Source organism: Occultella glacieicola (genome assembly GCF_004353825.1).
In the GTDB taxonomy this organism is placed as follows: Bacteria; Actinomycetota; Actinomycetes; order Actinomycetales; family Beutenbergiaceae; genus Occultella; species Occultella glacieicola.
Genome location: NZ_SMNA01000002.1, coordinates 511,041 through 568,056 on the forward strand (window position 1 = coordinate 511,041; position 57,016 = coordinate 568,056).

Genomic DNA, 57,016 nt, shown 5'->3' on the forward strand with positions numbered 1-57,016 from the left:
GTAGTCCTCGATCACCCCGGGGAACTCCCAGAGCACGGCCCCGCTGGCGTCGTAGGCGGCGACGTCGCGGGTGGTGGTGACCTCACCGCCGATGTCCGGACCGTCGTCGACCGGCTGCGCCTCACCGACCGCGAGTACCGCGATGCCGACGGTGGAGGCGAGCACGACCGACCCGGACGGCACCTCGATCCAGTCGCCGATGGTCGGGGCCGTCGGATCCGCGCTCCCCGAGGTCTCCGTCTCCTCGCCCGGCGTGGTCGAGCCGACGTCGGTGACGGGATCCGGCTCCTGCGGGTCGGAGTCCGCGCAACCGGCCGCCAGGAGCACCAGGGCCGTCCCGACGGTCGCGAGCAGACGACCTCCGGCCCGGCCCGCGCCACGGGCGGCGGCGTGCGTGGTCGACATGGTCCTCCCCCGTCGTCAAGGTCTTCGTCGCCCCATCACCCTCGCAGACGCGGCAGGCCACCGCAGCAATGCCGACCACATCCGGTCCCTACGGACGAGCGCTCTCCCCCGCCCGGCGGAGGCCGGAACTCCCGCACGTCCTCCGCTCGGTGGAACCTTGCCCCGAAGTGGCCGTCAGCCGTTGCCCCGCCCCGGTGGCCCTGTTAGCAAGGACGTATGACTCAGATCACAAGGGATCTCAGACCACCACGACCACGCGCCGCCGCGATCGCCGTCCTGGCCACCGCGGGGCTCCTGATCGGCAGCGCCACCGCCGCCGGAGCGGCACCGCCCATGGGCACGGCCGGTGCCACCGAGGCCGCGCCCCCGGTCGGCGCCGCACAGGTCGACGCCCCGGTCCCGGAACTCGACTGGGTCGGCTGCGGCGAAGGCCTCGAGGGCTTCGAGTGCGCCAGTGCCGAGGTGCCCAGCGACTACGACGACCCGCAGGGCGCGACCACCACGATCGCCCTGACCCGGCTCCCCGCCACCGACCCCGACGAGCGGATCGGGTCACTGTTCCTGAACTTCGGCGGACCGGGCGGTTCCGGCGTCGCGAGCCTGCACGCCCTCGGGCCCGACGGCTACGGCCCCGACCTGCGGGCCCGGTTCGACATCATCGGCTTCGACCCGCGTGGCGTCGGGCTGTCCGACCCGGTGACCTGCTTCCGCAACGCCGACGCGGAAGCGCGATGGGCCGCGAACGTGGAGTCGTTCCCGGTCGGTCCGCACGAGGAGGCCCGGTACATCGGTGCCTGGGCCGTGGCGGGGGCTTCGTGCACGGCGATCTCCGGGGACCGGATCGCCACGTCCTCCTCGGCCAACGTGGCCCGGGACATGGATCTGCTGCGCCAGGCGGTGGGCGATCAGGAACTGAACTACCTCGGCTACTCCTACGGCACCCACATCGGTGCCACCTACGGCGCGCTGTTCCCGGACCGGATCCGGGCCATGGTGCTGGACGGCACCTGGGACCCCGAGGCCTACGTGGGTCTGGATGATGACCGGACCCTCGGGCGCCGGATCGGCCAGGCCCCCGCCGCGAGCGAGGCGTACGCCGAGTTCCTGAGGCTGTGCGCCGAGGCGGGCCAGCAGGGCTGCGCCCTGGCCGCCCTCGGCGACCCGGAGCAGGTGATGGAGGACCTGTTCGCGCAGTTGCGGGCCGAGCCGGCCGAGGTGCCACTGGAGGACGGAACCACGATCACCATCGGCTACGACGACGCCGTCGCGACGATCTTCTCGTCGTTGTACGCCCCGGCCGGCTGGGCGGATCTCGCCGCCGCGATGGCCTCCCTCGTCCCGGTACCCGACCAGGCGGCCACCCTGTCAGCACCGCCGGACGCACTCGGGAACGACTCGATCCAGGACCTGCTCCGCCGGGTCGGGATCCTCGAGGACTACCCCTCCATGGGCGGCGCGCTCGCGAGCATGTGCGTCGACGCGGAGCACCCCGGCACCGCGGCCGACTACCCGGCGCAGGCGGCCGCGGAGGAGGCGCAGGCACCGCACTTCGGCACCGCCCGGGCCTGGGCCGGCGTGCAGTGCGAGTCCATCCCGGTGGCCGACGAGGACCGGTACGCGGGCCCGTGGGAGCAGGACACCGACGCCCCGGTGCTGGTCATCGGCACCCGGTACGACCCGGCCACCCCGTACGCGTTCACGGAGCCGTACGCGGACCTGTGGAACGACGCCCGGATGCTCACCGTCGAGGGCTACGGTCACACCACCCTGGCCACCCCGAGCGCCTGTGCGAACGCAGCGATCACCGACTATCTGATCGATCTCGAGGCCACCGACGGCGCGACCTGCACCCAGGACGTCGCCCCGTTCACGGCCGCCGCGCAGGAGCAGGTGCCGGCGAGCATCCCGGTCGGCTGACCGCCACGAGGAAGGCGAACCGGCCCGACGGCGCGGCGGTGCACCCAGGGTGCGCCGCCGCGCCGTCGGCCGTGGTTCAGCCCGGCAGGACCATCCGCACCAGGGTCGCGTCCTCGCCGGACAGACCGACGGCCGTGTCGGTCGCGAGGAGCATCAACGGGCCGACGGTCAGCCGGTCGAGCTCCGCCCCGGTGGACGCATCGAGCGCGAGCACGAGGTTGTCGGCGGGACCCGGCCCCTGCTGGACTCTCGCCACCACGACGTCCACGGCGGCGAGATACCCGTATCCGATCGCTCCGGATCCCTCGCCCGCTCCGGCGACCCACAGTGGTTCGTCCGAGGTCCGGGCCATGAGGGTGAGCAGGTCGTCCCCGGCGGAGACGAGCCAGCCCGAGCTCTCCATGGGCCGGTCGAACACGTCCATCGCGGCGAAGCCGTCCACGACGAACCCGGCCTGCGCGTCCGGGATCTCCCAGTACCGCTCGCCGTCGTAGGACACCGAGGCGACGCCACCGTCGAGGCCGTCGTCGGCCACGACGCCGGCCAGGCAGGTGCGGCCGGCCGGGTCGTTCAGCGCGACCCATTCGTGGAAGCAGTCCGGTGCACCGGTGAACTCGGACGCGACCCCGGTGTCCCAGTCCAGCAGGATCCGGCCATCGGGCACGGTCGAGCCACTCCAGACGCCGATGGCGGCCACGCCGTCATCGAACTTCTCGATCCAGTGCGTGGCGAGGGGGTCGTCGTTGCTGATGGCGGCGACGGAGGGGTCCGACCATGGGACCGAAACGGTCGCGGTGTCCCCGCTAACCGGGTCGAACCTGGCCGCGGTCAGGTCGGTGCCGTCGGTGGCCACGGCCCAGATCTCGTCCCCGACCACGACCGGCCAGACCGAGCCGGGCAGGTCGAGCGGGGCGAGCTGCGCCCCGGTCGCCGCATCCAGGGTCAGCACGGCCGCACCCGAGTCCGTCCCACACTGGGAGGCCGACGCGCTCAGCACCACGACGTCGGCGCCGGTGAGCGGTGAGATGTCGAACGACGGGCAGATGTCCAGGTCCGCGATCGGCACCTGCCAGCGCGGCTGCCCGGTGGCCCACTCCGTGGCGACAAGCAGGTCTCCGCCGTCGTCGGCCACGACCGACACGACCGCCGTGCCCGTGCTCTCGACGCGGGCGAGCAGCGCGTACTGGCGCACGCCCTCCAGCGCCCAGATCTGCGCGCTCGTGGTCACGTCGTAGGCGGCCAGGTCGCCGTAGAGCGACTCGCCGGCGAACCAGGTCTCACCGACGCTGAAGGCGGCCCGGCCCTCGTCGTCGGAGGCGACCAGCCACATGTTCGGCGGCAGCTCGACCCAGTCCCCGAGCACGGCGTCGGGCTCCGGCGGCTCGGTCGGCTCCGTGCTCGGCTCGGACGGCTCCGAGCTCGGGTCGGACGGTGCCGGGCTCGGTTCGGTACTCGTCTGATCCGCGCTGCCCGGCGGCTCCTGTCCCTCGGCACCGGCACCGCAACCGGCCACGAGCAGTGCCGCTGCGGCGATACCGGTCACGGCCACTCCGAGACGTCCCCGAACGCCCCGTCGCCGCGTCGATCCCTTTCTCAATGCGCCCACGTCGGCGCCCCCTCATCTGGCGGTCCCCACCGCCCTAGCCCCTGAAGCCGGCGCGACCGCGCCGTCTACGGTGAGAGTGTCAGGCCGCCCGCGGTTGCGCCGCCCTTCGACGCAACCGATACCCAATCGTGACGACGGCGGCTCCTCAGCGCTGCTCCAGCCGCGCCATCCGCACCAGCGTGCGTTCGGTGTTGGTCGCCACGACCGCCGTGTCGGTGCTCGTGAACCACATCGGCTCCTCGACCCGGCGGTCGATCTCCGCACCGGTCGAGGCGTCGACCGAGAGGATCGTCGTCGTGTCCGGCCCACTCTCGACGAGGGCGACCAGGGTGTCGACGCCCGCGAGGTAGCCGTAGCCCACGGCGCCCGAGCCCTCTCCCGCGCCGACCACCCACACGGGCCGCTCCTGGGTCCGGGCCATGAGGCTGAGCAGGTCGTCGCCGCTCGAGACCAGCCATCCCGAGACCTCCATCGGCCGATCGAAGACCGCCATCCGCGAGTCGCCGTCCACCGAGAAGCCGGCATGGGCGCCGGCCGGCAATTCCCAGTACCGCTCGCCGTCGTAGGAGAACGAGGAGACGCCCCCGGTGCCGTCGATGCCGGCGTCGGCCAGGCAGGTCCGCCCGGCCGGATCATTGAGCGACTGCCGGTCGCCGAAGCACTCCGGCGCCCCGGTGAACTCGGACACGGTGCCGGAGTCCCAGTCCATCAGGATCCGCGCCCGACCGTCACCGGTCGAGACGACGATCACCGCCGTCTCGGCGTCGAACGGCCAGATCCAGTACCACGGCGCCGCGTCGGCGCGCACCCCGGACACCGACTCCTGCGACCACGGCAATGACACGGTTTCCCGTTCCCCGGTCACCGGATCGAACCTGGCTGCCGTCAGGCCGGCGTCGTCGTCGGTGGCGACCGCCCAGAACTCGCTGCCCGCCTCCGAGACCCAGGCGGCCCCGGGGAGGTCGAGCCGCGCCGCACGGACCTGCCCGGTGAGCGGATCGAGGGTGAGCACCGACGGGCCCGGGTCCTCGGCACAGGCGGGCGCCGACGCCCGCAGGGCGACGACCTCGGCGTTCGTGAGCGGCGAGATCACGAACTCCGGGCAGATGCCCAGCTCCGCGACGGGCACCTGCCAGCGAGGTTCGCCGGTCTGCCAGTCCGTCCCGACGAGCAGATCGCCGGCATCCTCGTGCAGGACCGCGACGACCACCTCACCCGCGCTCTCGGCGCTCGCGTTCATGACCTCCGCCCGGACGTTCTCGAGAGCCCACAACTGCTCGCCGGCCGGAACGTCGTAGGCAACCAGGTCGGCGTAGAAGTCGCCGCCGATCTGTGTCGCGCCGCCCGGGCTGAAGGCCGCCCGACCTTCGTCATCGGAGGCGATCACCCACAGGCCACCGGGCAGTTCGACCCAGTCGACCAGGTTCCAGCCCGGTTCCGGTGGATCCACACTCGACGGATCCGAACTCGTCGGGCCGTTCGGCGTCGTCGGCTCCGGTGCTGGGCCCTCTCCCGTGCAGCCACCCAGGAGCGCCAGGGCGGCTGCGAGCCCGCCGGCCAGCGACCGCGCCCGGCGTCTCCCCGCCGCTGCCGGTCCCCTGGTCGTGGCGTCCACGACGTGCCCCTCGTCCGGCGGTCCCCACCGCCATCGCCCCAGGTGCGCCGGCGTTGTCGCACGGCCCGCTGGAGACAGTGTCAGGGCCGCGCCGCGTGGCGCCAGGGAACGCCCGGACCGTGACCTGATCGTGACCGAGTCAGAGCTTGGTCACCGGGGAGTACCGCAGCAGCAGGCGCTTCACGCCGCTGGCGCCGAAGTCGATCTTCGCGACGGCGTTCGCGCCGGAGCTCTCGACGGCGATCACCCGCCCCAGGCCGTAGGCGTCGTGGGTCACGCGGTCCCCGACGTCCACCGAGGGCGCGTCCGCGCGGGGCGTCGCCGAGCCGAACGACGGCGTGTCCGCGCGGGTGGTGCGCACCGGCGGCGCGGACGGTCCCCTGGAGCCGCTGCGACCGCCGTCGGCCCGGTTGCGGTAGCCGGTGAAGGATCCGCCGCGCAGGACCGCCATCGAGGACTCCCGGCGCTTCCAGTCCATCAGCTCCTCGGGCACGTCGGCGAGGAACCGGCTGGCCGGCAGCTCGTTGGGCATCCCCCAGGCGGTGCGGACCGCGGCGCGGGACAGGTACAGCCGTTGCCGCGCCCGGGTCAGCGCGACGTACGCGAGGCGCCGTTCCTCGGCGAGCTCGGTCTCGTCGGCGAGGGAGCGCTGGTGCGGGAAGGTGCCGTCCTCCAGGCCGGTGACGAACACGACCGGAAACTCCAGGCCCTTCGCGGTGTGCACGGTCATCAGGGTGACCACGCCACGGTCGTCATCGTCGTCGGGGATCTGGTCGGTGTCCGCGACCAGGGCGACCCGTTCGAGGAAGTCGCCGAGGTCCCCGTCCGGGTCGGAGGCGGAGAACTCCGTGGCGACGGCGTGCAGCTCGGCGAGGTTCTCCACCCGGGAGGCGTCCTGCGGGTCGTCGCTGGCCCGCAGTTCGGCGAGGTAGCCGGACCGGTCCAGGGCCGTGTCCAGGATCTCCGCCGGGCTCGCGCCACCGGCCGCGAGGTCCCGCAGGCCGGTCATCAGGTCGGCGAAGCCGCGCACCGCGGTCAGGGACCTGGTGGCCAGGCCGATCACGTTCTCGGCGTCGTCGATGGCGGCGCCGAAGGAGATGCGCTCCCGCTCGGAGTGTGCGGTCAGCATCGCCTCGGCCCGGTCCCCCACCCCGCGCTTGGGCACGTTCAGGATCCGCCGCAGGTTGATCGCGTCGTCCGGGTTCGCGATCGCGCGCAGGTAGGCGATCGCGTCCTTGACCTCGCGGCGCTCGTAGAACCGGGTGCCGCCGACCACCTTGTACGGCAGGCCGACCCGGATCAGGACCTCCTCAAGCGAACGGGACTGGGCGTTGGTCCGGTAGAAGATCGCGACGTCTCCGGGTCGCACACCGTCGGAGTCGCCGAGCCGGTCGATCTCCTCGGCGATGAACCGGGCCTCCTCGTGGTCGTTGTCCGCGACGTAGCCGACGATCTGCGGGCCGGCACCGCTGTCCGTCCAGAGGTTCTTCGCCCGACGGTCCGGGTTGCGGGAGATGACGGCGTTCGCTGCGGTCAGGATCGTCTGGGTGGACCGGTAGTTCTGCTCCAACAGGATCGTGGTGGCGTCCGGGTAGTCGCTCTCGAACTCGACGATGTTGCGGATCGTCGCGCCACGGAAGGCGTAGATGGACTGGTCGGCGTCACCGACGACGGTGAGTTCCGCCGTCGGCAACTCGTTGTCAGCGCCACCGGCGGCCGGACCCGAGTCCTCCAGCGGGACGCCGGCGAGCTCGCGGACCAGCATGTACTGGGCGTGGTTGGTGTCCTGGTACTCGTCGACGAGGATGTGCCGGAATCGCCGCCGGTAGTGCTCGGCCACGGCCGGGAACGCCTGGAGCAGGTTCACCGTGGTCATGATCAGGTCGTCGAAGTCCAGGGCGTGGGCCTGACGCAGGCGCTCGTTGTAGAGCCGGTACGCCGCGGCCAGGTTCTGTTCGAACGGGTTGGAGTCCGCGACGGTCCGCGCGTAGTCGTCGGGGTCCACGAGTTCGTTCTTCAGGTCGGACACCCGGTTCGAGAACGCCTTCGGCGGGAACCGCTTCGGGTCCAGGTCAAGCTCCCGGCAGACCAGAAGCATGAGGCGCTGGGAGTCCGCCGCGTCGTAGATGGAGAAGTTGGAGCGCAGCCCGAGGGTCTTCGCCTCCCGGCGCAGGATCCGCACGCACGCGGAGTGGAAGGTGGAGACCCACATGTTCCGTGCGCGCGGCCCGACGAGTTCTCCGACCCGGTCGCGCATCTCGGCCGCCGCCTTGTTCGTGAACGTGATCGCGAGGATCTGGCCCGTGCGGGACCGGCCGGTGGCGAGCAGGTAGGCGATCCGGTGGGTCAGCACCCGGGTCTTGCCCGACCCGGCACCGGCGATGATCAGCAACTGCCCGCCCTCGTGGATCACGGCTGCGCGCTGCTGCGGGTTCAGACCCTCGAGCAGCGCCTCCGCGGCCAGCGAGGCCTGCTCGCCGTTCGAGGCGTCGTCGGCGTCCGGATCACGCGGCGGCATCACCGTCGGTAGATGGGCGTCGGTGGTGGGTCCGGTCAGACCGGGCAGCGGCAGGTTGTCGAACAATGAGGTCATGGCCCCTCAAGAGTAGGTGCCGGGACCGACACCGGTGCACTCGGTCCACACCCGCCACCCGCTCAGGTCGCGATCACACCCGCCACCCAGGCGCCGATGGCGATCATCGCGCCGGCGAGCTCGACGAGGATCGTCACCCCGGTCGCCTTCAGCGCCGACTTCGTGGAGGACCACGCGCGCGCCAGCTCCCGCAGCCGGATCCACTCGGCGAGGAACACCGCGAACACGAAGAACAGCGGCAGGCCGACCACCGGCACCACGAAGAACCCGATCACGCCTGCGATCCCACCCCAGACCAGCGTCGAGTTCGGCACTCCGGCGCGCTTGAGCCCGCGGCCGGCGAGCAGGTACTTGCCCACGCCCGCGGCCACCACGGCCAGGACCCCGATCACGAACACCCACCACGCGCCGCCGCCGGTGACGATGGCCCACAGGAGCACCGCGCCGAGCACGATCAGGGAGCCCGGCAGCACCTGGACGACCACGCCGAACAGGCCCACCACCATGATCAGGGCACAGATGACCTCGAGTCCGCTCACCGGATCAGTGTGCCCGAAGCCTCACGTGAGCTCGAGCGTGCTGTTGTGGCAGCCACTTCAGCACTCCCACCACCCGGCGTCGCGCCGCAGCAACTCGAGGGTGCTGTTGTGGCAGCCACTTCAGCACTCTCGGCGGGACGGTCCGCGCCGTGGTGCGGTGGCCATCGCCCGGGTCGTTGGGGGCTACCTCACGGGCCCTGGTCCTGGACGCCTTCGTAGTAGGCGATCTTGTCCCGCAGGTGCCGCCGCCACCGGCGCAACTGCGCCATCTGCTCGGTCACGGCCTCGTCGTGCTGGCGCAGGATCTCCAGGCGCTCCGCGACCGAACCGTCGTTGACGGTGAGGTCGGCGTACCGCTGCATCTGGGCGATCGGCATCCCGGTGTCCCGCAGGCACCGCAGGATCTCCAGCCAGGCCAGGTCCCGGTCGGTGAACACGCGGCGTCCGCCCGGGTCCCGGGCGATGTCGTAGAGGAGCCCGACCCGTTCGTAGTACCGCAGCGTCTCGATGGTGAATCCGCTGCGGGCCACGGTCTCGGCGGGCGTGTAGGTGGCCATGCCCCATGGTGCGCCCGGGCGCGTTCTCGATCAAGGCCTTGACCTGTAGCGCGCTCCAGGTTCCACGCTGGATGCCATGAACACCACGACCACCACATCACAGCCCTTCGACCACCCGACCACCACGACGTCGACCGGCGACGCCGCACCGAGCACGCCGACCGTCGCCCTGGGCGCCATGCTGTTCGGCACCACGATCGACGAGCCCACCGCCTTCGACCTCCTGGACGCCTACGTGGACGCCGGGGGCGTGTGGATCGACACCGCCGACTGCTACGCGTTCTGGGCCGACCCGAGCGGATACGGCGGCCAGAGCGAGGAGCTCCTCGGCCGCTGGCTCAAGGCCCGACCCGGTGTCCGGGACCGGGTCCGGATCGCCACCAAGGTCGGCTGCGAGTGCGTCACCCCGAACAGCTGGCCCGAGGTCTCCGAAGGGCTCGCCCCGCAGGTGATCCGGGACGTCGCCGAGCAGAGCCTGCGCCGGATGGGCATCGACCACATCGACCTGTACTGGGCCCACCGCGACGACCGGGACGTGGACCAGGCCGAGAACGTCGCCGCGTTCGGCGCCCTGGTCGCCGAGGGGAAGGTCGGCCGCCTCGGGCACTCGAACACCGCACTGTGGCGCACCGAACGGGCGCGGGGGCTCGCGGCCGGTCTCGGGGTCGCCGGCCCGACGGCCCTGCAACTGCGGTACAGCTACCTGCAGCCCCGGCCGATGGTGCGTGGCCGCGACCACGACCACCGGTTCGGCTTCGTCACCGACGAGGTCCTCGACTACGCGGCCGGCGACCCGGACGTGAGCGTCTGGGCGTACAGCCCACTCATGTCCGGCGCCTACGAACGGGCCGACCGCCCGGTCTCGGAGGCCTTCGAGCACGTCGGGACCACGCGCCGGCTCGCGGCGCTCGCGGAGGTGGCCGACGCCGTCGGGCACTCGCGCAGCGAGGTCGTGCTGTCCTGGATGACCGGCGGGACCCCGTCGATCACCCCCATCCTCGGGGTCAGCGACCTGGACCAGCTGGCGACCGGTCTGGCCGGCGCCACCCTCGTCCTGCCGACGGAGCTGCGCGCCCGGCTCGAGGACGCCTGGTGACGCCGAGGACCGTCAGGTCCAGAGCACCGCGATCGCGATGTTCACGACGGTGAGGCCGGCGATCCCGCCGAGGTAACCCTTGGTGACCTTCTCGGAGTTCCGGGAGCCGTAGATCACGAGGCCGGTGACGACCAGGGCGATGATGAGCTTCACGCCGATCTTGATGTTGTTCGGGTCGCCGCCGGCCACGCCGGACGACGCCAGACCGACCATCAGGATCCCGCTGATCAGGGCGGTGAGGATGCCGTGCACCGTGCCCTTGTACAGCGTGGCCGACTTCAGGCCGGCGAGGGTGCCGCCGAGCACGATGGCCCATCCGATCAGGTGGAGGACGAGCAGGATCCCGTAGACGATGTCCATGATCCTGACACTACGTCAGAACATCGCGGCGGGGCCAATCGCCGGTTCGGCTCAGGCCGGGCCGGCGAACGCGTCCGCGATCGGCGTGTCACCGCCCGTGAAGCCGAGGGTCCGGCCGACCGAGCGAGGATCGGCGAGGGCCTGTGCCACGACCGCGGCGACGTCCTCGCGGGCGACCCCGCCGGTGTCCGCCCCCACGGCGATCCTGCCGGTGCCCGGGTCGTCGGTGAGCCGTCCGGGCGCGACGATCGTCCAGTCCAGGGCGGTGCCACGCAGGTGCTCGTCGGCGGCCGCCTTCGCTTGCGCGTACGGGAAGAAGCCCGAGTCCTCGGGGACCCCGTGGTCGAGGCGCGCGCCCTGGTAGGACACCATCACGTAGCGCAGCACGCCGACGAGCTGGGCGGCGTCCATCGAGCGGATCGCGGCATCACGGTCGACGGCGTAGGTCCGGTCCGGGTTGCCGCCGCCGGCTCCTGCGGACCACACCACCGCGTCGTGGCCGGCGAGGCTCTCGGAGATCTGCGTGGCCGAGAGGTTCTCCACGTCGGCGACGAGCGCCGTCGCCCCGGTCGCCTCGACGGCGGGACCGTGGTCGGGGTTACGGATCAGCGAGGTGACCGCGTGCCCCTCCCGGACCAGGATGCGGCTCAGGTGCAGGGCGACCTTGCCGTGGCCGCCGATGATCGCGATGAGGGACATGTTCCTGCCTTCGTCTCGGGTGCTCGCCGGGCGCGGATGGTGCCGGCCGCTACAGCAACCTTCGCACGGCGGCCCAGCGGGTCAACTCGTGCCGGGACGAGAGCTGCAGTTTGCGCAGCACGGCGGAGACGTGCGTCTCGACGGTCTTGATCGAGATGAACAGCTCGCCGGCGACCTCCCGGTAGGTGTACCCGCGGGCGATCAGCCGCATGACCTCCTGCTCGCGGGCGGACAACCGGTCGAGCTCGTCGTCGGCGACGGCGACGTCCGCGGCCGCGGTGCCGAACGCATCCAGCACGAACCCCGCCAGTCGCGGCGAGAACACGGCGTCCCCGCCGGCGACCCGGCGCACCGCGTCGGAGAGGTCGGCACCGTTGATCGCCTTGGTGACGTACCCGCGAGCGCCCGCCCGGATGACCGAGACCACGTCCTCGCTGGCGTCCGAGACCGACAGGGCCAGGAACGTGACCTCACCGAGCAGGTCCGTGCAGCCGGCCAGGACCTCCGCCCCGCCACCGCCCTGGCCGCCGGGAAGGTGCACGTCCAGGAGCACCACGTCGGGCCGGTGCGCGTGCACCACCGAGATCGCGGACGGGACGTCGTCGGCCTCGCCGACCACCTCGAGGTCGTCCGCCAGCTCCGATCGCACGCCGGCCCGGATCATCCGGTGGTCGTCGACGAGTACCAGTCGCAGGGTCATGTGTCTTCGCCTCCATCGCCGCGGGGCATCGTCAGGTGGATCTCGGTGCCTCGGGTGGCATCACTACGGATCGTCGCCGTCCCGCCGTGCCGGCGCATCCGGTCCAGGATCGAGTCGCGCACGCCGTGCCGGTCGTCGGGCACGCCGGCGAGGTCGAAACCGTCGCCGCGGTCCCGCACGAAGACGTCCACGCTCTCGGCGCCGATCTCCACGTACAGCGAGATCGGTGCCCGGCCGTGCCGGACGGCGTTCGCGAGGGCCTCGCGGGTGGCCGCGGCCAGGGGTGTGGTGCCGTCGTCCGGCCGGGCGTCGCCGGCCGTGACCACGTCGACCGGGACACCGTGGGAGTCCTCGACGTCGGCGGCGACCTGGCGCACCATGGCCGCGACCGAGTCACCGACCTCCGGTCGGTCGGAGTAGAGCCAGTCCCGCAGCTCGCGCTCCTGCGCGCGGGCCAGGCGCCGCACGTACTGCGGGTCATCGGCACGGGAGCGGATCAGGGAGAGGGTCTGCAGCACGGAATCGTGCAGGTGCGCGGCGATGTCGGCACGTTCGGACTCGCGGGCCCGGGCGGCGCGCTCGGCGACGAGTTCGCGCCACAGCCGCAGCCCGAGCGGGGCGAGCACCACGGCGGTGCCGGCCAGGATCGCCAACCCCGCGACGGCGCCGCGGAACACCTCGGGGAACGTCTGCCCCTGGCCGACCAGCAGCAGCACCCCGACGAGGGCGAGCGCGAGGCCACCGCCGACGCGCAGCAACACGGTGGCCCGGCGGGCTGGCTCCCCCGCCTGCCGCTGTCGCTCGACGGCACCGAGCTGGCTCCAGGCGAGTGCGGCGCCACCGAGCAGGACCAGAACCGGCAGGATCCAGGTCGAGGAGATGTCCAGGTCCGCGCGGCCGGCGAGCAGCGCGACCGCGACCACGATGAGGACGACGGCGAGCACGAGGTCCCAGATCGGCCTGGCGGTCGTGCGCGACCGCAGTCTGGGCACCAGGCGGCTGAGCCGGGTCGGGCGGGCCTGCGCGGCCTCCTCCTGCGGATCGCCGGTCGGAACCGTGAGCAGGAACCAGACGTACAGGGCGATCCCGGCGCCGAGGAACAGACCGAGCACCGCGAAGGCGATCCGCACCCATCGCACATCCACGCCCAGGTGCGCGGCCAGCCCGGCGCAGACTCCGCCGATGACCCGGCCCTGGCGCAGCCGGCGCAGCGGAACGTGGCCCGCGGTCCGCCAGGGCGGGATCCAGGGCCGGCTCACGCGAAGGTCGGGCTGACTCACCTCGCCATCGTGGCACGCCGACGGGGCGATCGGGCCGCCGGAGGCCCGATCCGGCCCGGAATCAGGGGCGTCGGACGCCGATATCAGGGGATCCCCCGATCCGGGTGCGCCGGCGGTCGGGACCGGCGGATCAGGGACGGTTCAGGGTCATACCCGATGGTCGGCGCGGGCCCGACGGGAGTTGACTTGGCCCATGAGCACAGACAACTCCGCCGGCGCACCGCCGCCACGACCCCCGGCACCGGGGCCTTCGAGCACCGACTCCTTCTTCGACTCGCTGCGCCGCAGCCGGATGCCGCGGACCACCGATCGCTGGATCGGTGGGGTGGCCGCCGGGATCGCGCGACGCCTGAACATCGACCCGCTGATCGTGCGCGGCGTGCTCGTCGTGATGACCCTGTTCGGCGGGCTCGGCCTGTTCCTGTACGGGCTCGGCTGGGCCCTGCTGCCGGAGGAGACCGACGGCCGGATCCACCTCCAGGAGGCGATCCGCGGCCGGTTCGACGCGGCCCTCGCGGGAGCGATCGCCTTCGTGCTCGTCGGTGCGTCCCGACTCGGGTTCTGGTGGGACAACATGTGGTGGGGCGGGGAGTTCTTCGGCACCGTCCTGGTGCTCGGGGCCATCGCCCTGGTGATCTGGCTGATCGTCTCCGCCCGGCGGAACGGGAAGGACGCCGGAGGGACGCCGAACCAGCAGGCCACGATGATGCCGCCGCTCGGCCCGACCCCGCCGCCCGCGCCCGGCCAGCCGGCCGACCACGGCCCGGCGACCTGGGCGAACGCGGCGGCACCGACGTCGACGACCACCGAGTCGTCCGAAGGAACCGCAGCGGCCGGCCACTCCGGCCCACCGCCCGCGGCCGACCCGGCGCTCCCCGACGGCTCCGACGCGTACGCCGACCCGGCCGGTACGGCGTTCGCGGCCGAGACCGGCTGGTCGGGCCGGGTGCCGCCGTCCGGTCCCACGTACCCCACGCCCGGTCCGGATCCCTACGCGACCTATCCGACGCCGTCGGGCACCGGTCCTCACTCCGCCCACCCGACCACCTGGGCGCCGGCTCCGGCACCCGTGCCCGTGCCCGTGCCCACTGTGCCCGCCAGGCCCCGGACTCCCGGTCCCGGCCGGCTCCTGACCCGCCTGGTGCTCGGCCTCACGCTGATCGCGATCGCCTCGCTGTGGCTGCTCGAGTACGTCGGCGACGTGGTCGTCGGCGGCTGGCTCACGGGGATCGGCGTCGTGCTGATCCTGCTCGGCATCGGCGTCGGCGTCGCGGGTCTGCTCGGCCGCAGGTCCGGCGGGCTCGGCGTGGTCGCGGTCCTGATCGCGCTGATCGGGGTGCCCTGGGCGGCGGTCGAGGGATCCACGAACTTCGGCGACTTCCGGTGGACGGAGTCCAGCAGCTACGGGGACGCCCGCTGGGTCCCGCAGGACGCGGCCGAGCTCGAGCAGGGCTTCGACGACATCGCCGGGGGTGAGGTGACCGTCGACCTCACCGAACTCGACGGCACCGTCCGGCTCGACGACCCGGTGAACCTCGGCATCGGAGCCGGCCAGCTCAACCTCCGCGTCCCGGAGGGCATGTCGGTCCGGATCGAGGCCGAAGTGCTCGGTGAGGTGGTCGCCCGGACCAGCGATGGCTGGACCGGTGGCTACGCCGACGACCGGCCCGCGCCGATCGAGAACAACCAGTGGCGCACCAGCCCCAGCCGCGGGGTCGTCCTGATCTCGCCGGCCGCGCAGTCCGGTGAGCCCGACCTGACCATCGTGATCGACGCCGGTGTCGGCGAGATCCGGATCCTCGAGGAGTCCGCATGAGTGAGAACCGCAACCACGCCGCGTCCCCGGCCGAGCCCGACGCGCCCACGGAGGCGTTCGGGTCCGAGTCCCGGGACCAGGACCGCCCGAGCATCATGGAGGCCGCGACCAGGTTGGAGGCCGAGACGGCCGCCGCGCCGGGGTCGAGCGAACCGGGCGGACAGCCCTCCTGGTACGAGGAGTCCCTCCGCGACGAGGCCGCCCTGCGTTCCGAGCCCGTCCCGGTGACGCACCACGCCGCCGGGATGTCCGGTGCGGCCGATGCCGTGCCGGGGTACTCCCCCGGCAGCCCGGCCCCGCGCGAGCGGGCCCGGGTCGGCACCATCGTGTGGGGCCTGGTCCTGGTCCTGCTGGGGGTGGTCGTGGTCGCGATCGGGCTCGGCTTCGAGGTGGACCTCGAGGTCTTCCTCATCGGGCTGCTCGGGATCGCCGGGGTCGGCCTGCTCGTCGGCACCGCCATCTCGGCACTGCGCGGGCGCTGACCGCGGCGGTTCGAGCTCAACGGTGCGCTCGCGACGCGTTCGGCACGTCGGGAGCGCACCACAACGGTCCGGCGGTGGGGACGGCGCGCCTGCCTCAGTCCCGCCTCGCTCGCATGTAGAGCTCGTCGGCTCTCGCCAACACGTCGGGCCAACCCACCGCCGGCGCCACCCGGGCGTTGTGTTCCCGGATCCGGGCCAGCAGGCCCGGGTCGGAGGCCAGGTCCACGAGGGCGCCGGTGAGGCCGGCGTCCCCGGTGCGCAACAGCCCGTCGACACCGTCGGCCACGAACTCACCGATGCCGGTGCCGGCGTTCGCCACCACGGCGAGCCCAGCGGCCCGGGCCTCGAGCGGCGCGATCCCGAACGCCTCGAGCCGGGCCGGGGCCACGAACACGTCCTGGTCCCGGTAGAGCGTCGGCAGCACCTCCCGCGGTACCCGGCCGAGCAGGGTGACCACGTCCTCGAGGCCGGCCGCGGCGATCTCGGCACGCAGGGCCGCCTCCGCGGGGCCGCTGCCGGCGATGCTCAACCGGATCCGTGGCCGCCCGCGGCCGTCGCGTCCGAGGGTCTCGGCGGCGGCACCGACGAGCCGCACCAGCGGAACCGCACGCTTGCGGGGCGCGAGCCGTTGGGTCGCGACCACGCGCAGCACACCGGGATCGGCCGGGGCGACCGGCCCTGGTGTGCCGCGCGCGGCGGCCCGCCAGGGCGCCAGGTCCAGCCCGTTCGGCAGCACGGTGACGTCGTCACGGCGCAGCGCGTGCGCCACCCGCTCGGCCGCCACGGTGCTGACCGCGCTCGGCGCGAGGGCAGCCTCGCTCCACCCGCCGGCCCGGGCGCCGAGCCGGACCGCCGGCTCCACGCCGTCGAGCATGCAGTGCCAGGTGATCGCGAGCGGCAGGCCGAGATCGCGGGCCGCGCGAGCGCCGTCGAACGCGAACGGGCTGACCACGCCCGCGTGCACGTGCACCACATCCGGGCGCAGGATCTCCAGGGCCCGCCTCACGAGCGCCCGCCCGCTCGGGTGCACGGGCAGCCCGAACGTGACCGGCGAAGCGATCCGGTGCACCCGGACCCCGGCGGCCTCCGTGGTGGTGGTGCGGTACCGGCTGCGCCCCTGCTCGACGGCATCGCGGCCCAGCGCGGTCGCGGTCAGCACGTGCACGGCATGCCCGGCGGCGCCCTGATGGGTGGCGAGGTCCTCGACCTGGGACTCGATGCCGCCGACCCGGGGGGCGTAGCAGTCTGAGACGTGGACGATCCGCACGCCCCACTGTAACCAGCGCTCCCCGACGTGACGGGGCGAGGCAGAACCCCACGTCCGAGTCAGGAGGTCGTCGGCTCCTGATTCGGGCGCAACGCACTGCACCGCGGCGGGAACTCCTGTCGTGACCGCTAGAATTATCTCGATGTCGAGAGAACGGACGCCGATGCCCACCTGGGACCCGACCACCTACCTCGCCTATGCCGACGAGCGCAGCCGACCGTTCCTCGACCTGCTCGCCCGGGTCGACGGCGAACCCGCCACCATCGCCGACCTCGGCTGCGGCCCCGGTCACCTGATGGCCGCCCTGCGGGCCCGTTGGCCGCACGCGTCGATCGTCGGCGTGGACGCCAGCCCCGAGATGATCGCGCGGGCGCGCGCCGAGCACGCCGCCGACGGCGTCACGTACGTGTGCGCCGACCTCACCTCCTGGGAGCCGGCCGCGCCGGTGGACCTGCTCGTCTCGAACGCGACGCTGCAGTGGGTGCCGGGGCACCTCGACCTGCTCCCCCGGCTCGCCGGCACGCTGACCGAGGCCGGCACGCTGGCGTTCTCCGTGCCGGGCAACTTCGACGAACCGAGCCACGTCCTGCTGCGCGACCTCGCCGGGCGAGCGCCCTACGCGGCCCACACGGCCGCCGTCGTCCATCCTTCGTCGCACGACGCAGCCACCTACCTGGCGACCCTGACCGCGACGGGACTGCGCGTGGACGCCTGGGAGACCACCTACCTGCACGTGCTCGACGGCGAGGACCCGGTGCTGCGGTGGATCCTCGGAACCGGGGCGCGCCCGGTGGTGCAGGCGCTTCCCGAGGACCTCCGGGAGCAGTTCGTCACCGAGTACGGCGTGCTGCTGCGGGAGGCCTACCCGGTCCGCCCGCACGGCACGGTGCTGCCGTTCCGGCGGGTGTTCGTGGTGGCGCGCCGAGCTTGAGCGGCGGTGCTCAGGCCCGCCTGCTCACTCCCACTCGATGGTGCCCGGCGGCTTGCTGGTCACGTCCAGCACCACCCGGTTCACCTCGGCCACCTCGTTCGTGATCCGGGTGGAGATCCGCGAGAGCACGTCGTAGGGCAGCCGGGTCCAGTCCGCGGTCATGGCGTCCTCGGAGGACACCGGCCGGAGCACGATCGGGTGCCCGTAGGTGCGCCCGTCACCCTGCACGCCCACCGAGCGCACGTCCGCCAGGAGCACCACCGGGCACTGCCAGATCTCGCGGTCCAGACCGGCCGCGGTGAGTTCCTCCCGGGCGATCGCGTCCGCGGCGCGCAGCGTCTCGAGCCGGCCGGCGGTGACGTCCCCGACGATCCGGATCCCCAGGCCCGGACCCGGGAACGGCTGCCGCCAGACGATCGCCTCCGGCACCCCGAGCTCCAGCCCGACGGCGCGCACCTCGTCCTTGAACAGGGCCCGCAGCGGTTCGATCAGTTCGAACTGGAGGTCGTCCGGCAGCCCGCCGACGTTGTGGTGGGACTTGATGTTCGCGGCGCCCTCGCCGCCACCGGACTCGACCACGTCCGGGTAGAGGGTGCCCTGGACCAGGAACTTCACGTCCTCGCCGTGCGCGCCGGCGTCCGCGACCACCTCGCGGGCGGCGTCCTCGAACACCCGGATGAACTCGCGGCCGATGATCTTGCGCTTGGTCTCCGGGTCGCTGACGCCCGCGAGCGCGTCAAGGAACCGCTGCTGGGCGTCGACGACCTTCAGCGTCACCCCGGTGGCGGCCACGAAGTCGGTCTCGACCTGCTCGGCCTCACCGGCGCGCAGCAGGCCGTGGTCGACGAACACGCAGGTCAGCTGGTCCCCGATCGCGCGCTGGACCAGCGCGGCGGCCACCGATGAGTCCACCCCGCCGGAGAGCCCGCAGATCACCTTGGCGTCGCCGACCTGCTCGCGGATCGCGGCCTCCTGCTCGGCGATCACGTTTCCGGGCGTCCAGTCGCCGGTCAGCCCCGCACCGTCGTAGAGGAAGTTCTCCAGGGCCTTCTGTCCGAACTGCGAGTGCTTGACCTCCGGGTGCCACTGCACCCCGAACAGGCGCCGGTTCCGGTCCTCGAACGCGGCGACCGGTGAGCCCGACGACGTCGCGAGCACGTCGAACCCGGCCGGGGCGGCATGTACCGCGTCCCCGTGGGACATCCAGGTGGTCTGCGCCGCGGGTGAACCGGCCAGCAGCGTGCCGCCGTCGCCCACCCGCACCTCGGTGCCGCCGTACTCGCGGGCCCCGGTGTGCGCGACGGTGCCACCGAGTGCGGCGGCCATCGCCTGGAAGCCGTAGCAGATCCCGAACACGGGGACGCCGGCGTCGAACAGCGTGGGGTCCACCGCCGGGGCGCCGTCCGCGTAGACCGACGCCGGCCCGCCGGAGAGCACGATCGCGGCCGGGTCCTTGGCCAGCATCTCGTCCACGCCCATGGTGTGCGGGACGATCTCGGAGTAGACCTTCGCCTCCCGCACCCGGCGGGCGATCAGCTGGGCGTACTGGGCTCCGAAGTCGACGACGAGAACGGGCCGGTGCGGGGAGGGGGCGCTCACAGCACCCAGGATACGGCCGGATCAGACGGTGCCGATCACGGCGCCTCGGCGCGCGCCGCGAGCGTCTCGTCCACCCAGTCGCGGGCCTTACCCTCCATGACGAACGACAGGACCGGCACCACGCCACCGGCGATCAGGGCCGCGATCCGGCCGAAGCTCCAGCGCATCCGGCTCCACAGGTCGAACACCGTGACCGCGTAGACGACGTAGATCCATCCGTGCACGAACGCGATCCAGGACCCGAGCACGGGGTTCGGACTGCCGGTGGAGTCGACGCCGTTCACCTGCACGATGTACTTGAGCACCATCTCCAGGCAGAGCAGCAGGAGCATGCCGCCGGTGACGAACGCCATGATCCGGTAGCGGGTGAACGCGCCGCGATCCTTGAAGTCCCGGGCATCGGCGTTGGTCGGGTTGGTGTCCGTCATGGGAGACATTGTCGCCCGAGTCCGGGGCGGGGGGAAACTCGCCGGGCACGCCGGACGGCGGGTGGGCACCGACACCGGTCGGTAGCCTGTGCGCGGAGAGGGGTGGGCGATGAGCCGACGGCGGTGGCTGCTCGCGGCGGCGGTGCTCGTCGTGGTGGTCGTGGTGGTGGTGCTCGCGCTCCGGTCCGGTGGCCCAGCGGCCGAACGGCGCGCCGCGATCGCCCAGTGGGATGCCGACCTGCTGGACTGGGAGGTCCAGCGGCTCGCCGAGTTCGGGCCCGACGGCGCCCGAGTGCCGACCGCGGAGCCGCTCGGCGCCGTGGTGCTCGGTCTCGCAAGCGCACCCGTGCTCGCCGGCGAGGCCACCGCGGAGTCCCTGGACGCGGTGAACGCCGCCTGCACCGCGCAGGCGTCCTTCCCGGAGGTGGTGCGCAGCGTGCCCGCTCCCCCGGCCGCGCCGCCGGGCCTGGACACCGAGCACGCCGACGCCGACGGGGTCGTGGCCCGGTTCGACGCCGATCGCGGCGCCCTGGCCGCCTTCGTGGACGCGACCGGGGCCGACGAGGCGGCGGTGCGACAGTTCTGCGGCACCTACCCGCCGCTGGTATCAGCGCACTCGGACGCCGCTGCCGGAGCGACCGGCCCGGCGGAGGCGAACGCCCGGATCGTCGACGCTCTCTCGACCCAGTGCTACCTGTCCGGCTGGGAGCCCGTCTGCTCCGCCGACGCGGACGGGGCGCGGGACGTGGCGGCCGCCCAGATCAGCGCGGATCCGGGCGCGGTCGACGCCGCGGTGGAGGCGGCGGACACCGGGCACGCGCAGGCCGCGACCGCCGTCGGGCTCGGGGCCGACCGGGCCGCCACGGCGGCCGCCATGACCGCGGCGGTGACCGCCTGGCAGACCGACGCGAGCGCGGCGACCACGGCGTTCACCGACGCACTCGGCGGGTGACCCGGCCCGCCGCCCGGGTACCGGGACCGAGCGGCGCTGAACGGTGGTGCAGACCACTGAAATCAGTTGGCACCGTGGTGGTGGCCAGGCATACCGTTGCCTCTCGTGCGTCCACTCCCCGAGGCCGATCCCGGCCGCCCTCCGCTGACCTCCGCCGGCGCCTTCATGTGGTGGCAGACGAAGCGTCAGTGGGGCGTGCTCGTCGGCGCTGTCATCGTCGGCATCATCGGTGCCGTCTGCCAGGCCGCGGTGCCGTTCGTGCTCGGTCGTGCCATCGACGGCGGACTCGAACACGGCCTGTCGCCGTCGCTGCTGCGTTGGTGCCTGATCCTCGCCGGCATCGGCGCGGTCTCGCTGTTCACCGGAGCGTTCGGGCACCGTCTCGACGTGGTCAACTGGCTGCGCGCGTCCCTGAACACCAGCCAGCTCATCGGCCACCACGTGACCCGCACCGGCTCGGCGATCACCCGGGAACTGCCCACCGGTGAGGTGGTCGCCACCGTGGCCTCGGACGCCCTGCGCCTCGGCGAGATCTACGCCCAGGCGGCCCGGCTGCTCGGCGGGATCGTCACCTACATCCTGGTCGCCGTCGTGCTGCTGCAGAGTTCGGTCTCGCTCGGGGTGGCCGTGCTCATCGGCCTGCCCGTGGTCGCCGGCGTCCTGGCGCTCCTGGTCCGCCCCTTGCAGCGTCGCCAAGCGCTCCAGCGCGAGGCCGCCGGGCGGCTGACCACCCTCGGTGCGGACACCGTGTCCGGGCTGCGGATCCTGCGTGGCATCGGCGGCGAGGAGGTTTTCGCGGGCCGCTATCGGGAGCAGTCCCAGAAGGTCCGGGCCGCCGGCACGGCCGTCGCGCAGACGCAGTCGACGCTGGACGCCCTGCAGACCCTGCTGCCCGGCCTGTTCCTGGCCGGGGTGGTCTGGTACGGCGCTCACCTGGCGCTCGCCGGGGAGATCACGCCGGGCCAGCTGGTCACGTTCTACGGCTACGCCGCGTACCTCACCCAGCCGTTGCGCGCCGCGACCCAGGCAGTCCAGTCCGGCACCCGGGCGGTGGTCGCCAGCCGCAAGGTCATCAAGGTCCTCCAGGTCACCCACGACGTCCCGGACACCGGCACCGAAACGGCGCCGCCCGCGGGGTCCGAACTGGTGGACTCCGACTCCGGCCTGGTCGCCCACCCGGGGCAGCTCCTCGCCGTGGTGAGCGCGGACCCCGACGCCTCCGCCGAGATCCTGGCCCGGATGGCACGGCAGCACGACCGGGTCGAGCCGGGTGAACAAGCCGGCAGCGTCGACCAGGACGACCAGGCCGAACAGGCCGGTGAGGTGCGCTGGGGCGAACGGCGCCTCACCGACGTGCCGCTGGCGCAGGTCCGGGAGCGGATCGTCCTGAGCGAGGCCACCCCGGCCCTGTTCACGGGTCCGTTGACCGAGGAGCTCGACACCCGCGAGCAGGCGGACCGCGCCGACCTCGAGGCCGCGCTCGCGACGTCCGACGCCGGCGACGTCCTCGACTCCATCCCCGATGGCCTCGACGGCACCATGACGGAGAAGGGCCGGTCCCTGTCGGGTGGCCAGCGCCAGCGGGTCTCGCTCGCCCGTGCCCTGCTCACCGAGGCCGAGATCCTGCTCCTGGTGGAGCCCACCAGTGCGGTGGACGCGCACACCGAGGCCCGGATCGCAGGGAACCTGACCCGCGCCCGGGCCGGTCGGACCACCGTGGTGGTCTCGGCCAGCCCGCTCGTGCTCGACCAGGTCGACGAGGTCGCGTTCGTCTCCGGCGGCCGGGTCGAGGTCCGCGGCGGCCACCGCGACCTGCTCGAGATGGCCGAGGCCGGGCACCCCGGCGCCCTCGCCTACCGGAACGTCGTCAGCCGCGCCACGGCAGAACAGGAGGTGGCCCGATGAAGCTCCCCATCGCGGACTCCGCGACCATGCGCGCCATGACCGGCGACCTGCTGCGCCGCTACCGCGGTGAGCTGACCAGCGTCGTCGGGCTGCACACCCTGTCCGCCGTCGCGGGTCTGCTCGGTCCGTGGCTGCTCGGGATGATGGTCGACGGGGTGATCGGCGGCACCACCGCCCGTGCCCTGAACACCATGGTCGCGATCCTCGTGGCGGCGGTGCTCGCCCAGACCGTGCTTACGAAGTTCGCGCAGCGCTCCTCGATGCTGCTCGGCGAGAAGGTCTTCGCCGGGTTGCGCGAGGAGTTCATCTCCCACGTCACCACGCTCCCGCTGTCCACGGTGGAACGGGCCGGGACCGGGGACCTGGTGGCGCGCACCACGAACGACATCGACCGCGTCCAGCACACGGTGCGGTTCGGCGTGCCCCGGGTGCTCGTCTGCATCATCACGATCGTGCTGACCGTGGTCGCGGCCGTCCTGGCGAACTGGCTCGTCGCCCTGGCCATGTTCGCCGGCGCCCCGATCCTGATCGTGGTGACCCGGTGGTACCTGCGCCGGGCCACCAAGGGGTACCTGCGCGAGTCCGCGTCCTACGCCCGGATCAACGGCACCATCACCGAGTCCGTGGAAGGTGCGAGCACGGTCGACGCGTTGTCCCTCGGCCGCAGGCGTCGCCAGCGGATCGACGCCGACCTCGCCGAGGCCTTCGGCGCCGAGAAGTACACGCTGTACCTGCGTACCGTACTGTTCCCCGGCCTGGACGCGGCGTTCATCCTGCCGATCATCGCGGTGCTGCTCTGGGGCGCCTACCTGATCTCGACCGGTCAGGCGAGCGTCGGCGCGGTGACCACGATCGCCCTGTACGCGGTGCAGGTCATGGGCCCGGTCGACGAACTGATCTTCTGGATCGACGAGATCCAGGTGGGTGCCACGTCGTTGTCCCGGATCTTCGGGGTCTCCCTGGTCAAGCAGGACCGGGAGCCCACCGGCGCGCGGCCGAGCGGCGAGGAGATCGAGGCACGCGACCTGCACTACGCCTACCGCGAGGGCCACAACGTGCTGCACGGCATCGACCTGGACCTGAGGGTTGGTGAACGCCTCGCCGTGGTCGGCCCCTCGGGAGCGGGCAAGTCCACCCTCGGGCGGATGCTCGCCGGGATCCACCCGCCCACCGCCGGGACGGTCACGGTCGGGCAGGTCCCGCTCGTCGACCTGCCCCTGGAGGAACTGCGTTCGCAGGTCGCTCTGGTGACCCAGGAGCACCACGTGTTCGTCGGGACGCTCGCCCAGAACCTGCGCCTGGCCAAGGTCGAGGCGGACGACGGCGAACTCACCAGGGCGTTGGACGCCGTCGATGCCCTCGGCTGGGTGCGGGCGCTGCCGGAGGGTCTGGAGACCGAGGTGGGCTCCGGCGGGGCGAAGCTGACCCCGGCGCAGGCCCAGCAGATCGCGCTCGCCCGCCTGGTCCTCCTGGATCCGCACACCCTCGTGCTCGACGAGGCGACCTCGCTGCTCGACCCGCGCGCGGCCCGGCATCTGGAGCAGTCGCTCAACGCGGTCCTGACCGGACGCACCGTGGTCGCGATCGCGCACCGCCTGCACACCGCGCACGACGCCGACCGGGTGGCCGTGGTCGACGGCGGCCGGATCTCCGAGATCGGCCCGCACGATGAACTGGTGGCGGCCGACGGCGAGTACGCCGCGCTCTGGCACTCCTGGCAGCAGGAGTAGCCCGACCGCCGGGCTCAGGCGGTGCCGACGGCCTCGGGATCCGTGGCGGGTGCGTCGCCGCCGGTGCGCTCCGCCCGGAGGTGACGCACCTCGTCACGGACCATCCGCCACCACAGCACCAGGGCGAAGCCCCCGAAGATCCACCACTCGGCGGCGTACGCCAGGTTCTGGATGTTCAGCCCGCCGCCCTCGACGACCGGGGCGCCGTAGGGCGCCAGTTCGGCGTCGGCCGCCGGCTCCTGGACCTCCAGGATGAACTGGCCGGAGTAGATCGGCGTGCCCCACACGTTCGCGAGCGCCGCCGGGCTGACCGCCTCGATCTCGTCGCCGGTGGCAGCCCCGACGGCGATGCCCGCCTGGGCGGGGTCCGGCCCGCCCAGGTAGCCGGTCAGCTCGACCGGCCCGCCGGGCACGTCGAGGTGGGCGTCGCCGGGCTCGCTCACCCAGCCCCGCACCACCGGCAGGATCGCGGGCCCGCCGGCTGGGTGGTCGACCTGCAGCGCGGTGACGAGCAGGTAACCGGTCCGACCGTCGAGCTGCCGGTCGGCGACGAAGAACTGGTCCTGCGCGAGGTAGGTACCCGTGACGGTGACCCGCTGCCCCACCATCGTCTGCGTGAACGGGGTCTGCGGGGCGGCCACCGTGTCCAGCGGCACCGGGGGCGCGCTCTCGCGCTCCGCGGCCTCGACGGCGGACGCCTGGTCGCCGCGGATCTGAGCGCGGTCCAGCTGCCAGGCCCCGAGCCGGATGCACAGCAGAGCACCGGCCACGAGCAGCACGAGGATGCCGATCAGGCGGGGGCGGGTCGCCGCCCGCAGCCAGTCGGAGAACCCAGCGGACGCGTGCACCCACCCAGGTTACTTCGCGCCGCCGGGTGTCCCGGGCCGGCGCCGGCGCCGGGCCGGCCCGCCCGGGACCGAAGTCACTCGCGCAACCGCGTCCGACCGGGCAGGCTAGGGCACGGCTGTGCTGTCGCTCACCGAGGGGTAGGAACATGTCCGTCACATCCGATACCGAATCCCGCCGACCGTCGACTCCGGGGAGTCCGTGGGGGCACCGACCGGTCGCCGAGCTCGACTCCGAGACCCTGAACACGCTGGACCGGTGGTGGCGGGCCGCGAACTACCTGTCCGTCGGCCAGATCTACCTCCTCGCGAACCCGCTGCTGCAGACCACGCTCTCGCGCGACGACGTCAAGCCGCGGTTGCTCGGCCACTGGGGCACCACCCCGGGTCTGAATTTCCTGTACGCGCACCTGAACCGGGTGATTGCCGAGCGGGGACAGTCCACGATCTACCTGACCGGTCCCGGGCACGGTGGGCCCGGCCTGGTCGCGAACTCCTACCTCGAGGGCACCTACACCGAGACCTACCCGGACATCAGCCAGGACGCCGAGGGCATGCGCCGGCTGTTCCGGCAGTTCTCCTTCCCGGGTGGCATCCCCTCGCACGTGGCGCCGGAGACGCCCGGTTCCATCCATGAGGGCGGCGAGTTGGGCTACGTGCTCTCCCACGCCTACGGTGCCGCGTTCGACAACCCGGACCTGCTGGTCGCGGCCGTCGTCGGCGACGGCGAGGCCGAGACCGGTCCGCTGGCCACCAGCTGGCACTCGAACAAGTTCGTCAACCCGGTCCAGGACGGGGTGGTGCTGCCGATCCTGCACCTGAACGGGTACAAGATCGCCAACCCGACCGTGCTCGCCCGGATCCCGGACGACGAACTGCTCAACCTGATGCGCGGGTACGGCCACAAGCCGCACCTGTTCGTCGGCGGGTTCGACGGCGAGGACCCGGCGGCCGTGCACGCCCGGTTCGCCGTGCTGCTCGACGAGGTGTTCAACGAGATCGCCGACATCAAGGCCGCGGCCGCGGACGGCAACACCGACCGCCCGGCCTGGCCGATGATCATCCTGCGCTCCCCGAAGGGATGGACCTGCCCGCCGACCATCGACGGCAAGCAGGTCGAGGACTCCTGGCGCTCCCACCAGGTGCCCCTGGCCAGTGCCCGGGACACCCCGGAGCACCTCGAGGTGCTGCACGACTGGCTCACCTCCTACGGCGCCGAGGAACTGTTCGACGACGACGGTGCCCCGGCCCCGGACATCGCCGCCCTGGCGCCGACCGGCGAGTTGCGGATGAGCGGGAACCCGCACGTGAACGGCGGGCTGCTGCTGCGCGACCTGCGGATGCCCGACTACACCGAGTTCGCCGTGGACGTGCCCGCTCCGGGCGGCGCGATCGCCGAGCCCACCAAGGTCCTCGGTCAGTGGCTGACCGAGGTGATCAGGCGCAACCCGGACAACTTCCGCATCTTCGGCCCCGACGAGACCGCCTCGAACCGGCTCCAGGCGGTCTACGACGTCACCGACAAGCAGTGGAACGCCGGCTATCTCGAGACCGACGCGGACGACCACCTGGCCCGCGCCGGCCGGGTCCTGGAGATGCTCTCCGAGCACCAGTGCCAGGGCTGGCTCGAGGGCTACCTGCTCACCGGGCGGCACGGCCTGTTCAACTGCTACGAGGCGTTCATCCACATCGTCGACTCGATGTTCAACCAGCACGCCAAGTGGCTCGAGGTCAGCCGGGAGATCCCGTGGCGGCGCCCGATCGCGAGCCTGAACTATCTGCTCTCCTCGCACGTCTGGCGTCAGGACCACAACGGGTTCTCCCACCAGGATCCCGGCTTCATCGACCTCGTGATGAACAAGAAGTCCGAGATCGTGCGGGTCTACCTGCCGCCGGACGCGAACACGCTGCTGTCCACCTACGACCACTGCCTGCGCAGCCGCGACTACGTGAACGTGGTGGTCGCCGGCAAGCAGCCCGGCCCGCAGTTCCTGACCATGGACGAGGCGATCGCGCACTGCACCCGGGGCCTGGGCATCTGGGAGTGGGCCGGCACCGAGGTGCCCGGTGAGGACCCGGATGTGGTCCTCGGCTGCGCCGGCGACATCCCGACCCTGGAGGTGCTCGCCGCGGCGGACCTGCTCCGCCAACACCTGCCCGACCTGTCGGTGCGGGTCGTCAACGTGGTGGACCTGATGCGGCTGCAGGACGAGCGCGAGCACCCGCACGGGCTCTCGGACCGGGACTTCAGCACGTACTTCACCGACACGAAGCCGATCATCTTCGCCTACCACGGCTATCCGTGGCTGCTGCACCGGCTCACCTACCGCCGGGCCGGCCACAAGAACCTGCACGTGCGCGGCTACAAGGAGGAGGGCACCACCACCACGCCGTTCGACATGGTGATGCTCAACGACCTGGACCGCTACCACCTGGTCATGGACGTCATCGATCGGGTCCCGGGCCTCGGGTCCAAGGCTGCCGGGCTGCGCCAGGAGATGTCCGACGCGCGCCTGCGGGCCCGCCGGTACACCCGCGAGCACGGCGACGACATCCCCGAGGTGCGGGACTGGGTCTGGCCGGACTCCGGCGACACGGGCACGGCCGAGGGCGGTCCGGCCCGTCACGCCACCACCGACACCGCGGGAGACAACGAGTAATGGTGACGAATGTGTACGTGACCTCGCCGGAGGGGCACACGGGGAAATCCTCGGTGGCCCTCGGGCTGGTCGAACTGTTCGTCCGTCGGGTCAAGCGGGTGGGGGTGTTCCGCCCGGTGGCCCGGGGGGACGACGAGCGGGACTCGGTGCTCGAACTGCTGCTCGCGCACGACGGCGTCGACCTCTCCTACGAGGAGACGGTCGGGGTCACCTACGAGGACGTACACGCGGACGCGGACGCCGCCCTGGCCACGATCATGCACAAGTACCGCGACGTGGAGCGCCAGTGCGAGGCGGTGGTGATCGTCGGTTCGGACTACACCGACGTCGCCGGCCCGACCGAACTCGCGTTCAACGCACGCATCGCCGCGAACCTGGGCTCCGCCGTCGTCCTGGTCACCTCGGCCGTCGACCGCGCGCCCGAGGACGTGCGCTCGATGGTGGACCTGTCCATCGCCGAGCTGAACGCCGCACACGCCCGAGTGGTGGCCGTGGTCGCCAACCGGGCCGATCCGGCGCGGCTCGCCGGGTTCGAGGCGGCCCTGGCGGACCTGCCCCTGCCGGCGTGGGTGATGCCGGACGTCCCGCTGCTGTCCGCGCCGAGCGTGCGGGACCTGCTCGAGGCGGTGGACGGCCGGCTCCTGGCCGGCGACGACGAGCTGCTCGACCGGGAGGCCGAGGAACTCATCGTCGGTGGGATGACGATGGAGCACATCCTGGACCGGATCACCGACGGCGCCGTGGTGATCGTGCCCGGCGACCGGTCCGAGGTGGTGCTGGCCATGGTCGCGGCGCACGCGGCCGAGAGCTTCCCGTCGCTGGCCGGGCTGATCCTCAACGGCGGCTTCGAACCGACCGCCCAGATCGCCCGCCTCGTGGGCGGCCTCGGCCAGCGGCTGCCGATCGTGACGACGCAGTACGGCACGTTCGGGACCGCCAGCCGGGTCGCGCGCACCCGCGGGTTGTTGTCCACCGGTTCCCAGCGCAAGCTCGACGTCGCCCGCGCGACGTTCGAGTCCGCCGTCGACGGCGAACGGCTGCTGGACGCCGTCGACGTGCCGCGCAGCGAGGTCGTCACCCCCCTGATGTTCGAGTACGACCTGCTCGAACGGGCCCGGACCGCGCGCAAGCACGTGGTGCTGCCCGAGGGCACCGACGACCGGATCCTGCGCGCGGCCAGCACCCTGCTCGCCCGGGACGTCGCCCAGCTGACCCTGCTCGGCGACGAGCCGACCGTGCGGTCCCGCGCCAGCGAGCTCGGGCTCGACCTCACCGGCGCCACCGTCGTGTCCCCCAAGGACCCCGAGCTGCGGGAGCGGTTCGCGCAGGAGTACGCGCGGCTTCGCGCTCACAAGGGCATGACTGCGGAGCGGGCCCGGGAGATCGTCACCGACGTCTCCTACTTCGGCACCCTGATGGTCCACCTCGGCCTGGCCGACGGCATGGTCTCCGGCGCCCAGCACACCACCGCGCACACGATCAAGCCCTCGTTCGAGATCATCAAGACCGTGCCCGGGGTGTCCGTGGTGTCCTCGGTGTTCTTCATGTGCCTCGAGGACAAGGTGCTCGTCTACGGCGACTGCGCCGTGAACCCGGACCCGACCGCCGAACAGCTCGCGGACATCGCCGTCTCCTCCGCGGCCACGGCCGCGCAGTTCGGGGTGGACCCCCGGGTGGCAATGCTCTCCTACTCGACCGGGGAGTCCGGCTCCGGTGCGGACGTGGACAAGGTGCGTACCGCGACCGAACTCGTCCGCGAGCGCGCCGGCGACCTCGTGGTCGAGGGCCCGATCCAGTACGACGCCGCCGTGGACGCCTCGGTCGCGAAGACGAAACTGCCGGACTCGGAGGTCGCCGGCCGGGCCACCGTGTTCATCTTCCCGGACCTGAACACCGGCAACAACACCTACAAGGCGGTGCAGCGCTCCGCCGGGGCCGTCGCGGTCGGACCCGTCCTGCAGGGACTGAACAAGCCGGTGAACGACCTGTCCCGCGGCGCTCTGGTGCAGGACATCGTCAACACCGTCGCCATCACCGCCATCCAGGCCCAAGGAGCCGCCCTGTGAGCAGGAACGTCCTCGTCATCAACTCGGGATCGTCGTCCTTGAAGTACCAGGTGGTCGACGCCGAGACCGGGGCCGCGGGCGCCGTCGGCCTGGTGGAGCGGATCGGGCAGGGGTCCGGCCTCCTGACTCACACCGTCGGCACCGTCGGCACCGGCGGCACCGGCGGCACCGGCGGCACGGACGAGCCGGTCACGCACCGCATCGAACGGCCGGTGCCCAACCACACCGCGGCGATGGAGGCGATGGCCGACGCGTTCGCCGAGCAGGGACCCTCCCTCGCCGAGGCCGGGCTGGTCGCGGTGGGGCACCGCGTGGTCCAGGGCGGGGCCAGGTTCGGCGGCTCCGTGCTGATCGACGACGAGGTGGTCGCGATCATCGAGGACCTCTCCGACCTCGCGCCGCTGCACAACCCGCCCAACCTCGACGGCATCCGGGCCGCCCGGGCGTCCTTCCCGGACCTGCCGCACGTGGCGGTGTTCGACACCGCGTTCCATCTGACCATGCCCGATCACGCCGCCACCTACGCGATCGACCGGGAGGTCGCGGCGGCGCACCGGATCCGGCGCTACGGCGCTCACGGTACGTCCCACCAGTACGTGGCCCGCGAGGCCGCGGCGTTCCTCGGGATCCCCAAGGAGCGGTCCAACCTGATTGTGCTGCACCTGGGCAACGGGGCCTCGGTGACCGCGGTGAAGGACGGGGTGTCGGTGGACACCTCGATGGGGCTGACCCCGCTCGAGGGCCTGGTGATGGGAACCCGCACCGGGGACATCGACCCCGCCGTGGTGTTCCACCTGTCCCGGACCGCCGGGATGAGCATCGACGAGATCGACGACCTGATGAACCGCCGGTCCGGGATGCTCGGCCTGACCGGCATGGTGGATATGCGCGACGTCGATGACGCCGTCGACGCGGGTGACCCGGCCGCCGTGCTCGCGATGGAGGTCTACTGCTACCGGCTGCGCAAGTACATCGGCGCGTACACCGCCGTGCTCGGCCGGGTCGACGCCGTCGTGTTCACCGCCGGCATCGGCGAGAACAGCGGACCGGTCCGGGCCGGTGCCCTGCAGGGTCTGGAGCCCTTCGGCATCCACCTGGACGCCGCCGCGAACCAGGCCCGATCGCGCGAGGTCCGGCGCATCAGTGCACCCGACTCCCCCGTGGCTGTGCTGGTGCTGCCCACGAACGAGGAGTTCGAGATCGCTCGGGAGGCGGTCACCGTCGTCCGAACCTGAGCCACCACTACCGATCGGGGAATGAAGGATGAGCAGCGACAACGCCGGTACCAGACACGTCACCGCCGACCTGGTCGATCCCTACGCGCTGGATCCCCGGGATGTTCAGGACCCGCCCACCACCATCCGAGGGCGCCTCCGGTTCCTCGGCCCGGGCATGATCACCTCGGCGGCCGTCGTCGGTTCCGGGGAGCTCCTGACCGCGACCACGCTGGGCGCCGAGGCGGGCTTCGTCCTCCTCTGGCTCGTCCTGGTCTCCACGTTCCTCAAGGTCTGGGTGCAGATCGAGCTGGGCCGGTGGTCCATCTCGACCGGCAAGGTCGCGGTGACCGGCTACAACGAGGTCCCCCCGAAGATCGCCGGGCGCGGCTGGATGGCCTGGCTCGTCCTGCTGATGTTCATCCAGTTCCTCACCAGCCAGGCCGGGGTGATCAGCGCGGCCGCCTTCGCGTTCTCCTCGCTCATGCCCATCGGTGGCGACCCCTACTCGCTGGTGTCGATCGGCACCTGGGTGGCGATCCTGGTCGTCATCGCGATCGGGATCCACGTGTGGAACAGGTACACGATCGTCGAGGGCGTCTCGACGGTGCTGGTCGTGCTCGTCACGACGTTCGCCGTGGTGATCGTGTTCCTCATCCAGGGCAGCGCCTACGACTGGAGCCTCGCCGACCTTGGCGAGGGGATGCGGTTCCAGATCGCGCTCGGCTCGATGGGCGTCGCGCTCTCCATGTTCGGCCTGACCGGCGTCGGCGCCGGCGAGGTCACCGCGTACACCTACTGGTGCGTCGAGAAGGGTTACGCGGCCTGGTCGGGCAGGAACGACGGCTCCGAGGCGTGGGCCCGGCGCGCCCGGGGCTGGATCAAGGTCATGAAGATGGACGCATGGGTGGCCTGGGTGGTCTACACGATCTCGACCGCGGCGTTCTATGTCCTCGGCGCCGCCGTGCTGCACCCGCAGGGGATCGTGCCCGAGGGCGACGAGGTCATGACCACGATCTCGAGCATCTTCTCGACGGCGGTCGGGCAGTGGGGCGCGACCGTGTTCCTCATCGGCGCCGGTGTCGCACTCTTCAAGACGATCATCGCCAACGTCCCCAGCCTCGGCCGCCAGGTGGGCAACACGCTCGCGGTGTTCGGGGCCTTCGACTGGAGTGACCAGATCCAGCGTGACCGTTGGATGCGGGGCATCATGGTGGTGCTGCCGATCATCTGGGGCCTGCTCGGCACGGTCGTCTCCTCGCCGCTCGCCCTGGTCATCCTGGCGGGGATCCTGAATGCGGTCTTCCTCATGGGCGTCGCGGCGTCGACCGTCTACCTCTCCCAGCGCCAGACCGATCCTCTGGTCAAGGACGGCGCCGCGTTCACCGTGATGCTCGTCATCTCCGCGCTGGCGATCTTCCTGGTCGGCATCGTGGGCCTGACCAACCTGTTCTGAGGCCCGCGCACGGTCGAGGATGGCAAACCCCGGCAACCGCTGCCGGGCGATGCTCGAGGTCGCCTAGCCTCGGGGAACAAGGGATGGCCGAGGGCGTCCGTCCCTGTCACGGCAGGGACATGAATCGAAGGAGAGTGCGACGATGGCCAAGATCGGCGTCCAGGCGATGATGCTGAAGGACAAGTTCGAGGAGCTGGGGCCCTACGAGACCCTGAGCCGGATCACCGACCTCGGTTACCACGCCGTCGAGATCTCACAGATCCCGATGACGGCCGAGAACGTGGCCGAGCTGGCGCGTGCCCGCGACGAGCTCGGCATGGACGTCGGGGCCCTGTCCGCCACGGTGGAGCCGAACCCGACCGGTACCGGCGAGGCGCTCAGCACCGACTTCGACAAGATCGTCGACGACGCGAACACCCTCGGCGCCCGCTACATCCGGATCGGCATGATGCCACTGACCGCGATGGCCTCCCTCGAGCAGGTCCTGGACTTCTGCCGGAAGGCGGACGAGGCGGCCGCACGGCTCGCCGGACAGGGTATCGGGCTGTACTACCACAACCACCACATCGAGTTCGCGAAGTACGACGGCAAGCGCCTGCTCGACATCATCAACGAGACGGCCCCGAACCTGCGTCTCGAGCTGGACGTGCACTGGGTCCAGCGCGGCGGCGGTGACCCCGTCCGCACGCTCCAGCGCTACGCCGACCGCACCGACCTGGTGCACCTCAAGGACTACCGGATCGGCCAGATCGACCCGGCCGTCTTCGAGGCCCTGGCGAACGGCGACCGTGGCGCCTTCACGCAGGCGTTCTCGAACGTGGTCCAGTTCGCCGAGGTCGGCGAGGGCAGCCTCGACTTCAAGGAGATCGTCGACCAGGCCGTGGCCAACGGCGTGAAGTACATGTTCGTGGAGCAGGACCAGCTGTACGGCCGCGATGTGTTCGACGCCCTGAAGATCTCGCACGACAACCTGGTCTCGCTCGGCTTCGCCGACCTCTTCTGAGGTTCGCCGACCACCGACGGACAGCGGGGCCCGGACGATCTCTCGTCCGGGCCCCGCTGCGCGTCTACGGCGCCTCTAGGGCGGCCTACGGGTGGGTCATCGAGGCGACGTCGAGGGCGGTGTCCAGCTGCTCCGGGGTGACCTCACCACGCTCGACGTAGCCGAGGTCCTCCACGGCCTGCCGGATCGTGATGCCGTTCGCGACGGAGTGCTTGGCGATCTTCGCGGCCGCCTCGTAGCCGATGATCCGGTTGAGCGGCGTCACGATCGACGGTGAGGACTCGGCGAGCTCGCGAGCCCGCTCGACGTTCGCCGTGATGCCGTCGACGCACTTCGTCGCCAGCGCTCGCGAGGCGTTCGCGAGCAGGTTGATCGACTCGAGCAGGTTTCGCGCGAGGACCGGCAGCATCACGTTCAGCTCGAACGTTCCGCTGGCGCCCGCGAAGGCGATCGCCGCGTCGTTGCCGATCACCTGGGCGGCGACCATCAGGGTGGCCTCCGGGATCACCGGGTTCACCTTGCCGGGCATGATCGAGGACCCCGGCTGCAGGTCCGGCAGCGCGATCTCGCCGATGCCGGCGCGCGGGCCCGACCCCATCCAGCGCAGGTCGTTGCAGATCTTCACGAGCGAGACCGCGATCGTGCGCAACTGGCCGGAGGTCTCCACGAGTGAGTCCTGGGCGCTCTGCGCCTCGAAGTGGTTCGGCGCCTCGGTCAGCGGTAGCCCGGTGTTCTCGGCGACCAGCGCGATCACCCGCTGTGGAAAGCCGGCCGGGGTATTGATGCCCGTGCCGACGGCGGTGCCCCCCAGGGGCAGTTCGGCCAACCGGGGCAGGGCGGAGTGCACGCGGGCGATCCCGTTGCGGATCTGCTGGGCGTAGCCGCCGAACTCCTGCCCGAGCATCACCGGGGTGGCATCCATCAGGTGCGTCCGGCCGGCCTTGACCACGTCGGCGAACTCCGTGGCCTTGGCCTCCAGCGACGCGGCCAGAACCTCGAGCCCGGGAAGCAGTTCATTGATCACGGCCTCGGTGGCCGCGATGTGGATCGAGGCCGGAAACACGTCGTTGGAGGACTGGGACGCGTTCACGTGGTCGTTCGGGTGCACGTCCGTGCCGGCCTCCGTGGCGAGGGTCGCGATGACCTCGTTCGCGTTCATGTTCGACGACGTGCCGGAGCCCGTCTGGAACACGTCGATCGGGAAGTGGCCGTCGAACTCACCGGCGATGACCCGGTCGGCGGCGGCCCGGATCGCGTCGGCCCGAGCCCGGTCGAGCACGCCGAGCTCGGAGTTCGCCAACGCGGCGGCGCGCTTGATCTGCGCGAGCGCCGCGATGTGGTGGCGCGAGATCCCGGTGCCGGAGATCGCGAAGTTCTCCACCGCGCGTTGGGTCTGGGCGCGGTACTTGGCATCCTTGGGAACCCGGACCTCCCCCATCGTGTCGTGTTCGATGCGGTACTCGGTCGCGTCCTGCGTCATCACTGCTCCGTTGTCGGCTGGTTGTGTCCCGAGTATCCCAGGTACGACGGCTTCGGTCAGCCTGCGGGCGGGACCTGCCCGACGGGTGCCGGTCCGGACGGGCCGGCGTCCATGGCCCGACCGGGCAGTGCCGGGAGTCGCATGGTGAGCACTACCCGGCCCCGGGCAGCCCCCGGCCGCGCGAGGTCTGCCATCATCGGCAGCCACGGCCCCGACCTGGAAGGAACCTGACGATGGGTGACCTGTTCGCCTGGTGGCTCGGCGGCGGAGACTGGTACGACCTCGAGCAACGCCGCCGGATCAGCGACCTCGAGGCATCGCACCACGCCTCCCAATCCTCGATGCGGCGTCAGATGCACCGCGCAACCACCGATCTCGCCACCCGCGTGAACCAGTTGGAGAGCGCCCTGGTCGCCGTCGTCGAGCTCGAGGACACCCGCGAGCGACTCACCGAGCACGCCGACGCGGCCGCCACCCGCCGGTTCGCGCGTGAGGTCGTCGCCGCACTGCCCGCGCTGGGGCGTGCGGACGGGGCCGGCCAGGTGACCGCGGTGCCACCACCGGACGTCCCCGGGTACTGGCTCCATCCGGCCAGTCGTGCGCTGGCGGCCGAGCTCGAGCCTGCCGTTCTGCAAGGCTCGGCCGACCCCGAGGCACTCCTTGCCGAGGCCCGCCGGCGGGACACCTTCCAGACGAACCAGACCATCGTGTGCCTCGCAGCCATGACCGGGCGCCCCGAGCGCGCCCACCGGCTGCTCCCGGAGTTGTATCCCGCAGGTGACCAGGTGACCGATGACGAGCTCGTGATCTGGCGCGCGGTGGCCACCGGACGGTTCGGGGAGGACGCCCGTGCCGGTCTGGTCGACGCCCTTCGCCGGGTGGTCCAGGTGGACGGCCCCCTGACCGCCGAGATCGAACGGCTCGCCCTCGGCGGCCGGCGGGACACCGGCGTGCCGGCCGTCGACGCCGGGGTCGGTCTGGAGAAGCTGCACGCCTGGGTGTCGTCGATCGTGACCGCGCCGGTGACCGGGACCCCGGGCGAGTCCAAGTCGGCCGACGACGCCCTGGCCGATCAGCTCGCTCTGCTGATCACCCGGGGCGCCCCGGGCGAGGAGGGCATCCTGCGCCGCATGGTCCAGATCCGTGGGGCGCTCGCCGCGATCGGGGTCTCGGACGGCCCGGCCCTGCCGCCGACCCCCGACCACACGGCCGTCGGCTCGGTACGTGAGACCGTGCTGGGCGACCTCGATCCGCGGCCGAGCGGGCCGAGGTGGCGGTTCCAGATGCTGGGTGGCGACGGTCGCGAGGACGTCACCCCGCCGGACCCGGAGCACCGCCTCGTCGCCCTCCGGGTGGTCGCCCCCGCCGTGGCACAACTCGCCGACCGCCTGGTGGAGAAGGCCAGGACGCCGCCCGCGCAGACGGACCGGGTGCGCCTCGGCCGCGGGGTCGAGGTCACCCTCACCCCGACCGGCCCGACGTCGTCGACGTGGCAGAAGCAGGTCGTCTCGACGCCCCCGCTCCCGGCCTGGCGGCGTCCGACCGCGATCGGCCTCGGCGTGGCCGCGGTCCTGCTCGGCCTGCTGTCCATCCAGGCCGGTCCCGGGATCATCGTGATCGGCGCGATCGCCGCCATCGCCGCGGGCGTGATCTTCTACCGGGACCGCAGCGAAACGGCTCGGTCACAGGCCGAGGCGCAGTCGCAGCGACAGCGCGCCGAGCGCACGATCGCCGACGCCCAGGAGCGCCTGCACAAGTCCGTTGAGGACTCGGCCGCTGCTGCCGAGGCGGCGCAGACCCACCACCGGGCGATCGTCGCCGCGCTCGAGGCGACCGGGCGAACGGTGTCAGCCTGACGTCGGCTCCGTTCGCCGCTCCCTCACTGCCTGCGCAGCACCACCCGCCGGAACGTCCCCACCCCGGTCGGCTCCGGCACCAGCGTGACGCCGCGGCGATCGGAGCGCACGCTCAGACCTTCGTCGACGTGCTCCACCTGCTGGCGCTGGGCGCCCGGGACGGTGACGGCGGCAGGCTTGACCGCACCCTGCCGCCGGACTGCTTCGTCCTTGATGCCCGACGGCGGCCGCTCGCCGGGCAGGCCCGCTCGCCTCAGGCGGTCGAGAGGTCCCACGAGTCGAGGTCCCGGTCGGCATCGGCCCGTGCCCGGCGCTGAGCCGCCGTGGTCGCCGGCCCCCAGACCTTGGCGATCAGCCAGGCGGGCACGCTGAGTCCGCAGGCGATCGTGATCGGCGCCAGCACCCAGACGGGCGTCGTGACGATCACGACCAGGACCGTGGCCAGCGCCCGCAGTGGCGAGGTGAGGACCAGGCGGGTGGCCTCGGCGAGCACCTCGGACCGGTGCGCGTCCAGGTCGGTCGTGCCCGCGGCGCGCACGTACGCACCGAAGAGGGCCCCGACCACCCAGTAGGTGGGCACCAGCAAGCCGGCGAAGAAGACCCGGGTTCCGCCGTCGAACGCCGTCACCATGAGCCACCCCGTGGCCACCCCGACCAACACGAACACCCACCACCCAAGCGAGACCGGCAGGTCCCGACGTAGGGTCCGACGCAGCTGGGTCAGCACCACCCGCCCGGAGGTGTCGGCGTGCTCGTCGAGGTCGGCCATCACCCGGGCGTTGCCGGCGAACGCGGGGATCACCCCCACGAGCGACAGCAACCCCAGGAGCCCGGCCCAGTTGGCGGCGACCATGGCCGCCGGGTAGCGCAGGAGCTTGTTCAGATCCATGCCGGTCCCTACTTGATCCCGGATCCGACGAAGCCGTTCACGAACTGCTTCTGGAAGAAGAAGAACATGACGATCATCGGAACCGCGGCCATCGTGGTGCCGGCCATGAGCAGGTTGAACTCGGTGCCCGCCTCCTGCCGGAACACCGACAACCCGAGCTGGATCGTGCGCAGGTTCGTGCTGGAGGTCACCAGCAACGGCCACAGGAAGTTGTTCCATCCGGCCTCGAAGGCCAGCAGCGCGACCGTGAGCATCCCGGGCCGGATCAACGGAGCCATGATCTGCACGAACGTGCGTGCCTCGGACGCGCCGTCGATCCTCGCGGCCTCCATCAGTTCGGTCGGGGTCGAGATGAAGAACTGGCGGAACAGGAAGATGTTGAAGGGTGAGACGAGCGCCGGGATCAGCAGCGCCCACCAGGTGTCGTACCACCCCGTGCCGCCCTGCCCGAACAGATCGTTGCCGCCGGCGAACGGCACGAACCGGATCATCAGGAACTCGGGGATGACGATCGCGTAGAACGGGATCATCATCGAGGCCAGGATGAAGCCGAAAAGCACGCTCGCCCCCCGGAACCGAATCTTCGCGAGCGCGTAGCCGGCCATCGACCCGAGCACCAGGTTCGAGATCGTGTGCACGGCCGCGATGATGAAACTGTTCCGGGCGTAGATCCCGAAGGGTGCCCTCTCCAGGGCCACCGTGAAGTTCTCCCAGTGCCACTCCGTTGGCCACAACGGCATGTCCGCCGAGTAGATCTCCGGCGACGAGCGCACCGAGGTGAGGAACATCCAGACGAACGGCATCGCCATCACGACCGAGACGACGATCAGGAAGATGGTCAGGGCGAACCGGGAGATCCGGCGCTGCTTGCTCGCCGAGGCCCGCTTGGCGCGCCGCTCCTGCCGTCGATCGGCCTTGAGCCTGGCTGACTCCTGCTCGGTGCCGACGGGCGCGTCGATGGTGCCGGGGAAGGCGGTGTCAGTCATCCTTACCACCCGTGACCTTTCTCGAGATGATGGTCAGGACGACCAGGACCACCAGAAGAACGACCGACTGCGCGGTGGCGAGCCCCATCCGGAACTGCTGGAAGGCCGTCTGGTAGATCTGATAGGTGATGACGGTCGTGGAGTTCGCCGGACCACCATTGGTCAGGTTGTAGATCAGGTCGAACGTCTGGAAGTTCCCCACGATCGAGGTCACCAGGATGAAGAAGGTCACCGGCTTGAGCATCGGGATCGTGATCCGGAAGAACTTCTGCACGGCCGACGCGCCGTCGATGTCCGCGGCCTCGTACAACTGCTGGTCGATCCCCTGCAACGAGGCCAGGTAGATCATCATCTTCAGCCCGATGCCCTGCCAGATGGTCACCAGGATCACAGAGGGCAACGCCTGCGACGGACTCGCGAGGAACGCCTGGTTGGGTAGCCCGAAGAAGCCCAGCACGATGTTCAGCAGCCCGTTCCCGCCGGGCGAGTAGATCCACAGCCAGATCATCGCGATCGCCACGGTCGCGGTGACGTGCGGTAGGAACACCGCCGTCCGGAAGATCGAGTTGCCGCGCAGGCCCTGGTTCAGCATCACGGCCAACGCCAAGGAGATCAGCATCGAGATCGGGATGCCGACGACCGCCATGATGAAGTTGTTCCCCAGCGCCTTCCAGAACACCGGATCGTTCGCCAACGTCACATAGTTGTCGATCCCCGAGAACTCCGGCGGGTTCAACATGTCGTAGTTCGTGAAGCTCAGGATGATCGACACGACGACAGGCAGCCCGGTCCACAGAGCGATGTGGATCGTCGCCGGGGCAGCGAACAGCAACCCCCAACGCCCCTGCCGTTGTGTCAACGTGGCGCCCCGCCGACGCGCGGGCGGGGCGGACTGGGTCTGCCTGTCGACCGTGTTGGTACTCATCGGGTACTCCTGACGATCGTCCTGCTCAGACGCGCGAGAGCGCGTCCTGGGCGGCCGCGGTGAGCGCATCGATGGCCTGCTGCGCGGTCTTCTGTCCGGTCACGGCGGCCTCGAGCTCGGGCGCGACCAGACCACGGATCTCCATCCAGGCAGGGCTGCCGCCCTCGAACGCGGTGGCGTAGCCGAAGTTGTCGATCGTGTACTGCGCCATGAGGTTGTCAGTCACGACGGGGTCCTCGATGTCGGTCCGGGCCGGCACCTTCCCGCTCTCGGTGACCGCGGTGAGCAGCGGCTCGGCCTCGAGCATGTAGCTCAGCAGCTCCTGGACCTTGTCGGCGTGCTGGGTCCGGGACGACATCGTCAGCAGGGTGCCGCCGGTCCACATCACCGGGTCACCGCCCGCCTCGGCGGACGGAAGCAGGAACATGCCCATGGCGTCCTCGGTCACCAGTTCCGGGCTCTGCTCCGTGAACGACGGCCACAGGCTCGAGTTGAGCAGGTCGACGGCTGCCTGTCCCTGCTGCCAGGGTCGGGGCTGGCCCTCGGCACCCTTGACGTCGAAGTTCGCGGTGCCGTCGGCGACGAGATCGAGCATGTACTGCAGCGCGGCCAGGCCGGAGCCGTCGTCGAAGGCCACCGCCGTGCCGTCGTCATTGAACAGACGTCCGCCGTAGCACCCGAGGAGGTGGCTCCAGGTCTGGCGGATGTTCGAGGAGAACAGGTCGATGCCCACGCCACCGTCCGGCGTGACCTCCTTGAGCGCCTCGCGCAGGTCGTCCAGGTTGGTGGGAACTTCGGCGATGCCTGCCGCGTCGAACAGCGCCCTGTTGTAGATGCAGATGCGACCGTCGACGAAGTACGGCAGTGCGTGCAGTTTGCCCTCGTAGCGGCACTGGGCGAGCAGGTTCTCGTTGACAGGGAGCCCGTCCAGCAGTGATTCCGGCAGCTCGGTCAGGACGCCCTTGTGAGCGAACGGCTCCACCCAGCCCGCGCCCGGCATGATCACATCGGCGACCAGGCCACCGGCCACCGAGGTCGACAGCTTCTCGTTCAGCTTCGTCCAGTCGGTGTAGTCGACCTTGTAGGAGTAGTCGGTTCCCTCGAAGAAGCCGTCGAGGATGCCGGTCTCGAGGGCGGCCTTCCCGGTGGTGCCCGCGAACTCAGGCGTCAGGAGTGAGATCTCGCCCCCGCCACCACCGTTTCCGCCACCACCGCCGCTGCCGCTGCCGGAGCAGGCGGCGAGGGCGAGCGCGGAGAGGGAGACCCCGGATGCGGCCAGGAAGTCTCGTCTGCGAAGCGTCATTGCTTGTCCTTTCAGATCTGGGAGGGTGCTCTGACCCAACCCTTAGGAGGGTGAACCGTCGGCGCGTTCGTGCCGATGTGCTGCCGGAGGACCTGCGGGTTCCAGGTCGTGCTGAGGTCTGTACTTGTCGGGGGTCCGAGTCCGACGATGGACGCGGGGCGGGCTTCAACTGTGACGCTAACCACGCCATGCGCGGGATCCGGCCTTGTTGCCGTTTGTTGCCTCAGCCTGCTCGCTGTTGAGCATCTCTGCTCACGGGTGTTCAGTGGTGAGCAGGTTACCTCACGCCGGCCGGCCGCCCGGCCGGGTCTGCCCTCCGTGAGCGCCGAGCCCTCACACCCAGGCCGTCGAGGCACGCTCGATGAGCGCCGGAGTCAGGATGACTCGCCGGACCGGCAGGTGGGATCCGCCGGGCGCGAGCCTGGAGAGCAGGAGCTCGACGGCGTAGTGGCCGATCATCGCCTTGGGTGGGCTCATGGCGGTGATCGCGGGCGAGGCCAGGTTCGCCACCTCATCGTTGTAGCTGATCACCGAGAGGTCCTCGGGCACGCGGACACCCAGTTCGGCGCAGCGGCCGACGAGCTCGAGGGCGTCGTCGTCCGGATGCACCAGGACCGCGGTGGTCGCGCTGGCTCGCATCCGCTCGATGAAGTCGTCCAGGGCCGACCGCCAGCCGGGCTCGGAGTAGACCCTGACGGTGGCGTCCGGCGTCCCCTCGACCGGCAGTCCGAGGTCCTCACACGCCGCGCCCCAACCCCGCCGCAGCTGGCCGGCGGTGACCGAGTCGGAGACCATCAGCCCGATCCTCCGGTGTCCACGGGCCTGCAGCTGGCGCACCGCCAGCGCGGCACCGAGTTCGTGGTCCGTCGACACCGCCTCGATCGGCTGGCCATACGTCCCGACCTCGAACTGTCGCTCCGCCAACACCACCGGCACCCCGAGAGAGGCGAGCCACTCGCCCAGGTCCGGCTCGGCCACCCGCGGGTCCGGAGCCAGGATCAGCCCGTCCACCTTCGTGGTCACCAGCAGGCCCCCGACATCCCGGCGGTACTCGGCCGGATCGTAGGTCGACCCCCGCAGCGCGATGGTCGCACCGCGCTCGTCGGCCGCCAACGTCGCGCCCCTGGCGATCTCCGGCCAGTAGTTGTGACGCAGGGTCGGCACCACCATGCCGAGGACGAGGCCCCGACCGTTCGGCTGGGCCGGCCGCTGGAGCGCTTCCTCCGCGACCCGGACCTGGCGCACTCCGCCGCGGACCCGGTGCGCGTGACCCTCGCGCTCCAGCAGCCCCACGTCCCGACGCACCGTCACGGCCGTCACCCCGAGCCTCGCGGCGAGCGCGTCGATGCGGTGCGTGGCGCCGTCCTGGAGCACCCCGAGGAGTCGCTCCCGTCGCTCGTCGGGAAGGAGGGCGCGGGTGCCACCCGAAGACTCATCCATGGCTGCTCCAGTCTGCGGTCCGCGGACCCCACCGTGACCACCACGCATGATCAGTCCGCTACTGTACGGTTCGTTAAGTGTCGTTCATGATCATGATTGATCCAATTCGACACGCACGATGTGGCACTCACCCGATGATGGGACGCGAGGAATCATGGCATCAACCCGACCGCGAGCACTGCTGGTCATGAGGGACTGGGCCTACCAGACCCAGTTCGGCCCGGACGAGCTGGAGCGACTGCGCGCGCTCGCCGATCTCGGCCCCGACGAGACTCCGCTCTCCGAGCTCGACTCCCCCGCCGCCCGTGCCCGCCTGGCCGACGCCGAGGTCCTGGTCACCTCCTGGGGCTGCCCCCGACTGGACGAGGACCGGCTCGCCGCCGCCCCGAACTTGCGCGCGGTGTTCCACAGCGCCGGGACCGTGCGGTCGCTGGTCTCCGACGAGCTCTGGGCACGCGGGATCCGCGTCACGACGGCAGCCGAGGAGAACGCCGAGCCGGTCGCCCAGTTCACGTTCGCCGCCATCGTGTTCGCCGGGAAGAAGGCTCCGTTCCTCGCGCAACGGGCCCGGACCGATCGCGCGGACTGGTCCTACAAGTTCCGACACACTGACGAGCTCGGCAACCTCGGCCGAACGGTCGGCCTGATCGGCTTCTCCCGGATCGGCGCGCGCGTGGCGCAGCGGCTGCTCAGCCTCCCGGTCCGGACGCTCGTGTACGACCCGTTCGTGGACGACGCCCGGATCGAGGCGGCCGGGGGCCGACGGGTCGAACTGGACGAGTTGCTCACCTCCTCCGACATCGTGAGCGTCCACGCCCCGCAGCTGCCGAGCACGCACCACATGCTCGGCGCGGACCAGCTCGCCCTCATGCGCGACCGCGCCACGCTGATCAACACCTCGCGGGGCTCGCTGATCGACACCGAGGCGCTGACGGCCGAGTGCGCCAGCGGCCGGCTCGACGCCATCCTCGATGTCACCGACCCGGAGCCGCTACCGCCCGACTCGGTCCTCTACGATCTCCCGAACGTGATGATCACCCCGCACATCGCCGGATCCCTGGGACTGGAGACCCGCCTCATGAGCCAGCGCGCGCTCACCGAACTTGCCCGGTACATCGACGGCCTGCCCGCGGAGGAAGAGGTCACGGCCGAGGCGATGGGAGTCATGGCGTGAGCCGGGCGCGCTGGCGCGTCGGCGCGTCGACCCTGGGTGCACCGGGCGAGGATCTGGGAGGCGTGATCGGCACGCTCGGCCGCCATGCGGTGGACGTGGTGGAGCTGCGCGCGGCCCCGGACGCGCTCGTCCACACCGAGCTGACCGCGCCCGAGCGTGCCCGGGTCCGCCAGGACCTGGAGTCCGCGGGCATCGAGGTACTCGCGGTCGCGAGCGGTGTCCGCGCCGGCGCGGACACCGACGACGACTCGGTGGTGTCCGCGCTCGTCGCCCATCTGCACCTGGCGCATGACCTCGGTGCCAGGTTCGTGCGGGTGTTCCCAGGCGCGCCGACCCATCCGGCCGGCAAGGACGAGCTGCCCCGGCTGGTCGAGGACGCCGCGGGCGCCGATGCGCGGATCGCGCGCCGGCTCGCCGCCGTGCTCCCGGTCGCGGCCGCCGTCGGTGTGCGCCCGGTCCTGGAGACGCACGACTCGCACCCGCGGGGCGCCGACCTGGTGCGCGTCCTCGACCTCCTCGCCGCCGAGCACCCGGACCACGCCGTCGGCGTCATCTGGGACGCGCTGCATCCGTGGCGGGTCGGCGAACGCCCGGCCGAGACCGCCGCCGCCCTGCTCCCGCACCTGCGCGACGGCCGTGGCTACGTCCAGATCAAGGACACCGTCAGCGCCGCGGACACCACGCCCGTCCTGCAGGGCACGGGCGCCGTTCCCGTGGACGAGGTCCTCGACGAACTGGCTGGCGGTGGCTACGACGGTCCGGTCTCGTTGGAGTGGGAACGCACCTGGTACCCACAGGTCGAGACCCTGGGCGAGGCGCTCGGCGCGGCGGTCACGGCGGTCGCGAACTGGCCGGCCCGCACCTGAGTCCCACCGCGTGTCGGCGCCGGTGATCCCGACCGCCCTGCCAGGCTGTACCCCGTCGGCGATCGGCGTCGGTAGGCCGGGACGGGATGCTCATGCTCGTGATCGCGCAGGTCCTCGCGGGTCTGGGTGCCCTGGTGCACGTCTACATCTTCGTGCTGGAGTCGTTCGCGTGGAACACCCCCCGTGGTCGCGCCACGTTCGCAACCACGCCCGAACAGGCCGCCTCGTCCGCCGACCTCGCCTACAACCAGGGCTTCTACAACCTCTTCCTCGCGGTGACGAGCGCGACCGGCATCCTGCTGCTCTCCGTCGGGAACACCGGCCCGGGCGCCGCCCTGGTGTTCGCCGGCTCGGGCTCCATGGTGCTGGCCGCGGTCGTCCTGCTGACCCGCAACCGGGCCATGTCCCGCGCAGCGGCCGTGCAGGGTGTTGCGCCGCTGCTCGCGGTCGTGGCGCTCACGCTGGCCCTGGTCGGCTGACACCGGCCCGACGGCGTAGCGCATGTCGAGCGCGCCGGCGTCAGTCCGGCGGCCGGCCGGCCGGCTCCTCGAGCCGGCGTCCGAACACCCGGGTGCGCTGGTCGGTGTAGCCGAGCGCCTCGTAGAAGCCGGTGACGTCGTTTCCGGCGCGGACCATCAACTGCACCTTCCGGGCGCCCGCCCCGAGCAGCCAGGCCTCCGCGGCGACCATCAGGTCGCGGCCGTGCCCCAGCCCCCGCCGCCCCGGGTCGACGGCGAGGTAGTAGACCCAGCCCCGATGCCCGTCGAACCCCACCATGACCGTGCCGGTCACGCCGTCGGGCGTCTGGAGGACCAGCACGGCAGAGGTCTCGCCCGCCCGTGCCTGGCCCAGGTCCGTGGCCGGGTCGTTCCAGGGGCGGGTCAGACCGCACGCCTGCCAGAGCTCGATGATCCGTTCGGAGTCCGCGTCGATCGCCTCGCGCACACCGACCCGGGTGCCCGACGGCGGCGCCTGCGACGAGGAATCGGCCGCGTCGACTGGGTTCACCGCGTCGACGTCGCTCAGCGCGGGCTGTACGGGGAGACCACGACCTCGACGCGCTGGAACTCCTTGAGGTCGGAGTAGCCCGTGGTGGCCATCGCCCGGCGCAGGGCGCCGAACAGGTTCAGGGTGCCGTCCGCCCTCGTTCCGGGGCCGAGCAGGATCTCCTCCAGGGTGCCGGCGGTGCCCACCCGGACCCGCTCGCCACGGGGCAGGTGCGGGTGGTGCGCCTCCGGGCCCCAGTGCCAGCCGCGGCCGGGCGCCTCGCTCGCCCGGGCCAGCGCGGCGCCGAGCATCACGGCGTCGGCACCGCAGCCGATGGCCTTGACGAGGTCACCGCTGCGACCCACGCCACCGTCGGCGATCACGTGCACGTACCGGCCGCCCGACTCGTCGAGGTAGTCGCGACGGGCGGCGGCCACGTCCGCGACCGCGCTCGCCATCGGCGCGTGGATGCCGAGGGTCTGCCTCGTGGTGTGCGCGGCCCCACCGCCGAAGCCGACGAGCACCCCGGCTGCCCCGGTGCGCATCAGGTGCAGCGCCGCGGTGTAGGTCGACGCGCCGCCGACGATCACCGGCACGTCCAGTTCGTAGATGAAGCGCTTCAGGTTCAGTGGCTCCGCGTGGCCGGAGACGTGCTCCGCCGAGACCGTGGTGCCCCGGATGACGAACAGGTCCACCCCGGCGTCGACGACGGTGCGCCAGTGCTCCTGGGTGCGCTGCGGCGAGAGGGCACCGGCGACCGTGACCCCGGCCGCCCGGATCTCCTTGAGCCGGCCGGTGATCAGTTCGGGGATGATCGGCGCCGAGTACAGCTCCTGCATCCGCCCGGTGGCGCCGTCGACCGGCAGCTCCGCGATCTCGGCGAGCAGCGGCTCCGGGTCCTCGTATCGGGTCCACAGACCCTCCAGGTCGAGCACCCCGATCCCACCGAGCTTGCCGAGCCCGATCGCCGTGGCCGGACTCATCACGGAGTCCATCGGCGCCGCGAGCACCGGGAGCTCGACCTGGTAGGCGTCGATCTGCCAGGAGACCGAGACCTCCTCCGGGTCGCGGGTACGCCGGGACGGCACCACCGCGATGTCGTCGAAGGAATAGGCGCGGCGTCCCCGCTTGCCTCGGCCGATCTCGATCTCGTTGCTCACACCCAGCAGGTTACTCGTTCCGGTCGGCCCAACCCGGCCATGCGGCGGCCGCATCCACCGCCGGCGCGCGTGCCTCGCCGACGTTGTCGGTGGGGCATGGCAGGCTCGACCCCACGAACGCAAGGAGCGCATCGATGACCACGAAGCCGGCGCGGGCGGCGCAGTCGCACCACGATCGCACCTGGATCGACGGTCCCCTGCTCGGGTTCGACACCGAGACCACGGGCGTCAACCCGTTCAAGGACAGGATCGTCAGCGCCGCCCTGGTGGGACGCGGTCGCCGGGGCACCGAGCAGCGCACCTGGCTGATCGACCCGGGCGTCGAGATCCCCGAGGAGGCGGCGGCGATCCATGGCATCTCCACCGCGCACGCCCGCGAGCGCGGCATGGACCCGGCCACGGCCCTGGCGCAGATCTCCGCCGAGCTCGTGGCCGCGTTCCGGCACGGGGTTCCGGTCGTGGCCTTCAACGCCTCGTTCGACCTGACCATCATCGAGCGGGAGCTCGAGCGGCACGGCCTGGTCACGATCGGTGAGCGGCTCGGCAGTCCGCTCGCTCCCGTCCTCGACCCGCTGGTGCTGGATCGTGGGCTCGACCGGCACCGGCTGGGCAAGCGCAAGCTCGTCGACCTCTGCGGGCACTACGGCGTGCAGGAGCGGGGCGAGCTGCACACCGCCGACGTGGACGTGGCGGCCACCCTGGACGTCCTCGCGGAGCAGACCAGGCGCCACCCCGGCCTGGCGGACCGGTCGCTGCCCGAACTGCAGCGCTGGCAGACCGAGCAGCACCGGTCCTGGGCCGAGGACGTGAACGCCGACCGCGCCGACAAGGGACTACCGGGTGCGATCACGCTCGAGTGGCCGCTGTGCACGGTTCCGGAGACGATGACCGCCTGAGACCGCGCCAAGATCGAGGGGCGTCCCGGCCCGGCGGGTCAGCGGCTCGTGTAGTAGTTCGGCGCCTCGGCGACCATCTGCACGTCGTGCGGGTGGGACTCCTTCAGTCCGGCGGACGTGATCCGCACGAACCGGCCGCGGGCCTGCAGTTCCGGGATGGTCCGAGCGCCGACGTAGAACATCGACTGGTGCAGACCACCGGTCAACTGGTGCGCCACCTGGGCGAGCGGGCCCCGGTAGGGCACCTGGCCCTCGATGCCCTCGGTGATGACCTCGTCGTCGGACACGTCGCCCTGGAAGTAGCGGTCCTTGGAGAACGAGCGCCGGTCACCGCGGGACTGCATCGCGCCGAGCGAGGCCATCCCCCGGTAGCGCTTGTACTGCTTGCCGTTCACGAACACCAAGTCCCCGGGGGACTCGTCGCACCCGGCGAGCAGGCCACCGATCATGACGCTGTCCGCTCCGGCGACCAGGGCCTTGGCGATGTCGCCCGAGAACTGCAGTCCGCCGTCGCCGATCACCGGGACGCCAGCCGGCTTGCACGCGAGCGACGCCTCGTAGATCGCGGTCACCTGCGGAACCCCGACCCCGGCGACCACCCGGGTGGTACAGATCGAGCCCGGTCCCACGCCAACCTTCACCGCGTCCACGCCCGCGTCGACCAGCGCCTGGGCACCCTCCCGGGTGGCGACGTTCCCGCCGATCACCTGGACGTGCGCGGTGGCCGGATCCGACTTGAGCCGGCGCACCATGTCGAGCATCAGGCGGGCGTGGCCGTTCGCGGTGTCCACGACCAGCACGTCCACACCGGCCTCGACCAGGGCGAGGACCCGGTCCCACGCGTCGCCGAAGAACCCGACGGCGGCGCCGACCATGAGCCGGCCCTCCGCATCCTTGGTGGCGAGCGGGAACTGCTCGGACTTGACGAAGTCCTTGACCGTGATCAGGCCCTGCAGCACGCCGGAGTCGTCGACCAGCGGCAGCTTCTCGATCTTGTGCTTGCCGAGCAGCGCGACGGCATCGACCGAGGAGATCCCGACGTGGCCGGTGACCAGGGGCATCGGCGTCATGGCCTCGCGCACCGAGGTGCTCGCGAATGCCGCGGTCTCGACGAACCGGATGTCCCGGTTCGTGATGATGCCGAGGAGCACGCCGGCCTCGTCCACCACCGGCAGCCCGGAGATCCGGTACCGGCCGCACAGCGCGTCCATCTCGGCGAGACTGGCGTCCGGTGAGATCGTCAGCGGGTTGGTGACCATGCCCGACTCCGACCGCTTGACCAGGTCCACCTGCGCCGCCTGCGCCTCGATCGGCAGGTTCCGGTGCAGGATCCCGATGCCACCCTGGCGAGCCATGGCGATCGCCATCCGGGCCTCGGTCACGGTATCCATGGCCGCGGAGACCAGCGGGATGGCGAGTTCGATGCCGCGGGTCAGGCGGGTCCCCGTGACCGCCTCGCTCGGGATGACGTCCGTCTCCCCGGGCAGGAGGAGCACGTCGTCGTAGGTGAGTCCGACGAAGCCGAACGGGTCCGAGGCGGTGGAGGCGGCGAGAGGCTCAGTCACTCCCCGAGTCTAACCGTCACCTGCCGGGTTCCCGGTGTGAGGTGCCTCGCTCAGGAGGGCCTCGATCTCGTGCACCGCGCCGGCGAGGGTACGGGCCCGGTGCACGTCCGGGATGTCCGCGGCGATCCGGGCATGCGAGATCACGAACACATGCCCGCCGGTGGCGCTCACGCTGGCGGCGACCTCGGCTGCCCCGTCGGGTTCACCGAGGATGACGACCATGCGCATGCCGCGCCGGCGCACGACCGCGAGGGCCTCGTCGGTGCTGCGGGTGCGAGGTCGGACGACCCGGGTGGGCAGGCCTCGGTGGCTGAGCTCACCGGCCAGGACGTGCGACTCCACGACGCTGGCCGCGTCGGTGAGGATCACCACCTCCCCGGCAGTGCCGCTCGCGGTGCTCCCGAACTCCCGGACGGCGGCGAGCATCGCCCCCCGGAGCACGATCTCCGGGTCGTGCCCGGGCCGGTCGGCGTTGTCACGACCGGCCAGGAGCTCGAGAGCAGGGAGCACGAGCGTGCGCCACGCGCCCAGGAGCGAGGTGCCGAGCGCGGACCGGCGGACCAGGCGCCGGACCCGGCCCTCGTCGGACTCAACGGCCGCAGCCGCGAGGGACAGCGGGTCGACGATCTCCAGCGTGGGCCCGTCATCGAGATCCGAGCTGGCCAGCCCCGCGACCTCCTGCGTGCCGGCGTACGAGTGGCCATCACGGTGCTCGGCATCTGCGGACAGGTCGACGGAGGAGAGCGCACTCCGGGTCGCGAGCTTCGCGGCGTCCGCCGGCGCCACGCCCTCGAGGGTGAGCCGCCGCATCGTCTCCAGCCGGCTGATGTCGCTGGCGTTGTAGCGCCGGTGACTTCCCGCGGTGTGCCCGGAGGGCCCGAGTCCGTAGCGACGGTCCCAGGTCCGCAGCGTCGGCGCGGCGACTCCGAGACGCGCGGCGACCGCGGCGACCGTCAGACGGATGCCGTCATCGGAACCCGAGGCATCTGATCGTGAACGGGCCGCCACCACCGGTACTCCCCTTCGCTCGTGTCGGCCGCGAATCGGCCTGCCTATCGAGGGTAAGCGGCCCGCTGGGATCGAACAACTTTTGCCACGCCGGATGAACCAGTTCTGGAAGGGTCTTGAATAACTTCTGAAGCGGTTGTACGTTGTCCACATCAGCATGAACGCTCAAACGCATCGACGGAAGGACCTACCGTGGCTGAACTATCCCGGCTCCCCGGACCAGTGATGGATCTTTGGGAGTGGCAGTACGAGGGGGCCTGTCGGGACGTCGGAACCGAGCAGTTCTTCCACCCCGAGGGGGAGCGGGGGTCGTCGCGTCGCCGCCGTGACGCCGGCGCCAAGGCGGTCTGCGCCACCTGCCCCGTGATCCGGCAGTGCCGGGAGCACGCCCTGCAGGTGCGCGAGCCGTACGGGGTCTGGGGCGGCCTCTCCGAGGATGACCGCGCCGCGATCCTGGCGAACGAGCACGTGGCCGCGGCGAGTTGACCGGCCCGGCCACTCGAACGAAACGACGAAGGCTCGGCCCCCGATCGGGGGCCGAGCCTTCGTGTGCGTCAGGCGCGGGTCACTTCTCGACGATCGCGAGGATGTCGCGCGCGGACAGGATGAGGAACTCCTCGCCCGCGTACTTCACCTCGGTGCCGCCGTACTTGCTGTAGATCACCGTGTCGCCCACGGCGACGTCCAGCGGGACGCGGTTGCCGTTGTCGTCGACGCGGCCCGGGCCGATGGCCAGGACCTCGCCCTCCTGGGGCTTCTCCTTGGCGGTGTCCGGGATGACGAGTCCGGACGCGGTGGTCTGCTCGGCCTCGAGCGTCTTGACGACGATCCGGTCCTCGAGCGGCTTGATGGAGACCGACACTGCGGACCTCCCCTTCGCATGAGTGTGTTGAACAGGACAGTGTTACCCGCAGCCCCTGGCCGAGTCCGCCGTCGCGGGGGTCGGACGCCACCTGAGTCTGCAAGGGAACGCTGCACCTCGCGATGCAGCCTTCACCACAAAATCTAGGCGGCGATTAGCACTCGGTCAAGGTGAGTGCTAAGCCGTGAGCGCAAATCGTGGGCGCCGCCTCCGGCGCTCGAGCGGCTCACGCTCCGACGGCAGCCCGGAATTGGGCGCGCGAGCGCCCGATCTCCTCGAGGAGGGCGAACTCGTCCTGGCGGGCCCGAATCCCGGTGTGCCCGGTGTAGAGGTCCTGGCGCGCGTACGCGAGCGCGACGGCGGCACGCTGGAACTCCTTCATCGCCTTCGCACCGTTCGGCCCACCCCGGCCGGCCCAGTCCCGTGCCTGCTTGCGGGCCCGCAGGGAGGACAGCATGTCCACCTCGTGCGGGGCGATCCACCCGGAGGGGATGTACTCGGACAGCCGCGAACGCAGGATCCCGATCTCCTTGCGGCGCAGCCACACCACGATGAAGGCCCAGACCGCCAGCGGCAGCCAGTTCACGAACACGACCAGGATCACGAGCGTGCCGACTCCGCCACCGAGCGCGGTCGCGAGACCGTTCCAGAGGCCGTGCAGAAGGGCTGCGAGCAGGTACCCGATCGGCATCATCCACATCCAGGCGAGCTTGTTCCGGTTCCGCGACGCGAGGCCGAGCGCGAGTCCCATGCAGGAGGTGTAGATGAGGTGACCGAACGGCGAGACCAGCCCGCGGATGACGAACGTGAACGTCACGGTCTCCTCGTAGACCGCGAAGTACTGGATGTTCTCCACGAACGCGAAGGCCGCCGCGATCACCGAGGCGTAGACGATGCCGTCGACCGGGCCGTTGAACTGGCGCCGCCGGAGCAGGAAGATCAACAGGAGCCCGAGCCCCTTCCAGAACTCCTCGACGACCGGGGCGCCGAAGATCGCGCTCGCCGAGTCCGGGTCGAGGCCGGTGCCGAGCGCATCCGCGAGGGCGGGGCCGACCACGGAGTTCAGCAGGCTGGACATGAACACGGCCACGCCGCCGCCCCAGACGAACGCCACGATGAGCAACAGCCGCGGCTCGGGTTCCCATCGGTCCACGAGAAGGACGGTGGATCCGACGATCAGCAGCGGGATCAGCGCAAGCACGAACGCCTGGAATGTCGAACCGGTCCCGAAGGACAACGTGAACAGGAACACGACGAACAGCAGGGCAGCCACACCGACCGAGAGCAGGACCACCTCCGCCGCGATCCGGCGGCGCCGCATCGGGGCGGGCGGGTGCACCGGCATGAACTGGTTCTGCGGCATCGGCGCGTACTGGGCCGACGGCGCGGCAACGGTCGGCTGCGACGGGGCGGCGCCGTATCCGTATCCGGGTTGGCCGTACCCCTGTGGGGCGTAGCCCTGGTGGGGGTGTGGTTGCTGGCCCTGCGGGTACTGCTGTTGGCCGGGTCCGGGCTGTTGTGGGTAACCCTGCTGACCGGGTCCGGGCTGCTGTGGGTGACCCTGCTGACCCTGCGCGGGCTGCTGTGGGTACCCCTGCCCGGACTGCGGGAACTGTTGATTGCTCACGCGCCCACACGCTAGCGGCTCCCCAGGGTGCTCGGGCACGAACGCGCGGGCAGAACTGCCCTCGGTTCGGTGGGAGGATCGACCCGTGGATCCCCGTCACCTGAGCCTGCTGCTCTCGCCGGACGGGTGGGCGCTGCTCTCCCGCCTGCCCCCCTACGACGAGGACCAGACCCTGCGGCTCTCCGAGGGCCTGCGCGCCCGCGGTCTCGACCCGGACCTGATCGCGGCGGCCCTGACCCAGAGCCGGCTGCGCGCTCGCGCGGAGGCGAAGTTCGGCGAGTTCGCCCGGGACATGCTGTTCACGCCCGACGGCCTCGAGCAGGCCACCCGGCTCCCGGTGGCCGCGCTCCACGCCGCCCGGTATGCCCGTGCGGGTTCGCTCCGGGTGGCCGATCTCGGCTGTGGGCTCGGCGGTGACGCCATGGCACTGGCCGGGCTGGGCGTGCAGGTCCTCGCCGTGGAGCAGGACGAGGCGACGGCGGCGATCGCCACGGTGAACCTGCGCGCCTTCCCGGAGGCGACCGTGCGGCACGCCGACGCGATGTCGCTCGATCTCGCCGCCGAGGGCGTCGATGCCCTGTTCGCGGACCCGGCCCGACGCACCCGGCGGGGCAACCGGGTGTTCGACCCGAGCGCCTACTCCCCGGATCTCGACTCGCTCCTGGCGCTGCGCGAGCAGGTCCCCGACCTGGGCCTGAAGGTCGGGCCCGGGATCCCCTACCAGGCCCTGCCCTCGCAGACCCATGCCCAGTGGGTCTCCGTGGACTCCTCCGTGGTGGAGGCCGGCCTCTGGTACGGCCGCCTGGCCCCCGAGGGCTCCGGTCGCAGCGCGCTGGTCATCCGCGGCACGGACCAGCACCTGCTGTCCTGGCCCGGCGACGCGGACGCCCGGGCCGAGCAGGCCCCGACCGGCGACCTCGGCGCCTACCTGTACGAACCCGACGGCGCCGTGATCCGTGCCGGTCTCGTGGCCCGGGTCGCCGCCGAGCTCGAGGGGACCCTGGTCGACGAGTCGATCGCGTACGTGACGACCGGAAGCCGGCGCACGACCCCGTTCGCGACCTGCTACCGCATCCTGGACAGCTTCGACTTCGGGCTCAAGCGGCTCCGGTCCTACCTGCGCACCCGCGACGTGGGGCGAGCGACCATCAAGAAGCGAGGCACCGCCGTCGTCCCCGAGCAGTTGCGGCAGCAACTTGCCCTCAAGGGCCCGAACGAGGCGACGATCGTGCTCACCCGGCTGCGCGGGCGGCAGAGCGTGCTCGTCGTCGAACCGGTCTGAGTCGTCCGAGCGGTGAGTGGTGCGCGCGATGGTGGGCACGCCCCGAACCCAGGTGCCAAGATGAGCCGGTGACGATCGAGTTCGCGAGTTCGGCCCGCTCCAGCCTCGGCGTGGAGTGGGAACTGGCCCTCGTCGACACCGACTCCGGGGACCTGCGCCAGGTGGCGCAGACGGTCCTCGACGCGGTCGCGCCGGCGGACGGCTCGCAGCACCCGGCGATCCGCCAGGAGCTCCTGCTGAACACGGTCGAGGTCGTCTCCGGGGTGCGCACCACGGTGTCGGACGCCATGGCGGACCTCGCCGCGGGCACGGCGCTCGTGCGCGAGGTCACCGATCCGCTGCGGGTGGAGCTGATGAGCGCCGGCACCCACCCGTCCGCGCACTGGGGCAACCAGAAGGTGACGGACAAGGCCCGCTACGCCACCCTGATCGACCGCACCCAGTGGTGGGGTCGGCAGATGCTGATCTACGGGGTGCACGTGCACGTCGGAATCGAGGACCGGGACAAGGTGCTCCCGATCCTGAACGCGCTGCTCGCCTACTACCCGCACCTGCTCGCCCTCTCGGCGTCGTCGCCGTTCTGGGACGGCCGGGACACCGGGTACGCGTCCAACCGCGCGCTGCTGTTCCAACAGCTGCCGACGGCGGGGCTCCCGTTCACGACGATCGGCACCTGGGCGGAGCTCGAGCACTACGTCGGGGACATGCTGCACACCGGCGTCATCGACGAGTTCGACGAGATCCGGTGGGACCTGCGCCCCTCCCCCAAGTTCGGCACCCTCGAGATGCGCATCTGCGACGGCATCTCGAACGCGCTCGAACTCGGTGCGATCGCCGCCCTGACCCACTGCCTCGTGGAGCACCTGTCCCGACTCATCGACGCCGGCGAGCCCCTGCCGAGCATCTCGCCCTGGTTCCTCGCCGAGAACAAGTGGCGTTCGGCCCGGTACGGGCTCGAGGCCATCGTGATCCTCGACGAGGACGGCACCGAGGAACTGGTCACCGACCACCTCGACCGCCTGCTGGGCACCCTGGCCCCGGTCGCCGCGGACCTCGGCTGCGTGGCGGAGCTCGAGGGGGTCCGCGAACTCATCGCGAGCGGCGGCTCCTACCGGCGCCAGCGCGCCGTGGCCGCGCGCCACGGCGGGGCCTTGGATGCGGTGGTGGCACACCTGGTCGCCGAGTTCCGGGCCGGCCGGCCGCTGCCGGTGGACTGAGCCGGCACCCGGTCGGTCCTAGGCGCTCGCCTGCAGCCGCGCGTGGGCGGCCCGGCCGCGGATCCACAGCACGGCCAGGATCACGAACCCGAGCCCCACGCACGCCGGCACCACGAACCCCCAGACGCCGCCGGTCACGGAGCCGGCCCGGAACAGGTCCGTGATCAGGGTTGCCCACAGGGGCGCACCGATGATCAGCGGCAGCCCGAGCACCGCCAGGGAACGCTCGGCCGGTGTCCACAGCGGCGAGGCGGCGACGAGGACGATGCCGGCCAGCAGCAGCACGAGCGGGTAGACGAACACCGCGAGCAGGGCGCCCGCGCCGATCGACAGCAGCGCGACCGGTGGCACCCAGGCGCCGGCCAGTCGTGGCGTTCGCGTCGTCGGGCTCGGATCGGTTCCCATCTCGAGGCCACACGCTAGTGCCTCGGCCGGGCCTCTATTCGATCTCGGCCACTACTTGTCAATACCGAATAGCTGGCGTAGTCTCATTCGCATGGAGCCCGAAGCGCCGCTGGTGCGCGACCCGCAACTCCTCAAGGGGGTGCTGCCGATGCTGGTCCTGGCGCTGCTCGAGGGGGACGAGTCCTATGGCTACGAACTCGTCACCCGGCTGCATGGCGCCGGACTGACCGGCGTCGCCACCGGAACCGTGTACCCCGTCCTGACCCGCCTGGAGCGCGACGGGCACCTCGCCTCGCGTCTGGTCGCCTCGGACGCGGGGCCCGCCCGCAAGTACTACCGCCCCACCGACGCCGGCCGCGCGGCCCTCGCCGTCGCGAACGCGAGTTGGCACTCGCTCGCCGCCGTCGTCGATCACGTGCTCGCCGCCCCCGAGGAGGAACGATGACCACCACGACCCTGTCCCTGGCCGACCGCTGGCGGCGCTTCACCTACGTCCAGACCGTCGAACTGTTCCTCGATGCGATGCCGCGCCGGCGCCGGCGGGCCGTGCTCGCCGAGCTGCGCGAGAACATCGACGCCGCGACCGCCGACGTCGGCCTGCCGACCGCCCTCGCCGACCTCGGTCGGCCGAGCGACCTGGCCGCCCGGTACCTGGAGTCCGAACCACCCGACCGGCCGACCTGGCACATCGGCGCCCTTGCCGCCTCGATCGTGTTCGCGGCCTGGCTGCTCGGTACCGTGGTGTACACGTTCGGCATGCTGGACGCGCTCCTGGCGCTCTCCCCGGCGACCTCGGTCGCGGAGGGCAGTTTCTTCGGGGTCGGGATCCGCGCCGAGGCGGGCCCGGAGGTGCTCGCCGCCGAGTTCCGCGGCGTCTCCTGGCCGGCCGTGGTCGCGATGGTCGTGATCTTCGGGCTGTTCTCGCGCCTCTGGCGGGTCCTGCCCGGCGCGCGCCGGGTCTCCTGAGCCGGCCGCCGGTTCAGCAGACCGTCGCGGGCAGACCGGAGACCTCGACCGGCAGGGTCCCCGGCGCGGGTGCGGCACCGGTCAGTACGGCGGCCACCGCCTCGAACGCCTGCGCCGTGCGGCCGTAGACGGCGAGCCGCGTCGGCGCGTCGGTCTCGGTGAGCAGCCAGGGCTCGTCCAGGAGCACGGCCACGTCGGCACTGCCCGACGGCGTCGCTCCGGTCAGCAGCCGCACGTCGGTGTCCGCGGGCTGCTCGAGCGCGACCACGTCGAGGCCGGCGGCCTCGGCCGCGGCCACGAAACCATCCCAGTCCGCGCGGCTGCCGCCCCGCACGTGGATCGTGTCGCCGGCAAGGGCACGGCCGCACTGCCCGGCCACCTGGGTGATGGCGGCCGCCGAC

52 protein-coding genes (2 of these 52 only partly in view) are annotated in these 57,016 nt (G+C 71.6%); 23 read left to right on the forward strand and 29 right to left on the reverse strand.

Translation table 11 applies throughout. The features are described 5' to 3' along the window. Positions 1-405, reverse strand: the start of a protein-coding gene (locus EXU48_RS05245; RefSeq protein ID WP_133106516.1) for a hypothetical protein. 1,143 nt of this gene lie to the left of the window's left edge; 405 of the gene's 1,548 nt are visible here — the first part of the coding sequence; it begins with the start codon at positions 403-405; the stop codon falls past the left edge of the window. Positions 406-621: 216 nt separating this feature from the next. Here EXU48_RS05245 and EXU48_RS05250 point away from each other — a divergent pair, with 216 nt between their 5' ends. After that, entirely contained in the window at positions 622-2,322 is a 1,701-nt protein-coding gene (locus EXU48_RS05250) for an alpha/beta hydrolase (protein WP_133106517.1), read from the forward strand. A gap of 76 nt (positions 2,323-2,398) precedes the next feature. Here EXU48_RS05250 and EXU48_RS05255 read toward each other — a convergent pair whose 3' ends face one another. The 5 genes from EXU48_RS05255 to EXU48_RS05275 form a co-directional block, all read right to left on the reverse strand. Further along, positions 2,399-3,865, reverse strand: coding sequence for a hypothetical protein (locus tag EXU48_RS05255; protein WP_133106518.1), 1,467 nt, complete (start codon positions 3,863-3,865; stop codon positions 2,399-2,401). Positions 3,866-4,073: 208 nt separating this feature from the next. Further along, positions 4,074-5,378, reverse strand: coding sequence for a hypothetical protein (locus tag EXU48_RS24430; RefSeq protein WP_165962688.1), 1,305 nt, complete (start codon positions 5,376-5,378; stop codon positions 4,074-4,076). A gap of 304 nt (positions 5,379-5,682) precedes the next feature. Further along, on the reverse strand, positions 5,683-8,136 hold the full coding sequence (gene pcrA / locus EXU48_RS05265; RefSeq protein WP_133106519.1) for a DNA helicase PcrA: 2,454 nt from the start codon (positions 8,134-8,136) through the stop codon (positions 5,683-5,685). Between the two features lie 62 nt (positions 8,137-8,198). After that, positions 8,199-8,675, reverse strand: a complete 477-nt coding sequence (locus EXU48_RS05270; protein WP_235856840.1) for a DUF456 domain-containing protein — start codon at positions 8,673-8,675, stop codon at positions 8,199-8,201. A 188-nt stretch (positions 8,676-8,863) separates the two neighbouring features. After that, positions 8,864-9,232, reverse strand: coding sequence for a MerR family transcriptional regulator (locus EXU48_RS05275; protein WP_133106520.1), 369 nt, complete (start codon positions 9,230-9,232; stop codon positions 8,864-8,866). 76 nt (positions 9,233-9,308) lie between these two features. Between EXU48_RS05275 and EXU48_RS05280 the strand changes: the two genes are divergently transcribed. Further along, a complete protein-coding gene (locus EXU48_RS05280) occupies positions 9,309-10,328 on the forward strand; it encodes an aldo/keto reductase (RefSeq protein WP_207947629.1) in 1,020 nt (339 codons plus the stop codon). A 12-nt stretch (positions 10,329-10,340) separates the two neighbouring features. Here the strand turns inward: EXU48_RS05280 and EXU48_RS05285 are convergent, their stop codons facing one another. The 4 genes from EXU48_RS05285 to EXU48_RS05300 are packed head-to-tail and all read right to left on the reverse strand — an operon-like array spanning position 10,341 to position 13,367. Then, a complete protein-coding gene (locus tag EXU48_RS05285) occupies positions 10,341-10,688 on the reverse strand; it encodes a hypothetical protein (protein ID WP_133106521.1) in 348 nt (115 codons plus the stop codon). Between the two features lie 51 nt (positions 10,689-10,739). Continuing rightward, on the reverse strand, positions 10,740-11,387 hold the full coding sequence (locus EXU48_RS05290) for an SDR family oxidoreductase (protein WP_133106522.1): 648 nt from the start codon (positions 11,385-11,387) through the stop codon (positions 10,740-10,742). A 49-nt stretch (positions 11,388-11,436) separates the two neighbouring features. Beyond that, positions 11,437-12,087, reverse strand: a complete 651-nt coding sequence (locus tag EXU48_RS05295; RefSeq protein ID WP_133106524.1) for a LuxR C-terminal-related transcriptional regulator — start codon at positions 12,085-12,087, stop codon at positions 11,437-11,439. Then, positions 12,084-13,367: an ATP-binding protein gene (locus EXU48_RS05300; protein ID WP_235856841.1), complete on the reverse strand. Its 1,284-nt coding sequence runs from the start codon at positions 13,365-13,367 to the stop codon at positions 12,084-12,086. Before EXU48_RS05300 ends, EXU48_RS05295 begins: the two co-directional genes overlap by 4 nt. Positions 13,368-13,560: 193 nt before the next feature. Between EXU48_RS05300 and EXU48_RS05305 the strand changes: the two genes are divergently transcribed. Together EXU48_RS05305 and EXU48_RS05310 are read left to right on the forward strand one after the other, a co-directional pair. After that, positions 13,561-15,183 (forward strand): PspC domain-containing protein, encoded by a 1,623-nt coding sequence (locus tag EXU48_RS05305; RefSeq protein WP_133106525.1) that lies wholly within the window; start codon positions 13,561-13,563, stop codon positions 15,181-15,183. Next, a complete protein-coding gene (locus EXU48_RS05310) occupies positions 15,180-15,665 on the forward strand; it encodes a hypothetical protein (RefSeq protein ID WP_133106526.1) in 486 nt (161 codons plus the stop codon). Before EXU48_RS05305 ends, EXU48_RS05310 begins: the two co-directional genes overlap by 4 nt. Before the next feature lie 94 nt (positions 15,666-15,759). Here the strand turns inward: EXU48_RS05310 and EXU48_RS05315 are convergent, their stop codons facing one another. Continuing rightward, positions 15,760-16,932: a glycosyltransferase family 4 protein gene (locus tag EXU48_RS05315; RefSeq protein ID WP_133106527.1), complete on the reverse strand. Its 1,173-nt coding sequence runs from the start codon at positions 16,930-16,932 to the stop codon at positions 15,760-15,762. Between the two features lie 142 nt (positions 16,933-17,074). On the opposite strand from EXU48_RS05315, the gene EXU48_RS05320 reads away from it, so the two are divergent. Continuing rightward, complete coding sequence (locus EXU48_RS05320) at positions 17,075-17,863, forward strand: methyltransferase domain-containing protein (RefSeq protein ID WP_235856842.1); 789 nt, start codon at positions 17,075-17,077, stop codon at positions 17,861-17,863. Positions 17,864-17,887: 24 nt separating this feature from the next. Here EXU48_RS05320 and guaA read toward each other — a convergent pair whose 3' ends face one another. Next, entirely contained in the window at positions 17,888-19,462 is a 1,575-nt protein-coding gene (gene guaA, locus EXU48_RS05325; RefSeq protein ID WP_133106529.1) for a glutamine-hydrolyzing GMP synthase, read from the reverse strand. A gap of 35 nt (positions 19,463-19,497) precedes the next feature. Next, complete coding sequence (locus EXU48_RS05330) at positions 19,498-19,890, reverse strand: DUF3817 domain-containing protein (RefSeq protein ID WP_133106531.1); 393 nt, start codon at positions 19,888-19,890, stop codon at positions 19,498-19,500. A gap of 109 nt (positions 19,891-19,999) precedes the next feature. Here EXU48_RS05330 and EXU48_RS05335 point away from each other — a divergent pair, with 109 nt between their 5' ends. From EXU48_RS05335 to EXU48_RS05345, 3 genes are all read left to right on the forward strand, one after another. Further along, positions 20,000-20,842 (forward strand): hypothetical protein, encoded by an 843-nt coding sequence (locus EXU48_RS05335; RefSeq protein ID WP_133106532.1) that lies wholly within the window; start codon positions 20,000-20,002, stop codon positions 20,840-20,842. A gap of 105 nt (positions 20,843-20,947) precedes the next feature. Continuing rightward, entirely contained in the window at positions 20,948-22,747 is a 1,800-nt protein-coding gene (locus EXU48_RS05340) for an ABC transporter ATP-binding protein (protein WP_235856843.1), read from the forward strand. After that, positions 22,744-24,477 (forward strand): ABC transporter ATP-binding protein, encoded by a 1,734-nt coding sequence (locus tag EXU48_RS05345; RefSeq protein ID WP_133106534.1) that lies wholly within the window; start codon positions 22,744-22,746, stop codon positions 24,475-24,477. Before EXU48_RS05340 ends, EXU48_RS05345 begins: the two co-directional genes overlap by 4 nt. Positions 24,478-24,491: 14 nt before the next feature. Here the strand turns inward: EXU48_RS05345 and EXU48_RS05350 are convergent, their stop codons facing one another. Continuing rightward, a complete protein-coding gene (locus tag EXU48_RS05350) occupies positions 24,492-25,325 on the reverse strand; it encodes an SURF1 family protein (RefSeq protein WP_133106536.1) in 834 nt (277 codons plus the stop codon). A gap of 146 nt (positions 25,326-25,471) precedes the next feature. On the opposite strand from EXU48_RS05350, the gene EXU48_RS05355 reads away from it, so the two are divergent. The 5 genes from EXU48_RS05355 to EXU48_RS05375 all read left to right on the forward strand — a co-directional run bounded on the left by EXU48_RS05355 (position 25,472) and on the right by EXU48_RS05375 (position 33,721). Beyond that, positions 25,472-27,982 carry a phosphoketolase family protein gene (locus tag EXU48_RS05355; protein ID WP_133106538.1) on the forward strand — a complete coding sequence of 837 codons (2,511 nt, stop codon included), beginning with the start codon at positions 25,472-25,474 and terminating at the stop codon, positions 27,980-27,982. After that, complete coding sequence (gene pta, locus EXU48_RS05360) at positions 27,982-30,048, forward strand: phosphate acetyltransferase (protein ID WP_133106540.1); 2,067 nt, start codon at positions 27,982-27,984, stop codon at positions 30,046-30,048. Before EXU48_RS05355 ends, pta begins: the two co-directional genes overlap by 1 nt. Beyond that, positions 30,045-31,283 carry an acetate/propionate family kinase gene (locus tag EXU48_RS05365; protein ID WP_133106542.1) on the forward strand — a complete coding sequence of 413 codons (1,239 nt, stop codon included), beginning with the start codon at positions 30,045-30,047 and terminating at the stop codon, positions 31,281-31,283. Before pta ends, EXU48_RS05365 begins: the two co-directional genes overlap by 4 nt. 28 nt (positions 31,284-31,311) lie before the next feature. Next, positions 31,312-32,718 (forward strand): Nramp family divalent metal transporter, encoded by a 1,407-nt coding sequence (locus tag EXU48_RS05370; protein WP_133106544.1) that lies wholly within the window; start codon positions 31,312-31,314, stop codon positions 32,716-32,718. Positions 32,719-32,860: 142 nt separating this feature from the next. Next, positions 32,861-33,721, forward strand: a complete 861-nt coding sequence (locus EXU48_RS05375; protein WP_235856844.1) for a sugar phosphate isomerase/epimerase family protein — start codon at positions 32,861-32,863, stop codon at positions 33,719-33,721. 85 nt (positions 33,722-33,806) lie between these two features. Here the strand turns inward: EXU48_RS05375 and EXU48_RS05380 are convergent, their stop codons facing one another. Further along, positions 33,807-35,201 (reverse strand): class II fumarate hydratase, encoded by a 1,395-nt coding sequence (locus EXU48_RS05380; RefSeq protein WP_133106546.1) that lies wholly within the window; start codon positions 35,199-35,201, stop codon positions 33,807-33,809. A 233-nt stretch (positions 35,202-35,434) separates the two neighbouring features. On the opposite strand from EXU48_RS05380, the gene EXU48_RS05385 reads away from it, so the two are divergent. Continuing rightward, positions 35,435-37,057 carry a hypothetical protein gene (locus EXU48_RS05385; protein WP_133106547.1) on the forward strand — a complete coding sequence of 541 codons (1,623 nt, stop codon included), beginning with the start codon at positions 35,435-35,437 and terminating at the stop codon, positions 37,055-37,057. A gap of 23 nt (positions 37,058-37,080) precedes the next feature. Here EXU48_RS05385 and EXU48_RS05390 read toward each other — a convergent pair whose 3' ends face one another. The 6 genes from EXU48_RS05390 to EXU48_RS05415 all read right to left on the reverse strand — a co-directional run bounded on the left by EXU48_RS05390 (position 37,081) and on the right by EXU48_RS05415 (position 42,600). Then, complete coding sequence (locus EXU48_RS05390; protein ID WP_133106549.1) at positions 37,081-37,332, reverse strand: hypothetical protein; 252 nt, start codon at positions 37,330-37,332, stop codon at positions 37,081-37,083. Further along, a complete protein-coding gene (locus EXU48_RS05395; RefSeq protein WP_133106551.1) occupies positions 37,311-37,946 on the reverse strand; it encodes a hypothetical protein in 636 nt (211 codons plus the stop codon). The genes EXU48_RS05390 and EXU48_RS05395 overlap by 22 nt, the downstream gene beginning before the upstream one ends. An 8-nt stretch (positions 37,947-37,954) precedes the next feature. Then, positions 37,955-38,932, reverse strand: coding sequence for a carbohydrate ABC transporter permease (locus tag EXU48_RS05400; protein ID WP_133106553.1), 978 nt, complete (start codon positions 38,930-38,932; stop codon positions 37,955-37,957). Continuing rightward, complete coding sequence (locus EXU48_RS05405) at positions 38,925-39,857, reverse strand: carbohydrate ABC transporter permease (RefSeq protein ID WP_133106555.1); 933 nt, start codon at positions 39,855-39,857, stop codon at positions 38,925-38,927. Before EXU48_RS05405 ends, EXU48_RS05400 begins: the two co-directional genes overlap by 8 nt. A 25-nt stretch (positions 39,858-39,882) precedes the next feature. Next, the gene (locus EXU48_RS05410) at positions 39,883-41,160 is read right to left on the reverse strand and encodes an extracellular solute-binding protein (RefSeq protein ID WP_133106557.1); all 1,278 of its coding nucleotides are present in this window, start codon (positions 41,158-41,160) and stop codon (positions 39,883-39,885) included. 333 nt (positions 41,161-41,493) lie between these two features. Next, positions 41,494-42,600: a substrate-binding domain-containing protein gene (locus tag EXU48_RS05415; protein WP_165962689.1), complete on the reverse strand. Its 1,107-nt coding sequence runs from the start codon at positions 42,598-42,600 to the stop codon at positions 41,494-41,496. A gap of 154 nt (positions 42,601-42,754) precedes the next feature. Between EXU48_RS05415 and EXU48_RS05420 the strand changes: the two genes are divergently transcribed. The 3 genes from EXU48_RS05420 to EXU48_RS05430 all read left to right on the forward strand — a co-directional run bounded on the left by EXU48_RS05420 (position 42,755) and on the right by EXU48_RS05430 (position 45,119). Beyond that, on the forward strand, positions 42,755-43,774 hold the full coding sequence (locus EXU48_RS05420; protein WP_133106561.1) for a hydroxyacid dehydrogenase: 1,020 nt from the start codon (positions 42,755-42,757) through the stop codon (positions 43,772-43,774). Further along, positions 43,771-44,640, forward strand: coding sequence for a sugar phosphate isomerase/epimerase family protein (locus EXU48_RS05425; RefSeq protein WP_133106563.1), 870 nt, complete (start codon positions 43,771-43,773; stop codon positions 44,638-44,640). The genes EXU48_RS05420 and EXU48_RS05425 overlap by 4 nt, the downstream gene beginning before the upstream one ends. Positions 44,641-44,726: 86 nt before the next feature. After that, complete coding sequence (locus EXU48_RS05430; protein ID WP_328591621.1) at positions 44,727-45,119, forward strand: DUF1304 domain-containing protein; 393 nt, start codon at positions 44,727-44,729, stop codon at positions 45,117-45,119. A 40-nt stretch (positions 45,120-45,159) separates the two neighbouring features. On the opposite strand, the gene EXU48_RS05435 is transcribed toward EXU48_RS05430, so the two are convergent. Next, entirely contained in the window at positions 45,160-45,648 is a 489-nt protein-coding gene (locus EXU48_RS05435) for a GNAT family acetyltransferase (protein WP_328591622.1), read from the reverse strand. 14 nt (positions 45,649-45,662) lie between these two features. Next, positions 45,663-46,787, reverse strand: coding sequence for a GuaB3 family IMP dehydrogenase-related protein (locus EXU48_RS05440; RefSeq protein WP_133106565.1), 1,125 nt, complete (start codon positions 46,785-46,787; stop codon positions 45,663-45,665). 134 nt (positions 46,788-46,921) lie between these two features. Here EXU48_RS05440 and EXU48_RS05445 point away from each other — a divergent pair, with 134 nt between their 5' ends. After that, the gene (locus EXU48_RS05445; protein WP_133106566.1) at positions 46,922-47,683 is read left to right on the forward strand and encodes an exonuclease domain-containing protein; all 762 of its coding nucleotides are present in this window, start codon (positions 46,922-46,924) and stop codon (positions 47,681-47,683) included. A gap of 38 nt (positions 47,684-47,721) precedes the next feature. Here the strand turns inward: EXU48_RS05445 and guaB are convergent, their stop codons facing one another. Both guaB and EXU48_RS05455 read right to left on the reverse strand, forming a co-directional pair. Next, a complete protein-coding gene (gene guaB, locus EXU48_RS05450; protein ID WP_133106568.1) occupies positions 47,722-49,248 on the reverse strand; it encodes an IMP dehydrogenase in 1,527 nt (508 codons plus the stop codon). A 9-nt stretch (positions 49,249-49,257) separates the two neighbouring features. Continuing rightward, positions 49,258-50,256 carry a MerR family transcriptional regulator gene (locus tag EXU48_RS05455; protein ID WP_207947630.1) on the reverse strand — a complete coding sequence of 333 codons (999 nt, stop codon included), beginning with the start codon at positions 50,254-50,256 and terminating at the stop codon, positions 49,258-49,260. Between the two features lie 192 nt (positions 50,257-50,448). Between EXU48_RS05455 and EXU48_RS05460 the strand changes: the two genes are divergently transcribed. Then, positions 50,449-50,742, forward strand: coding sequence for a WhiB family transcriptional regulator (locus tag EXU48_RS05460; protein ID WP_133106570.1), 294 nt, complete (start codon positions 50,449-50,451; stop codon positions 50,740-50,742). A 79-nt stretch (positions 50,743-50,821) separates the two neighbouring features. On the opposite strand, the gene groES is transcribed toward EXU48_RS05460, so the two are convergent. Next, positions 50,822-51,118: a co-chaperone GroES gene (groES, locus tag EXU48_RS05465; RefSeq protein WP_133106572.1), complete on the reverse strand. Its 297-nt coding sequence runs from the start codon at positions 51,116-51,118 to the stop codon at positions 50,822-50,824. Between the two features lie 226 nt (positions 51,119-51,344). Continuing rightward, complete coding sequence (locus EXU48_RS05470) at positions 51,345-52,745, reverse strand: PrsW family intramembrane metalloprotease (protein WP_133106574.1); 1,401 nt, start codon at positions 52,743-52,745, stop codon at positions 51,345-51,347. An 85-nt stretch (positions 52,746-52,830) separates the two neighbouring features. Between EXU48_RS05470 and EXU48_RS05475 the strand changes: the two genes are divergently transcribed. Both EXU48_RS05475 and EXU48_RS05480 read left to right on the forward strand, forming a co-directional pair. Beyond that, on the forward strand, positions 52,831-54,027 hold the full coding sequence (locus tag EXU48_RS05475; RefSeq protein ID WP_133106576.1) for a class I SAM-dependent methyltransferase: 1,197 nt from the start codon (positions 52,831-52,833) through the stop codon (positions 54,025-54,027). Between the two features lie 68 nt (positions 54,028-54,095). Further along, positions 54,096-55,244: a glutamate--cysteine ligase gene (locus tag EXU48_RS05480; RefSeq protein WP_133106578.1), complete on the forward strand. Its 1,149-nt coding sequence runs from the start codon at positions 54,096-54,098 to the stop codon at positions 55,242-55,244. 18 nt (positions 55,245-55,262) lie between these two features. On the opposite strand, the gene EXU48_RS05485 is transcribed toward EXU48_RS05480, so the two are convergent. Continuing rightward, positions 55,263-55,649: a hypothetical protein gene (locus EXU48_RS05485; RefSeq protein WP_133106580.1), complete on the reverse strand. Its 387-nt coding sequence runs from the start codon at positions 55,647-55,649 to the stop codon at positions 55,263-55,265. Positions 55,650-55,740: 91 nt separating this feature from the next. Here EXU48_RS05485 and EXU48_RS05490 point away from each other — a divergent pair, with 91 nt between their 5' ends. Continuing rightward, the gene (locus EXU48_RS05490) at positions 55,741-56,094 is read left to right on the forward strand and encodes a PadR family transcriptional regulator (protein ID WP_133106582.1); all 354 of its coding nucleotides are present in this window, start codon (positions 55,741-55,743) and stop codon (positions 56,092-56,094) included. Then, positions 56,091-56,615, forward strand: coding sequence for an HAAS signaling domain-containing protein (locus tag EXU48_RS05495; RefSeq protein ID WP_133106584.1), 525 nt, complete (start codon positions 56,091-56,093; stop codon positions 56,613-56,615). The genes EXU48_RS05490 and EXU48_RS05495 overlap by 4 nt, the downstream gene beginning before the upstream one ends. A gap of 13 nt (positions 56,616-56,628) precedes the next feature. Here EXU48_RS05495 and EXU48_RS05500 read toward each other — a convergent pair whose 3' ends face one another. Then, positions 56,629-57,016 carry the 3' end of a glycoside hydrolase family 3 N-terminal domain-containing protein gene (locus EXU48_RS05500; RefSeq protein WP_235856845.1) on the reverse strand. 1,274 nt of this gene lie beyond the right edge of the window, so only the last 388 of its 1,662 coding nucleotides appear in the window; its start codon lies off the right edge, out of view — the gene reads right to left on this strand; it ends in the stop codon at positions 56,629-56,631.

What these genes read in the sequence shown, in the direction of transcription:
- EXU48_RS05320 (WP_235856842.1), top strand. Translation starts at nt 17,075, where the DNA reads ATGTCGAGAGAACGGACGCCGATGCCCACCTGGGACCCGACCACCTAC.
- EXU48_RS05305 (WP_133106525.1), top strand. Translation starts at nt 13,561, where the DNA reads ATGAGCACAGACAACTCCGCCGGCGCACCGCCGCCACGACCCCCGGCA.
- EXU48_RS05415 (WP_165962689.1), bottom strand. Translation starts at nt 42,600, where the DNA reads ATGGATGAGTCTTCGGGTGGCACCCGCGCCCTCCTTCCCGACGAGCGA.
- EXU48_RS05295 (WP_133106524.1), bottom strand. Translation starts at nt 12,087, where the DNA reads ATGACCCTGCGACTGGTACTCGTCGACGACCACCGGATGATCCGGGCC.
- EXU48_RS05310 (WP_133106526.1), top strand. Translation starts at nt 15,180, where the DNA reads ATGAGTGAGAACCGCAACCACGCCGCGTCCCCGGCCGAGCCCGACGCG.
- EXU48_RS05335 (WP_133106532.1), top strand. Translation starts at nt 20,000, where the DNA reads ATGAGCCGACGGCGGTGGCTGCTCGCGGCGGCGGTGCTCGTCGTGGTG.
- EXU48_RS05355 (WP_133106538.1), top strand. Translation starts at nt 25,472, where the DNA reads ATGTCCGTCACATCCGATACCGAATCCCGCCGACCGTCGACTCCGGGG.
- EXU48_RS05375 (WP_235856844.1), top strand. Translation starts at nt 32,861, where the DNA reads ATGGCCAAGATCGGCGTCCAGGCGATGATGCTGAAGGACAAGTTCGAG.
- EXU48_RS05290 (WP_133106522.1), bottom strand. Translation starts at nt 11,387, where the DNA reads ATGTCCCTCATCGCGATCATCGGCGGCCACGGCAAGGTCGCCCTGCAC.
- EXU48_RS05485 (WP_133106580.1), bottom strand. Translation starts at nt 55,649, where the DNA reads ATGGGAACCGATCCGAGCCCGACGACGCGAACGCCACGACTGGCCGGC.
- EXU48_RS05420 (WP_133106561.1), top strand. Translation starts at nt 42,755, where the DNA reads ATGGCATCAACCCGACCGCGAGCACTGCTGGTCATGAGGGACTGGGCC.
- EXU48_RS05405 (WP_133106555.1), bottom strand. Translation starts at nt 39,857, where the DNA reads ATGAGTACCAACACGGTCGACAGGCAGACCCAGTCCGCCCCGCCCGCG.
- EXU48_RS05430 (WP_328591621.1), top strand. Translation starts at nt 44,727, where the DNA reads ATGCTCATGCTCGTGATCGCGCAGGTCCTCGCGGGTCTGGGTGCCCTG.
- EXU48_RS05445 (WP_133106566.1), top strand. Translation starts at nt 46,922, where the DNA reads ATGACCACGAAGCCGGCGCGGGCGGCGCAGTCGCACCACGATCGCACC.
- pta (WP_133106540.1), top strand. Translation starts at nt 27,982, where the DNA reads ATGGTGACGAATGTGTACGTGACCTCGCCGGAGGGGCACACGGGGAAA.
- EXU48_RS05345 (WP_133106534.1), top strand. Translation starts at nt 22,744, where the DNA reads ATGAAGCTCCCCATCGCGGACTCCGCGACCATGCGCGCCATGACCGGC.
- pcrA (WP_133106519.1), bottom strand. Translation starts at nt 8,136, where the DNA reads ATGACCTCATTGTTCGACAACCTGCCGCTGCCCGGTCTGACCGGACCC.
- EXU48_RS05410 (WP_133106557.1), bottom strand. Translation starts at nt 41,160, where the DNA reads ATGACGCTTCGCAGACGAGACTTCCTGGCCGCATCCGGGGTCTCCCTC.
- EXU48_RS05380 (WP_133106546.1), bottom strand. Translation starts at nt 35,201, where the DNA reads ATGACGCAGGACGCGACCGAGTACCGCATCGAACACGACACGATGGGG.
- EXU48_RS05275 (WP_133106520.1), bottom strand. Translation starts at nt 9,232, where the DNA reads ATGGCCACCTACACGCCCGCCGAGACCGTGGCCCGCAGCGGATTCACC.
- EXU48_RS05250 (WP_133106517.1), top strand. Translation starts at nt 622, where the DNA reads ATGACTCAGATCACAAGGGATCTCAGACCACCACGACCACGCGCCGCC.
- EXU48_RS05395 (WP_133106551.1), bottom strand. Translation starts at nt 37,946, where the DNA reads ATGGATCTGAACAAGCTCCTGCGCTACCCGGCGGCCATGGTCGCCGCC.
- EXU48_RS05370 (WP_133106544.1), top strand. Translation starts at nt 31,312, where the DNA reads ATGAGCAGCGACAACGCCGGTACCAGACACGTCACCGCCGACCTGGTC.
- EXU48_RS05385 (WP_133106547.1), top strand. Translation starts at nt 35,435, where the DNA reads ATGGGTGACCTGTTCGCCTGGTGGCTCGGCGGCGGAGACTGGTACGAC.
- EXU48_RS05490 (WP_133106582.1), top strand. Translation starts at nt 55,741, where the DNA reads ATGGAGCCCGAAGCGCCGCTGGTGCGCGACCCGCAACTCCTCAAGGGG.
- EXU48_RS05285 (WP_133106521.1), bottom strand. Translation starts at nt 10,688, where the DNA reads ATGGACATCGTCTACGGGATCCTGCTCGTCCTCCACCTGATCGGATGG.
- EXU48_RS05280 (WP_207947629.1), top strand. Translation starts at nt 9,309, where the DNA reads ATGAACACCACGACCACCACATCACAGCCCTTCGACCACCCGACCACC.
- EXU48_RS05400 (WP_133106553.1), bottom strand. Translation starts at nt 38,932, where the DNA reads ATGACTGACACCGCCTTCCCCGGCACCATCGACGCGCCCGTCGGCACC.
- EXU48_RS05495 (WP_133106584.1), top strand. Translation starts at nt 56,091, where the DNA reads ATGACCACCACGACCCTGTCCCTGGCCGACCGCTGGCGGCGCTTCACC.
- EXU48_RS05330 (WP_133106531.1), bottom strand. Translation starts at nt 19,890, where the DNA reads ATGACGGACACCAACCCGACCAACGCCGATGCCCGGGACTTCAAGGAT.